General features: G+C 48.8%; 53 protein-coding genes (2 of these 53 running past the window's edge). 29 read left to right on the top strand and 24 right to left on the bottom strand.

Going from position 1 to position 57671, the window contains the following annotated elements; all coding sequences use genetic code 11:
• Window positions 1-912: the 5' portion of an outer membrane beta-barrel protein gene (locus BUC02_RS09210; RefSeq protein ID WP_073321700.1), read on the bottom strand. The gene continues 138 nt to the left of window position 1, outside the view; the window shows 912 of its 1050 coding nt (coding positions 1-912); it begins with the start codon at window positions 910-912; the stop codon falls past the left edge of the window.
• 61 nt (window positions 913-973) lie between these two features.
• Here BUC02_RS09210 and BUC02_RS09205 point away from each other — a divergent pair, with 61 nt between their 5' ends.
• Window positions 974-2803: an ATP-binding cassette domain-containing protein gene (locus BUC02_RS09205; protein WP_073321696.1), complete on the top strand. Its 1830-nt coding sequence runs from the start codon at window positions 974-976 to the stop codon at window positions 2801-2803.
• A 157-nt stretch (window positions 2804-2960) separates the two neighbouring features.
• Window positions 2961-5642, top strand: a complete 2682-nt coding sequence (locus BUC02_RS09200) for an Ig-like domain-containing protein (protein WP_139261087.1) — start codon at window positions 2961-2963, stop codon at window positions 5640-5642.
• Between the two features lie 142 nt (window positions 5643-5784).
• Here the strand turns inward: BUC02_RS09200 and BUC02_RS09195 are convergent, their stop codons facing one another.
• Window positions 5785-6957, bottom strand: a complete 1173-nt coding sequence (locus BUC02_RS09195; RefSeq protein WP_073321691.1) for an acetate/propionate family kinase — start codon at window positions 6955-6957, stop codon at window positions 5785-5787.
• A gap of 163 nt (window positions 6958-7120) precedes the next feature.
• Here BUC02_RS09195 and BUC02_RS09190 point away from each other — a divergent pair, with 163 nt between their 5' ends.
• The 11 genes from BUC02_RS09190 (at window position 7121) to BUC02_RS09140 (ending at window position 17528) form a co-directional block, all read left to right on the top strand.
• Complete coding sequence (locus BUC02_RS09190) at window positions 7121-8251, top strand: AAA family ATPase (protein ID WP_072800073.1); 1131 nt, start codon at window positions 7121-7123, stop codon at window positions 8249-8251.
• The gene (locus BUC02_RS09185; protein WP_073321688.1) at window positions 8252-8584 is read left to right on the top strand and encodes an FISUMP domain-containing protein; all 333 of its coding nucleotides are present in this window, start codon (window positions 8252-8254) and stop codon (window positions 8582-8584) included.
• A 72-nt stretch (window positions 8585-8656) separates the two neighbouring features.
• A complete protein-coding gene (locus BUC02_RS09180; RefSeq protein WP_073321684.1) occupies window positions 8657-9199 on the top strand; it encodes a phosphatase PAP2 family protein in 543 nt (180 codons plus the stop codon).
• A gap of 45 nt (window positions 9200-9244) precedes the next feature.
• Window positions 9245-9913, top strand: a complete 669-nt coding sequence (locus tag BUC02_RS09175; protein WP_073321681.1) for a histidine phosphatase family protein — start codon at window positions 9245-9247, stop codon at window positions 9911-9913.
• A gap of 280 nt (window positions 9914-10193) precedes the next feature.
• Complete coding sequence (locus BUC02_RS09170) at window positions 10194-11354, top strand: trans-sulfuration enzyme family protein (RefSeq protein WP_073321678.1); 1161 nt, start codon at window positions 10194-10196, stop codon at window positions 11352-11354.
• Between the two features lies 1 nt (window position 11355).
• Window positions 11356-12267 carry a PLP-dependent cysteine synthase family protein gene (locus BUC02_RS09165; protein WP_073321675.1) on the top strand — a complete coding sequence of 304 codons (912 nt, stop codon included), beginning with the start codon at window positions 11356-11358 and terminating at the stop codon, window positions 12265-12267.
• A gap of 251 nt (window positions 12268-12518) precedes the next feature.
• On the top strand, window positions 12519-13073 hold the full coding sequence (locus BUC02_RS09160; protein ID WP_073321672.1) for a carboxymuconolactone decarboxylase family protein: 555 nt from the start codon (window positions 12519-12521) through the stop codon (window positions 13071-13073).
• Window positions 13074-13157: 84 nt separating this feature from the next.
• Window positions 13158-14204 carry an ABC transporter substrate-binding protein gene (locus BUC02_RS09155; RefSeq protein WP_073056536.1) on the top strand — a complete coding sequence of 349 codons (1047 nt, stop codon included), beginning with the start codon at window positions 13158-13160 and terminating at the stop codon, window positions 14202-14204.
• Window positions 14205-14267: 63 nt separating this feature from the next.
• Entirely contained in the window at window positions 14268-15245 is a 978-nt protein-coding gene (locus BUC02_RS09150) for an ABC transporter permease (RefSeq protein WP_073321669.1), read from the top strand.
• Between the two features lie 9 nt (window positions 15246-15254).
• Window positions 15255-16055, top strand: coding sequence for an ABC transporter ATP-binding protein (locus tag BUC02_RS09145; RefSeq protein WP_073321666.1), 801 nt, complete (start codon window positions 15255-15257; stop codon window positions 16053-16055).
• 108 nt (window positions 16056-16163) lie between these two features.
• Entirely contained in the window at window positions 16164-17528 is a 1365-nt protein-coding gene (locus tag BUC02_RS09140) for an aminotransferase class III-fold pyridoxal phosphate-dependent enzyme (protein ID WP_073321663.1), read from the top strand.
• A 118-nt stretch (window positions 17529-17646) separates the two neighbouring features.
• Here the strand turns inward: BUC02_RS09140 and BUC02_RS09135 are convergent, their stop codons facing one another.
• A complete protein-coding gene (locus BUC02_RS09135) occupies window positions 17647-18951 on the bottom strand; it encodes an O-acetylhomoserine aminocarboxypropyltransferase/cysteine synthase family protein (RefSeq protein ID WP_073321660.1) in 1305 nt (434 codons plus the stop codon).
• Window positions 18952-19172: 221 nt separating this feature from the next.
• On the opposite strand from BUC02_RS09135, the gene BUC02_RS09130 reads away from it, so the two are divergent.
• From BUC02_RS09130 to BUC02_RS09110, 5 genes are all read left to right on the top strand, one after another.
• Entirely contained in the window at window positions 19173-19583 is a 411-nt protein-coding gene (locus BUC02_RS09130; protein WP_073321657.1) for a DUF4418 family protein, read from the top strand.
• Window positions 19570-20790, top strand: coding sequence for an ABC transporter permease (locus BUC02_RS09125; RefSeq protein WP_073321654.1), 1221 nt, complete (start codon window positions 19570-19572; stop codon window positions 20788-20790). Before BUC02_RS09130 ends, BUC02_RS09125 begins: the two co-directional genes overlap by 14 nt.
• Window positions 20787-21500 (top strand): ABC transporter ATP-binding protein, encoded by a 714-nt coding sequence (locus BUC02_RS09120; RefSeq protein ID WP_073321651.1) that lies wholly within the window; start codon window positions 20787-20789, stop codon window positions 21498-21500. The genes BUC02_RS09125 and BUC02_RS09120 overlap by 4 nt, the downstream gene beginning before the upstream one ends.
• A 152-nt stretch (window positions 21501-21652) precedes the next feature.
• Window positions 21653-22996, top strand: coding sequence for an O-acetylhomoserine aminocarboxypropyltransferase/cysteine synthase family protein (locus tag BUC02_RS09115; protein WP_073321648.1), 1344 nt, complete (start codon window positions 21653-21655; stop codon window positions 22994-22996).
• A gap of 67 nt (window positions 22997-23063) precedes the next feature.
• Window positions 23064-24092 (top strand): ABC transporter substrate-binding protein, encoded by a 1029-nt coding sequence (locus BUC02_RS09110; RefSeq protein WP_073321645.1) that lies wholly within the window; start codon window positions 23064-23066, stop codon window positions 24090-24092.
• 278 nt (window positions 24093-24370) lie between these two features.
• Here BUC02_RS09110 and metK read toward each other — a convergent pair whose 3' ends face one another.
• Window positions 24371-25561, bottom strand: a complete 1191-nt coding sequence (metK, locus tag BUC02_RS09105; protein ID WP_073321641.1) for a methionine adenosyltransferase — start codon at window positions 25559-25561, stop codon at window positions 24371-24373.
• 243 nt (window positions 25562-25804) lie between these two features.
• Between metK and BUC02_RS09100 the strand changes: the two genes are divergently transcribed.
• Genes BUC02_RS09100 through thiF form a run of 3 tightly spaced genes read left to right on the top strand, consistent with a single transcriptional unit; the run spans window position 25805 to window position 28212 of the window.
• Window positions 25805-26764, top strand: a complete 960-nt coding sequence (locus tag BUC02_RS09100) for a 50S ribosomal protein L11 methyltransferase (RefSeq protein WP_073321638.1) — start codon at window positions 25805-25807, stop codon at window positions 26762-26764.
• A 15-nt stretch (window positions 26765-26779) separates the two neighbouring features.
• Entirely contained in the window at window positions 26780-27382 is a 603-nt protein-coding gene (locus BUC02_RS09095) for a dimethylsulfonioproprionate lyase family protein (protein WP_073321635.1), read from the top strand.
• Between the two features lie 20 nt (window positions 27383-27402).
• Window positions 27403-28212 carry a thiazole biosynthesis adenylyltransferase ThiF gene (gene thiF / locus BUC02_RS09090; RefSeq protein WP_073321632.1) on the top strand — a complete coding sequence of 270 codons (810 nt, stop codon included), beginning with the start codon at window positions 27403-27405 and terminating at the stop codon, window positions 28210-28212.
• Between the two features lie 5 nt (window positions 28213-28217).
• On the opposite strand, the gene BUC02_RS09085 is transcribed toward thiF, so the two are convergent.
• The gene (locus BUC02_RS09085) at window positions 28218-29642 is read right to left on the bottom strand and encodes a MocR-like pyridoxine biosynthesis transcription factor PdxR (protein ID WP_073321628.1); all 1425 of its coding nucleotides are present in this window, start codon (window positions 29640-29642) and stop codon (window positions 28218-28220) included.
• A 140-nt stretch (window positions 29643-29782) separates the two neighbouring features.
• Between BUC02_RS09085 and pdxS the strand changes: the two genes are divergently transcribed.
• Together pdxS and pdxT are read left to right on the top strand one after the other, a co-directional pair.
• Window positions 29783-30661 (top strand): pyridoxal 5'-phosphate synthase lyase subunit PdxS, encoded by an 879-nt coding sequence (pdxS, locus tag BUC02_RS09080; protein WP_073321625.1) that lies wholly within the window; start codon window positions 29783-29785, stop codon window positions 30659-30661.
• The gene (pdxT, locus tag BUC02_RS09075; protein WP_073321622.1) at window positions 30661-31263 is read left to right on the top strand and encodes a pyridoxal 5'-phosphate synthase glutaminase subunit PdxT; all 603 of its coding nucleotides are present in this window, start codon (window positions 30661-30663) and stop codon (window positions 31261-31263) included. Before pdxS ends, pdxT begins: the two co-directional genes overlap by 1 nt.
• Here pdxT and bioB read toward each other — a convergent pair.
• The 18 genes from bioB to nifH all read right to left on the bottom strand — a co-directional run bounded on the left by bioB (window position 31252) and on the right by nifH (window position 51550).
• A complete protein-coding gene (gene bioB / locus BUC02_RS09070) occupies window positions 31252-32199 on the bottom strand; it encodes a biotin synthase BioB (RefSeq protein WP_073321619.1) in 948 nt (315 codons plus the stop codon). The two genes, pdxT and bioB, sit on opposite strands and share 12 nt — an antisense overlap.
• Window positions 32200-32208: 9 nt before the next feature.
• On the bottom strand, window positions 32209-33216 hold the full coding sequence (locus BUC02_RS09065; protein WP_073321616.1) for a DsrE/DsrF/DrsH-like family protein: 1008 nt from the start codon (window positions 33214-33216) through the stop codon (window positions 32209-32211).
• A 646-nt stretch (window positions 33217-33862) separates the two neighbouring features.
• Complete coding sequence (locus BUC02_RS09060; protein ID WP_073321611.1) at window positions 33863-34441, bottom strand: hypothetical protein; 579 nt, start codon at window positions 34439-34441, stop codon at window positions 33863-33865.
• A 104-nt stretch (window positions 34442-34545) separates the two neighbouring features.
• Window positions 34546-34809, bottom strand: a complete 264-nt coding sequence (locus BUC02_RS09055; RefSeq protein ID WP_073321608.1) for a DeoR family transcriptional regulator — start codon at window positions 34807-34809, stop codon at window positions 34546-34548.
• Complete coding sequence (locus BUC02_RS09050) at window positions 34802-35101, bottom strand: hypothetical protein (protein ID WP_073321605.1); 300 nt, start codon at window positions 35099-35101, stop codon at window positions 34802-34804. The genes BUC02_RS09055 and BUC02_RS09050 overlap by 8 nt, the downstream gene beginning before the upstream one ends.
• Window positions 35102-35426: 325 nt before the next feature.
• Window positions 35427-35705: a type II toxin-antitoxin system YafQ family toxin gene (locus BUC02_RS09040; RefSeq protein ID WP_173348449.1), complete on the bottom strand. Its 279-nt coding sequence runs from the start codon at window positions 35703-35705 to the stop codon at window positions 35427-35429.
• A complete protein-coding gene (locus BUC02_RS09035) occupies window positions 35705-35977 on the bottom strand; it encodes a type II toxin-antitoxin system RelB/DinJ family antitoxin (RefSeq protein ID WP_073321597.1) in 273 nt (90 codons plus the stop codon). The genes BUC02_RS09040 and BUC02_RS09035 overlap by 1 nt, the downstream gene beginning before the upstream one ends.
• Before the next feature lie 352 nt (window positions 35978-36329).
• Window positions 36330-41276, bottom strand: a complete 4947-nt coding sequence (locus BUC02_RS09030; protein WP_073321594.1) for a RecQ family ATP-dependent DNA helicase — start codon at window positions 41274-41276, stop codon at window positions 36330-36332.
• A gap of 135 nt (window positions 41277-41411) precedes the next feature.
• Window positions 41412-41558, bottom strand: a complete 147-nt coding sequence (locus BUC02_RS16195; RefSeq protein WP_175549827.1) for a hypothetical protein — start codon at window positions 41556-41558, stop codon at window positions 41412-41414.
• 213 nt (window positions 41559-41771) lie between these two features.
• A complete protein-coding gene (locus BUC02_RS09025) occupies window positions 41772-42755 on the bottom strand; it encodes a Fic family protein (protein ID WP_073321591.1) in 984 nt (327 codons plus the stop codon).
• 114 nt (window positions 42756-42869) lie between these two features.
• Window positions 42870-43442, bottom strand: coding sequence for an HD domain-containing protein (locus BUC02_RS09020; protein ID WP_073321588.1), 573 nt, complete (start codon window positions 43440-43442; stop codon window positions 42870-42872).
• Between the two features lie 47 nt (window positions 43443-43489).
• A complete protein-coding gene (locus tag BUC02_RS09015) occupies window positions 43490-44182 on the bottom strand; it encodes an ABC transporter permease (protein WP_254794171.1) in 693 nt (230 codons plus the stop codon).
• A gap of 68 nt (window positions 44183-44250) precedes the next feature.
• Window positions 44251-45066, bottom strand: coding sequence for an ABC transporter ATP-binding protein (locus BUC02_RS09010; RefSeq protein ID WP_073321583.1), 816 nt, complete (start codon window positions 45064-45066; stop codon window positions 44251-44253).
• Window positions 45067-45073: 7 nt separating this feature from the next.
• Window positions 45074-46114, bottom strand: a complete 1041-nt coding sequence (locus BUC02_RS09005) for an ABC transporter substrate-binding protein (RefSeq protein WP_073321581.1) — start codon at window positions 46112-46114, stop codon at window positions 45074-45076.
• Window positions 46115-46131: 17 nt separating this feature from the next.
• On the bottom strand, window positions 46132-47343 hold the full coding sequence (locus tag BUC02_RS09000) for a hypothetical protein (protein WP_073321578.1): 1212 nt from the start codon (window positions 47341-47343) through the stop codon (window positions 46132-46134).
• A gap of 381 nt (window positions 47344-47724) precedes the next feature.
• Entirely contained in the window at window positions 47725-49071 is a 1347-nt protein-coding gene (locus BUC02_RS08995; RefSeq protein WP_073321575.1) for a nitrogenase component 1, read from the bottom strand.
• Window positions 49072-49088: 17 nt separating this feature from the next.
• A complete protein-coding gene (locus BUC02_RS08990; RefSeq protein WP_073321572.1) occupies window positions 49089-50693 on the bottom strand; it encodes a nitrogenase component 1 in 1605 nt (534 codons plus the stop codon).
• A gap of 11 nt (window positions 50694-50704) precedes the next feature.
• Window positions 50705-51550, bottom strand: a complete 846-nt coding sequence (gene nifH, locus BUC02_RS08985) for a nitrogenase iron protein (protein ID WP_073321569.1) — start codon at window positions 51548-51550, stop codon at window positions 50705-50707.
• 449 nt (window positions 51551-51999) lie between these two features.
• Between nifH and BUC02_RS08980 the strand changes: the two genes are divergently transcribed.
• From BUC02_RS08980 to mnmA, 6 genes are all read left to right on the top strand, one after another.
• A complete protein-coding gene (locus BUC02_RS08980; RefSeq protein WP_073321566.1) occupies window positions 52000-52872 on the top strand; it encodes a radical SAM protein in 873 nt (290 codons plus the stop codon).
• Window positions 52865-53260, top strand: a complete 396-nt coding sequence (locus BUC02_RS08975) for a NifB/NifX family molybdenum-iron cluster-binding protein (RefSeq protein ID WP_073321563.1) — start codon at window positions 52865-52867, stop codon at window positions 53258-53260. The genes BUC02_RS08980 and BUC02_RS08975 overlap by 8 nt, the downstream gene beginning before the upstream one ends.
• Before the next feature lies 1 nt (window position 53261).
• Window positions 53262-54104, top strand: coding sequence for a class I SAM-dependent methyltransferase (locus BUC02_RS08970; RefSeq protein ID WP_073321560.1), 843 nt, complete (start codon window positions 53262-53264; stop codon window positions 54102-54104).
• A 73-nt stretch (window positions 54105-54177) separates the two neighbouring features.
• On the top strand, window positions 54178-54723 hold the full coding sequence (locus BUC02_RS08965) for an RBBP9/YdeN family alpha/beta hydrolase (protein ID WP_073321557.1): 546 nt from the start codon (window positions 54178-54180) through the stop codon (window positions 54721-54723).
• 111 nt (window positions 54724-54834) lie between these two features.
• Window positions 54835-56088, top strand: coding sequence for a hypothetical protein (locus tag BUC02_RS08960; RefSeq protein WP_073321554.1), 1254 nt, complete (start codon window positions 54835-54837; stop codon window positions 56086-56088).
• A 70-nt stretch (window positions 56089-56158) separates the two neighbouring features.
• Window positions 56159-57247: a tRNA 2-thiouridine(34) synthase MnmA gene (gene mnmA, locus BUC02_RS08955; RefSeq protein ID WP_073321551.1), complete on the top strand. Its 1089-nt coding sequence runs from the start codon at window positions 56159-56161 to the stop codon at window positions 57245-57247.
• A gap of 1 nt (window position 57248) precedes the next feature.
• On the opposite strand, the gene BUC02_RS08950 is transcribed toward mnmA, so the two are convergent.
• A protein-coding gene (locus BUC02_RS08950) for a LysR family transcriptional regulator (protein ID WP_073321548.1) crosses the window boundary here: on the bottom strand, window positions 57249-57671 show its end. Its footprint extends 483 nt past the window's final position; the window shows 423 of its 906 coding nt (coding positions 484-906); the start codon falls outside the window, past its right edge — the gene reads right to left on this strand; its stop codon occupies window positions 57249-57251.

Genomic DNA, 57671 nt, shown 5'->3' with positions numbered 1-57671 from the left:
GTTGATTGCGCAGCCTACGTCAAGAAGGGCGCCAACTTCCACGCCCACGGTCGGTATGGTGTTGGAACGGGTTTCCTTCATCCTGGTGCCGGCAAAGTTGATTGTCTGCTCGTTTTCGGAATCGCCGCTCATCTTTAGGCCGAGGTTGGCGCCTACGCCGATAAAGAATCCGTCTTCGTCGAAAACGAACTGGGCGATGACCGGGATTTCAAAAAGCATTTCATTGATAGTAGCGTCGTTCTTGCTGTAGGTCTTTTCGTCGCTGTCGGTGTCAATTTGCTTGTATTCGGATTTGCCTTCGTAGCCGTAATGGCGGAAGCTGAAGTTGAGTTCGGTAGATACGGCAAAGGAACGGGCGAGCGGAAGCTTGGCCATGATGCCTGCGCCGAGTTCGGGGCCGATGTTCCAGTCACTGGCCTTGCTGCCGAGGTTCTTGTTGATGCCGACCTGGGCGCGGACACCGAACTGCATGCCTTTGGAGAAGCCTTCTTTGCGGGCGCGGTAGTCGGCCGCGTTTTCTTCGATGTAGTGCGGAGTGACGTCGTCTTCTTCGTCGATGTTCGTGGTTGCAACTTCCGGAGCTTCGTCTTCTTCTTCGCTGTCGGTGTCGGTTGCGGTGGCGCTGGCTGTTGTGTTTGCGGTTGTGTCGGCTTGGGGTTCTTCTGTGGAGGTGGGCCAGGGCTCTTCTTCGGTAGTGGCGCCGTTGTCGCTGTAAGAATAGTTCGCGTTGTCTTCGTCTTCGTTCGGGGCGGCCTGATCGGCAGATACGTACCCGCATCCGTCGCCTACGCAGTTGGGGTCGGGAACCTCGCCGGAGCCTTCAAAATCACCTTGCGCAAAAGCGTTAGCGACTGCCAGGGATCCTGCGAGAATTGCAATAGCGAAGCGGTTAGACAGCGAAAATGTTTTCATGCTTTTAATTATACAAAAATTTTTTTTGAGAAAGCGTAAAACTTTTTATTTTTGGGAATGTATGCCGATTCTTTCTGCCCAAAACCTTCTTTTACGCATCGGGGCGAATGCGCCCTTGCTCGATAACGTGAGCTTTGACATCGAGGCCGGCGACCGGATTTGTCTGGTCGGCCGCAATGGTTGCGGCAAGAGTACTTTGTTGAAAGTGCTCTCGGGCGAGGCCGAGGTGCAGTCGGGCGATATCGTCAAGAAGTCCGGCCTCAAGATTTCGCGCATGATCCAGGAAATTCCCGCCCATATCGAGGGGACGGTCCGCGACGTGGTAATGCAGGGGGTGCTTGCCGATGGCACCCACGATACTCATGCCGAGGCGATTTTGGGCAAGACGGGGATAGACGCCGAGGCTTTGTACGATAGCCTGAGCGGAGGCCAAAAACGCCGGGTTCTTTTTGCCCAGGCGCTGGCCCAGGACCCGGACTTGTTGCTGCTAGACGAACCCACGAACCACTTGGACATTCCGGCTATCCAGTGGCTCGAAGGAATCGTGACCCGCCTGAATTGCGCCTTGCTTTTTGTAAGCCATGACCGCACTTTTGTGCGCCGTGTGGCTACCCGTATTTTCGACTTGGACCGCGGGCGTGTTCGCAGCTGGGACTTTCCGTATGACAAGTTTGTGCAGTTCCGCGACCAGGCTTTAGCCGAAGAAGACAAGGCGAATGCACTTTTCGACAAGCGCCTGGCCGAAGAAGAAGTCTGGATTCGCAAGGGAATCCAGGCGAGGCGGACCCGGAACGAGGGCCGCGTGCGCGCGCTCATCAAAATGCGCGAAGAACGTGCAGCGCGCCGCACCCGAACGGGCAACGTGAACATGCAGATTACCGAGGCGGACCGTTCGGGGCGCCTGGTGGCAAGACTCACCGACGTGAGTTATTCCTACGACGGAGCACCCCTCATTAGCAGTTTTTCGACGGAGGTTTCCCGCGGAGACCGCATTGGAATCGTGGGCCCGAATGGCTCGGGCAAGACGACGCTTTTACGCCTGATTTTGGGCGAACTCACTCCCGATACCGGCGAAGTACGCCTCGGCACGAACTTGCAAATAGCCTATTTCGACCAAATGCGTACCCGCCTCCGCGAAGACAAGTCGCTTGTAGAAAACATTGCCGATGGCCAGCAGTACGTGATGTTGAATGGCGCCAAACGCCATGTGTTAAGTTATCTGCAAGACTTCCTTTTCTCGGCAGATCGCGCCCGTGGCCCGATCAGTGCCCTGAGTGGCGGAGAACGTAACCGCCTGCTGCTCGCGTGCCTATTCAGTCACCCGAGTAATGTGCTCGTGCTTGACGAACCCACCAATGACTTGGATATGGAAACGCTCGACCTGCTTGCAGAACTCCTGGCCGACTACAAGGGAACCGTGCTTACCGTAAGCCACGACCGCGCCTTCCTGGATTCCGTTGCGACAAGCATCTTGGCGATCGAAGACGGCGGAAACGTTTTTGAATCGGTGGGCGGTTACAGCGACTACGAAGCCAAGAAAAAAGTCCGCGACAAGGAAGCCGCAAACGCAGCCCGTATCGCTGCCGAAAAAGAAGCTGAAAAGCAGGCGAGGGCCGCGCAGAATTCCGGTGCGGCGCTTCCTCAGAGTACCGGGGCTGCGGCCGCGAAAAAGAAAAAGCGCAGTTACAACGAAGAGCGCGAATACGCCGCTCTCCCCGAAAAAATCGAAAAATTGGAAAGCGAAATTGCCGAACGCCAGACGGAACTTTCCAAGCCCGAGGTGTTCACCAACGCGGCCCGTATTGTGGAACTCCAAAAGGAAATCGCGGACCGCGAAGCCGAGCTCGAAAAGGCTTACGAACGCTACGAAGAACTAGATTCGCTAGGTTGACGGGGGCCAGGGGCGGACTTGCGACCCTAGTCTGTTTCAAAAAGTTTACGTATGTGGACAAAAAAGCATTACAATCGCGCTATTCCAAGTTGCATTATATGCCTACAGAATATAGATTTGGAATGATGGTAATTTGGGAAATCATAAGAGGTCAAATATGATGAAAAAAATGATTTCGTGGATGGGCGTGATGGGCGCCTTGATAAGTTCTGCCTACGCAGCGTCGGCGACTGTTTGGTCCGCTGAAGATGGCAATGGTACGGTCCCTCCTGTAGGAGCCTGGTACAAATATCCGACTAAGACTACAAACGGGGCTACAGCCACGTTCGTGACGGATTCCGTACACGGTTACAAGACGTTAAAGGCTTCTGTCAGCGCAACGAACGAAAGCAGTGCTGCCGGCATGGGCTTTGCTTGGGCCAAGAACGAGGGCGAAATTTCGCTCGCTGCTTATAAAGGTGTTTGCCTGACCTATTCTGCAACGTCTCAGTTCAGGCTCGAATTCAAGCAGTCGACTATTTCTGACTATGACTATTACGGTGTTGTACTGAACAAGTCTACCGCCCAGAAGTCCGTCTTTATTGACTTTGCTGACTTGACACAGGAAGGTTGGGGCGATGCGGTTGATTTTGATTTGACTGCACAGCAGGCTCTCCAGTTCGCATACAAGCAGTCTCTCGCTGCAGAAACCGGTAACTCGACAACGAATACCATTGCTATTTCGGCAGTGTCCCTCGGTAACTCTTGCGGCGGTCACGCTCCTGAATTAATCGCCACGGAGACAGAAATGGACTTGAACGAAGGCGACACCTTGAAACTTGACCTCTCCAAGGTGTTTGCTGACGAAGATGAAGACATTGTTTCTTATTCCGTGTCGGTCGTTTCTGAAAAAACGGGCGCCGTTAAACTTGCCGATTCGCTTTACAATAAAACGGGTGTCGTGAACCTGGTTGCGGGAGCGAACCCCTCTGGTACAGCCTCTGTGACTGTTGTTGCTGTTGATGCAACTAAAAAGTCTGCCGGCTATGTACTGACCGTGACGCCGGTCGACCGCGAAAATCCGCCGGTTGCCGTGAACGACTCATACACGACTAAGGAAGAAACCAAACTTGTGAAGTCGACGCTTTCTACCGGAGTCATGCTTAATGACTATGACCCGGACGACGATGACTTTGTTCCGGTGCTTGTTTCTACTACATCGCATGGTGTGCTGGAATTCAACGAAAAAACGGGTGGGTTCACCTATGTCCCGGATAAGGACTTCTTTGGTGCAGATACCTTTACCTACCAGCTTGTCGAAATAAAGGAAACGGACCCCTTGACAAGTGCTGTTGGCGTGGCGGTTATTAATGTGACTAATGTGAATGACCCGCTCACCGTAGTCGTTGGTGATTCTACCATGACGCTCGGTGATGATACGTATAAACTTGGCGATACCCTTGTATTGACCGAAGATTTCGATCCGACAACGGTCGTTATCCCGGTTGCAAGTATTGCTTTTGTTGATCCCGACTTTGTGGGTGATGCCGAAGCGACAGTCAATGTGAAGACCAGTGGAGTAGTTAAGGCGACTTACCTCAGGAAGGGTTCGAACCATTTGATCGACTTGTTCCCGGTTGACAATGCGGAAGGCATTGCCAAGGTGACGATGTTTGCTGTCGACGGCAAGGATACGGCTTCGGTCTCGTTCTATGTGAAGGTGACTCCGGTGGCAGACCCGCCGATTGCTGTAGATGATGCCTATAATGTAAGTGCAGGTGCCGTGGCAAAGATTTCTGCTGCCGAAGGCGTTCTCAAGAACGACAAGAACCCCGATAACGCGAAGTCCAAGCTTACGGCTGTCCTGAAGGACAATGCGGGTGCTGGCAAGGTTACGCTTGCGGCAGACGGTTCGTTTACTTACGAATCGGTTGACGCTGCCGAAGAAGACATGTTTACGTATGTCACTGTCAATGCAGAAGGCGATACCTCTGAATTGGCTGCAGTGATTCTCACGATTGTACAGCCGCCTGTATTTATCGAAGATTCGCTGCCGTCGATTACCAAGCGTTTTGCAAACCTGAAGGAAGAATTCTCGACCAGACAGATTCGAATTCTCGATCTGCAGGACTGGTTCACGGATGAAAAGGATAAGGGCAAGCTGACCTTTGCGGTTCGTTCCGAAGATAGCCTGCTGAACCCGGTGATGAATACGACGACAAAGTACTTTGTGCTGGGTTCCGTGAAGAACGCCTGTGGTGAAACGAACTTTATCTTGACGGCCAAGAACTCTCGCGGCGGATCCGTTGACGTTGCTATTCCGGTTTCGATCGAATGCGTGAATGACAAGCCTTTGCTTGACAAACTGCTGGATACCTTGTACATTGGCGCTGGCGTCTGGAAAGATACAATCGACTTGAATGACTTCGTGACTGATCCGGATGGTGATACCTTGGTCTTCACGATTACGGAATCCAAGACTCTGGCGGAAAACCTGACCTGGGAACAGAAAGACAATCTCTTCATCGCCGAAAGCAAGGATAGCCTTGCCAAGGGTACGGTAATCAGGTTCGACGTGAAGGCTGCTGATTCTACCACTTATGTGAAGTACACGCTGGTGCTGATTGCCGACGATGCTCCGAAGGCCTCTATCAAGCCGGCGATTGCCGCTGCCCCGAAGATGAACTGGCAGAGCGCAATCCTTGCAAACCGCGGTGCCGTGGCGCTGTTCGATATGCAGGGCCGCGTAATGTGGTCGCACAAGCTCCCGGTGAGCGAAGCCGATGTGCGTAATGCAGCCGCTCAGGTGCAGGGCAGAAAGATACTGCAAGTGAACAAGCAGACTTGGACGATTAAATAGTTCAGATTTCAGAAGTCAGAATTCAGAATTAAAAATTCAGGATTAACAAAGAATGCTCCGCTAAAGCGGAGCATTTAATTGTATAAATATTGAAAATTCAGTTCGGAAATCAAATCTGAATTCCGAACTCTGAATTCCTAACTTATTTCACCAGCGCTTCGGTGTCGAGGGCGATGAGAAGTTCCTCGTTCGTCGCAACAACCATCGCGGTGGGGGTGCCGTCCTTGCTAATGATGTGGCCGGATTCCTTGCCGTTCTTTTCGTTGCGGGCTTCGTCGATCTGGTAGCCGAGAATCTTGAGGTTGTCCATGGCCATCTTGCGGACGAGCTTGCTGTTCTCGCCGATACCGCCGGTGAACACCAGCGCGTCGATGCGCGGGAGAGCCATGGCGATGCCGCCGATTTCGCGGGTGAGCCTGTAGGCGAAGGTTTCGAGGGCGATCTGTGCACCCACGTGGCCTTCGCTTGCGGCCTGCGTCAGGGTGCGCATGTCGTTAGAGAGTCCGGAGAGGCCGAGCAGGCCCGATTCCTTGTTCACGAGCTTGTCGAGACGGTCGATATCGTAACCGTACTTCTTGCTGATGAAGAAGAGGATGGCCGGGTCAAGGGAGCCGGAGCGGGTGCCCATGATGAGGCCCTCGAGCGGGGTGAAGCCCATGGTGGTGTCAACGCACTGGCCGTTCAAAATGGCGGAGCAGCTGGAACCGTTACCGAGGTGGGCGGTAATGAAGCAGCAGTCTTCCGGCTTTTTGCCGAGAATCTTGGCGGCTTCGCCGGTCACGAAGCGGTGGCTCGTGCCATGGGCGCCGTAGCGGCGGATTTTGTCTTCTTCGTAGAACTTGTAGGGGATGCCGTAGAGGTAGGCCTTGCGGGGCATAGTCTGGTGGAAGGCGGTGTCGAACACGGCGACTTGCGGGAGGCCCGGGAAGAACTTGGTGGCGCATTCCATACCGGTGGCGTGTGCGGGTTCGTGCAGCGGGGCGAATAGCGTGATGCTGCGGATGTAGTCGATGACTTCCTGCGTCACCTTCTCGCTCTTGACGTACTTGCCGCCGTGCACCACGCGGTGGCCGATGGCTTCGATGGTGTCGGTGAGCTTCTGTTCGGCGAGGAACTTCTGTACCTCGGCGACGGCTTCGGCGTGCGTGGGGCAGTCGAAATTGAAGTCGATGTTGCCGACCGGGCCCTTGGCCTTGACGTGGCCGTTCACGCCGATATTTTCGACGAGGCCGCTGGAGATGGATTCTTTGGTCTGGGTGTCGATAACGGCGAACTTGACCGAGGAGCTGCCGCAATTAAGAACGAGTACGCGCATATTAAAAACCTTGGTAATTGATTATGGGTGAAATTATAGCATTTTAGGGGGCCGCTGGCTTTGGGGGCGGGAAAAATGGCCGTTTTGGGCCGACTTTGAAAAATTGCCTAAAATAGGTTGCCTATTTTAGGCAATTTTTGTATATTAGTATAGAGAGGTCTTTATGCAAGAAAATCCGTTCATTGTCAAAGGGTATAAATCGCCGGCCTATTTCTGCGACAGAGATGACGAAACTGCCGCTATTATATTGAATATTCAGAACGGTGCCGATACGACACTGGTCTCTCCGCGTAAGTACGGAAAGACGGGATTGATTTTGCATACCTTTGCCGAAATGAAGCGTCGGCGCCTGAATTACGAAACTCTCTATGTTGACATATTCGCGACGTTGACCTTGGAAGATTTTACCAAGACCCTGGCAGAAGCCATCCTGATCAAGTTTCCTGAAAAGACATCTATTGGCAAAGGGTTCGTAACTTTTTTGAAGACGCTTCGCCCCACGCTTACTTATGATTCCATTTCGGGTTCGCCGCAGTTGCAGTTTAACTACGGAACCGTTTCGGAAAAGGAATGGACTCTCAAAAGTCTGCTTGAATTTTTGAATACCCGCGAAAAGCCGGTTGTGTTGGCGTTTGACGAATTCCAACAAATTACGGAGTATCCCGAAAAGACAGCCGAAGCCTTGCTTAGAACTTATACGCAGTCTATGCAAAACATTCGTTTTATATTCTGTGGCAGTAAGAAGAAGTTGATGGCCGAAATGTTTACAAGTGCGGGTCGTCCGTTCTTTTCTAGCACCAAACTGCTGACACTTGGAAAAATCGATTCCGATAAGTATGCTGAATTTATTCGGGGCCATTTTTCCGAGGTGGGAAGAACGATTGATGCCGGTGCTGTTGATTGGATTTTGGAGTGGACGCGTCGCCACACATTTTATACCCAGACCCTTTGCAACGAAGTGTTTGCTGTCGGTGGCAACGTGACTATTGATGTGGTGAAAAATGCCGCAAACAGGATTCTAGAAAGAGAATCCGATTACTTTTTGCAGTACCGAGAACTCCTTACTCGTCAGCAATGGTTGCTTTTGGTGGCCGTTGCAAAAGAAGGTAGCGTGAGTAAGCTGACATCAACCGTGTTTTTGAAGAAATACAATATTGGTAGCTCCACGAACGCTCGCCGTGCGGCAGAATCCTTGCAAGAAAAGGAATTGCTGTTGACGCTTGAATCCAAAGAAAAACAGGAATACCAAGTTTATGATGTATTCCTGTCTCGCTGGCTGGAACGGGAGTTTTAGATGAAAAAATTGACGTTTTTATTAAGTCTTTTCATCTGTTTGGTTGCTTGTGGTGATGAAAGTAGTAGCGGTCCAGAGTACGTTTGGGTAGACCCAAGTACTGTTGTTCACGGGACTATGATAGATTCCCGAGATGGAAAAACCTACAAGACGGTAACCATTGGCGAGCAAACATGGATGGCTGAAAATTTGAATTCCAGTGAACAGAATATTTATCACGCATTCGCATTGGAACTAGATTATCGTGTACTTGAACCCGCTGCAAGCGATGATGCATTGATAAGTGGTAACCATAAAACATGGGCTTATTCTGTGCGGTGCGTTAAAGATTAGGCGTGAGAATTTCGCTCTGGAATTTATCAAAGGCTTGGCCTGGCTCTGCCTCATTTACTAAATTCACTTCCGATGTTCAAGAAAATTGCTGAATTTGATAATCGCGTGTCGGTGTATTGGACGAACCGGCATTTTTCCGAGAAGACGACGAAGTTTCTCAAGTTTTATGTGCGTCTGGGAGACGGCTACATTTGGGGTGTTTTTGCACTGGTTCTTTTTTTGCATATTGGCTGGTCTGCGTTCTGGCCGATTTTGGCGCAGGCTTTGGTAGCGGTGGGAGTGGCGCTCGCCTTGTACGAGGGCGTTAAACTTTCTACCAAGCGGCCGAGGCCATTTGCGGTGAATCCGCAAATCAAGGCGGAAGTTCCGCCTCTCGACAAGTACAGCTTTCCGTCTGGCCATACGATGAACAACTTGGCGGTGGCCTCGGCGGTATTTTATGCGGTGCCGCAGTACGGCTGGATCATGATGCTCTTGCCGCTCACATGGGGGCTTTTACGCGTGTATTTTGGCGTGCATTGGCTCACGGATATTATTTGCGGTTTCTTGCTGGGTGTTTTAAGTTTTGCAATTGCGCATGCCATTTGGATTCCGGTTTCGGGGATGATTGCTTAGAATAGGAGATCCCGGCTCAAGGCCGGGAAGACAAATAAGGCTTATATGTTCATTCCCGCGTCAACCTTCTTCAATTCGCTTGCATCTGACGAACGCGTATTCCTTTTGATTCGTCACGGGGAACGCAGGCATATAACTCCTGAGGATCCTGACTTTGGTGCGCATGTGGGCCTTACGGAGCGTGGGCGCGAGCAGGCCCTGTCGCTTGGCAAGTGCATTCCTGCCGAAGGCGATATGAGTTTCTTTTCGAGTCCGGTAGGCCGTTGCGTTGAAACGGCTTTGAATATTGGCCTTGGACGCGGCATCCAAAATCCGTCGATACAAAAGATGGATTGCCTCGCAGAATACTTTGTTCAAGATTACGACGAATACACCAAGGTCTTACGCGCCGGTTTTTACGAAGGCATTTGCGAATGGCTGAAGAATGAGGCTGCAGGTAAGCCACGCGGCGATAAAGAAGCGTTTGCGCCGCTGCCTGCACGTTCCGAAGAAATGCTTTCGATGATGCTTGAAAAGGGTGGCGCCCGTTTCAACATTTTTGCGACGCACGATGCTTGGGTTGTTCCGTGTCTCACGCACTTTTGCAAGATGACCTTTACGCCGCAACGCTGGATGAATTATCTGACGGGAATGGCCGTGGTTACCGATGCGCAGAAGAATGTGAAGCGGATTGAGCCCGTGACAGGCCTAGATACCGGCTGGTTATCGTTTTAAACTATAACAAACCAAAGAAAAATAGTATAACTGGATAGCCCGTTTTCAGTTGACAGCGTTATTGTTTTTGTCTATATTATCCCTACGAAAATAGTAGGAAAGTGTAAATGACTCAAAAAATGATGAACAAGTGTTGTTTCTGTTGGGGTCGATGTCGAACGGGCGACTAGTTTTTAGGCTTTTATCTAAAACAGATTCCCGCTCGGTTTTGTCTCCGGAGCGGGATTTTTTATTCGAATTTAAACATTAAAAGGCGCAAGGCGCTAAAGGACTTCAAAAAATGTCAAATTCAAAATACATTGAAACGAAACTCATCCACGGCGGCATCGATGGTGACAAGGTCACGGGTGCCGTTAACGTGCCCATCTACCAGACTTCTACCTATAAGCAGGCGGGTCTCGGCGAAAATACCGGCTGGGAATATTCCCGCACGGGTAACCCCACGCGCGCAGCACTCGAAGCGCTGATTGCCGACCTTGAAGGCGGTGTCGCAGGCTTTGCTTTTGGCAGCGGCATGGCAGCAACCTCGACGGTACTTTCACTTTTCAAGCAGGGCGACCGCATCATTATCTCTAGCAATGTTTATGGTGGTACCTTCCGCGTTCTGGATAAAGTTTTCAAGAACCTCGGCATTACCTATTCTATTGAAGATACGACCGACTTGGCAGCGCTTGATACCAAGGTGACGCCCGATGTGAAGGCCTTCTTTATCGAAAGCCCGGCAAACCCGCTCCTGACCGTGACGGACTTGGCAGGGGTAGCCGCGATTGCGAAGAAGCATGGAATTCTGACCATTGTCGACAACACCTTCATGACTCCTTATTTGCAACGCCCGCTGGAACTTGGCGCCGACATCGTGGTACATTCTGCGACCAAGTACTTGGGCGGCCACAGCGATGTGGTGGCAGGCCTCGCTGTAACGAACAATAAGGAAATCGCGGAAAAGCTGGCATTCAATCAGAATGCCGTGGGTGCGGTGCTTGGCCCCTTCGATTCATTCCTTTTGATTCGCGGTATCAAGACGCTTGGCGTGCGCCTTGATCGCCATACCGAAAATGCGGAACGCATTGCTCGCTACCTGGAACAGCATGAAGCTGTAAAGCACGTGTACTATCCGGGACTTCCGACTGCTCAGGGTTACGAAATCAACAAGAAGCAGGCCAAGAACGGTGGCGCCATGATTTCGTTTGAACTTTACGAGAATTATGACATCAAGAAATTCTTCAAGGCTTTGCAGCTGATTTCGCTGGCCGAAAGTTTGGGCGGCGTCGAAAGCCTCGTATGCCATCCGGCTACCATGACCCATGCCTCCATTCCGAAGGAAATCCGCGAAAAGGTGGGCATTACCGACGGACTCATTCGTTTGTCTGTAGGTATCGAAAAAGTGGATGACATTATCTTGGATTTGAACGCCGGCATCAACGCCGCGAAGGAAGCGTAATATGCATTACTACGAATCAATGCAATCTTTAATCGGGAAGACTCCGCTCGTAAAGCTTACGCACGTGGGACTCCCCGAAGGCGTAAACCTGTTTGCGAAACTGGAACTCTGGAACCCCTCGGGCAGTGTGAAGGACCGCACCGGCCTTTATATGGTGAACGACGCTCTCGCAAAAGGAACGCTCAAGCCGGGCGGAACCATTGTCGAAGCCACCGCAGGCAATACAGGCCTTGGCATCGCTTTCGCGGCGCTCAACCGCGGCATCCACGTGATATTCGTGGTGCCCACCAAGTTCTCGCAAGAAAAGCAGACGCTTATGCGTGCCCTCGGCGCAGAACTCATCAACACCCCCCGCGAAGACGGAATGCTTGGCGCCGAAAAGAAGGCCGAAGAACTCCTGACGCAAATTCCGGGCTCTGTTTCGCTAAGGCAGTTCCGCAACATGGCAAACCCGCTGGCCCATTACGAAACCACCGGCCCCGAAATCTACGAAGATTTGGACGGACAAATCGACTACGTGGTCGCAGGCGCAGGCAGTGGCGGCACCTTCAGCGGAATCCTTAAGGCGCTCAAGGAAAAGAACCCAAACATCAAGGGCGTACTCGCGGACCCCATCGGCTCTACCATGGGCGGCGGCGAACATGGCGACTACAACATCGAAGGAATCGGCAACGACTTTATCGCCGACACCATGGACATGTCGCTCGTGGATCAAGTCATCAAAATCAACGATGACGACGCCTTTGGCGGCGCCCGCGAACTCGCCAAGAAAGAAGGAATCTTCGCAGGCTCCTCTTCGGGCGCCGCGTTCACCGCAGCCAAGAAACTCATCGCCTCGGGTGCCCGCGGAAACATCGTATTCGTAGCCCCCGACCGCGGCGACCGTTACTTCAGCAAGGGATTGTATGAGTAAAAGTCACTAGTTGATATTACCTCTGTCTTCAAAACTCCACCAGATTGGTGGAGTTTTTTTTGATGCGGATGTAATAGTTTTCTTTTATAACAAACCATAGTTAAATAGTATGTGTTTATGCCTTGAAAAGGGCGAATTCTTATTCTATCTTAAAGCCTACAAAAATGGTAGGGAATAAAACTGAACCAAAAAAGACTTCATCAAAATCAAAAACTAAAACGGTGCGAAGCACCACAAGGAGAGTATAAACAATGGCAAGAGTACATTTAAAACAACCGAACGAATTGACTGGCGAAGCAAAGGCGGCTTACGAAAAGTTGGATGCTGCTGGCAAGGTGACCAACATGAAGTTGGTGATGCTCCAGGATTACGGTATCTACAAGGCTTTCATGGGCTGGTACGATGCTTGGGAAAGTCTCGAAAAGACGGTGGGTCTGCGTGCTGCAACGATTTTTGCACACTCGGTTTCTACGACGAACGGCTGCCTTCTTTGCTCGCTGTTCTTCATTAGCGACTTGAAGGCTCTGGGTCTCGATCCGAACAACTTCGAAACTTCGGAAAACGAAAAGCTTTTGCAGCAGTTGGGCCAGCAAATCGTGAAGGATCCGACAAAGGTTCCCGACGAACTTTTCGAAGGTCTCCGCAAGTTCTATACCGACGAACAGATTATCATTATCGTGGGCTTTGGCGCTCAGATGCAGGCGACGAACAACTTCAATTCTGTCTTGGGCGTCGACGTTGACAAGCGTCTGTTGCCTTTGAAGGAGCTGTTCAAGCCCGCTACTTGGAGAGAAAATATCAAGTAATTTGTACTCTCCGTACAACCTGGCGCTCCTGGAAATATTCGAAGTCCATTTTCAGGGGCGCCTTTTTTGAAAGAGGAATTCACGATGGTAAACAATCTCAAAATTTATCTGACCGCTTTGCTCGCTTTTGGCTTTGCCCTGTTGGCCGGAGCATGCGGTAACGAAAAAGCGGAAAAACAGGAAGCCCCGCAGGCAGAAAAATCCCAGTTCAAGTTCGGTACTTTGGAACTCCCGATTCTGGACGGTTCCTTGTGCGGTGCGCCTTTCTACGTGGCTAAGGAAAAGGGATTCTTTGCCGAAGAAGGAATTGATGCCAAGTTGATCGCCGCTGATGGCGAAACGCGTAAGCTGGGCCTTAGCAAGGGCACTTATGCGCTCACGAATTCTGATTTCCAGTTTTTCCAGGCGATTGAAAATGGCGTCGATATCAAGATTGTCGATGGTATTCACATCGGTTGCATCAAGGTGCTTGTAAAGAAGGGTTCGCCCTACAAGACTGCTGCTGATTTGAAGGGCAAGAAGATTGCTGTCGATGAAATCGGTGGCACGCCGCATCAGGCTGCAAGCCTTTGGCTTTCGCTGGGTGGCGTTTCGACCAAACCCGAAGATAACCAGGTGCAGTTCTTGCCTTATGCCGATGGCAACTTGGCTCTTGAAGCTTTGGAACAGGGCCAGATTGATGCCGCTGCCATTTGGGATCCGCTCGCTTCTGCTTACGAAAAGTCGGGCAAGGCCGACGTGATTATGGATGTGGCGAAGGACCCGGTATTTGACGGTCGCTACTGCTGCTTCATTTATGTGTCTGCCAAGATTTTGAAGGAAGAACCGGCGAAGATTGCAGCACTCTTGCGTGCGATTCACAAGGCGGAAGCCTGGATTGCCGAACACCCTGAAGAAACGGTTGACATTATTGCCGAAGGCAAGTATTCCGAAATCGAAGACAAGCCGCTGGCTGTTGAACTGATTAAGAGTTATGTGTACACTTCGCTGGAACAGCGCAAGACTCTTGGCCGCGACGTGAAGGGCGACTTGCGTTACTTTAGCGAACAGCTCAAGAAGATTGGCTACCTCACGCAGGATCCCGACCAGTTTGTCGCGAACCTGTACGAAGAAGTCGATTTGAACAAGTAATCGAAATTCCTTGTTGCTTAGCGCCCGCAAGGGCGCATTTTTAAAAATTTTACGGAGAGTTGAATGAACATTGTTTTGACGATTTCAGGTTTCCTGATCGCCTTCTTGGTAAACTTGCTTTTTCCGCAGGTGGCCGAAAATGTGCGAATCAAGGAATATGTTTTTGGCGGGTTTACGGTTGACGACAATTTGGCATACCGCTTAGTTTTGCTTGCCATTATTGCCTATTACGCGGTCTATACGGTGGTGCTGTTTGTCCGCAAGGCGAGTGCAGATAAGGTGGCAAAATTTTTCGCGGGCGCGAAGTTCCGTTTCGCGGTTGGCTTGGCTCTTGCGGCATGGGATGTTCTCGGAACCAAGTTGCTGTTTTTGCCGCAGCCGTTCTTTCCGGGGCCTGCGATTATTATGGACGCCTTTATTGGCGATACCAAATTCATTTGGCAGAATACGCTTTACTCGTTGCGCCTTTTTGTAGCCGGATTTTCGGTGGGCGTGGTGACGGGTGTGTTGACGGGTGTGCTGATTGGTTGGTATCCGAAGGCTCGTTACTGGATTTTGCCGGTGCTCAACATTTGCGGCGTGATTCCGGCAGTGGCATGGATGCCTTTTGCGCTGACGCTTTTTCCGACTTCGTTTGCGGCGGCGACTTTCTTGATTGCGATATGCTCCTGGTTCCCGGTGGCGACTATGACGGCCGACGGGGTGCAGGGTACGCCGAAGTCGTTGTTTGAACTTTCGCGCACTTTTGGCGCGGGGCAGCTGTACCAGATTTTCCATATTGCGATTCCCCATGCGATGCCGCAGATTTTTACGGGTATTATGACGGCGGCTGCGTTTGGTTTTACGACGCTCGTGATGGCCGAAATGATGGGGCAGCCGGGTGGCCTTGGCTACTACATTAACACTTCGAAGGTCTGGAGCGCTTATTACAAGGTATTCGCTGCGATTGTCGTGATGGCAGTGCTGTTCTCGGCGATTTTGAAGGTGGTTGGCGCAGTACAGCGTTATGTGCTTCGCTGGCAAAAAGGTGTTGTGCGATAGGAGGCGACGATGACGGATATTTTAGATAAAGAAAAAATCTTGAAGATTCGCGAAGTAAACCGCTCCTTTATCGATGAACGCACGGGCGAACCGCGGCAGATTTTGAAAGATATCAATCTTTCTGTTTTTGAGGGCGAATTCATTTCGATTCTGGGCGCATCGGGTTGCGGCAAGACGACGCTTTTGCGCTTGATTGCGGGGCTCGATCCTGTTCAAGACGGCAAGATTATTCTTGATGGCGAACCGGTGCACGGGCCCGATTCCAAGCGCGGTTACGTATTCCAGCAGGGTTGCCTTTTCCCGTGGCTCACGGTAGAAGACAACATCGCGATGGGTCTCAAGATTCGTGGCGTTTATAAACAGAATAAGGATAAGGTTCACGATTTTATCGAAAAAATCGGTCTTGGCGGATTCGAAAAGAATTTCCCGCACCAGATTAGTGGTGGTATGGCGCAGCGCGTGGCAATTGCGCGTGCGTTGATTAATGATCCTGAAATCTTGCTGCTTGATGAACCCATGGGAGCGCTGGATTCGTTTACCCGTGCTGACATCCAGAACTTGCTTTTGGAACTTCGCAAGGAACGCAACACCACCATGATTCTGGTGACCCACGATATTGACGAAGCGCTTTATTTGTCTGATCGTATCGTGATTATGACGCCGCGTCCGGGGCGCATTAGCGAGGTGCTTGAAATTCGCGACAGCTTCCCGCGTGAAAGAGGCTCGGCGCAGTTCCTGGAAAAACGCCGCAATATTTTGGAACGCTTTAATCTTGCACGTTCCAATACGGCGCCGGAATACGTCATTTAGTCTAGATGGATTTGTTATCGGAAAAATTGATAACGAGCGCTAAAAACAAAGTATTGGACAGCGACTAAAATTGCACCTATATTTGTTTCAAAAAATAAGGAGAGTACTATGTCAAATAACGTTAGTTATGTGGCGGGAGAAAATGCCGCCTCTTATGAAAAGGCCCGAAAGTATAACCTGTTTTCTTTCGCGAATGCCCCCCATAAAGATTACAAGCCGTTCTTTGTAGACCATGCCGACGGTATCTACGTTTACGATGGTGCAGGCAAGGAATACATCGATATCGCGTCGGAACTGGTGAACGTGAATATCGGCTTTAATAACCGCCACATTATTGAAGCGGTGCAAAAGCAGGTGGAACGTTTGGCTTACATCGCTCCGCGTCATGCCTTTGCCGAAGCGGGCGAACTCAGCGAACTCTTGATCGAAAAGATTGCGCCGAAGAACATGAGAAAGGTGCTGTTTACGCTGGGAGGCTCTGAAGCGAATGAATTTGCCATCCGTTTTGTGAAGGCGTTTACGGGCCGCGACAAGATTTTCTCGAAGTATGAATCTTATCACGGAAGCACTTACGGTGCGTCGAGCTTGACGGGCGAAAGCGAACGCGCTTCGCTGTTCCCGACGATTCCCGGATTCATCAAGTATCCGGCTCCGCACCTTTACGGTTATGATATCAAGTTCAAGACCGAAGAAGAAGCGACCAAGCATTTCCTTTCTCGCCTGGAATATCAGATTCAGCAGGAATGCCCGGAATCGGTGGCGGCTGTGTTCATTGAATCGGTCACCGGTTCTAATGGCGTTTATCTTTACCCCAAGGGATACCTGAAGGGTGTCCGCGAAATCTGCGACAAGTACGGAATTTTAATGGTGTGCGACGAAGTCATGAGCGGTTTTTTGCGCACGGGTGAATGGTTCGCCTGCCAGGCCGACGGCGTGGAACCGGACCTGATTACTTTTGCAAAGGGTGTGAACAGCGCCTACGCTCCGCTCGGCGGCGTGCTCATTAGCGAAAAGATTGCGAATTATTATGAGGAAAATGCCTTTACTGCAGGGCTTACCTATAATGCGCATCCGCTCGGCGTTGCGGCAGCTATTGCCTGTATCGAAGAATATTTCCGCTTGGATGTCAAGGGCAATGTGAAAAAACAGGAACCCATTTTGAAGAAAAAGCTTGCGGAACTCAAGGCAAAGCACCCTTCTGTTGGTGACGTGCGTTCTGTGGGCCTTTTCGGAGCCATCGAATTCAGCTACAGCAAGGATCATAAGGACGTGATTCGCAAGAATGCAGCGGGTGAACCTTTCCTTGGAAACTTCATCACGAAACTCCGCAACGATTACGGCATTCTCACGATGGGCGGCGGCTCCACGATTATTGTGGCACCTCCGCTGATTATCAACGAGGCTCAGCTGGATGAAATCTTTGATCGTCTGGACAAAGCGATTAGCGAATACGCCGACGGTTTAATAAAATAATCATCTCCAATTCTATCATGGCGGACTCAATTGAGTCCGCCATTTAATTTTTTGCCAAGAATTAAAGGTGACTGCTAAATGCAGCCACCTTTTAGGTTTTACTATGGTTATAATCGTGCTATTGGATTGCGACGAAGGCTTGTTCCAGGTCGGTAATCAAATCGTTCACGTCTTCAAGACCAATCGAGAGGCGGATGGTTTCGGAATGGATATCGGCCAATTCCTGAGCGCGTTCCGGGAGCTCGATGTGGGTGGTGGTAGACGGGTTGATAATGAGCGAGCGGGCATCACCGATATTTGCCTGGAAGCTGAATACTTTTACGGCTTCCAAGAACTTGATAATGGTTGCGCGGTCGTTCTTTTTAAGGCCAAAGCTCAGGATTGCGCCGGCACCCTTGGGGAAGTACTTGGCGGCGAGTGCCTTGTACTTGCTGTTTTTGGCGTGCGGATGGTTTACCCAAGAAACTTCGGGGCGCGTTTCCAAGAATTCTACAATCTTTTCAGCAGACTTTACCGATTTCGAAAGACGTTCCGAAAGGGTTTCGATTCCAAGAAGCACCAGGTAAGAATTGAACGGGGCGATGGCGCCGCCCAAGTAATTCAGGTGAATGGCGCGGATACGGCCGGTGAAAGGCGTATCCGGGAACACGTCGTAAAAACTGCGGGGTACGCCCTGTTGCGACACCAAGAAATGCGGCTGGCCGTCGAACTGCGGGAACTTTCCGTTTTTCCAGTTGAACTTGCCGTTTTCTACAATGGCACCGGCAATCACGTTGCCGTGACCCGTAAGGCCCTTGGTGGCCGAATAAACGACTACATCGGCGCCGAAATCAAACGGATTCAACAAATAGGGGGTTGCCACCGTGTTGTCGACAATCAGCGGAATTCCGTGCTTGTGGGCGATATTTGCGATCGCTTCGATATCCAGAATGGTGGCGTTCGGGTTGGTGATCGATTCGATGTAGATTACCTTGGTGTCTTCTTTGACGAGTGCCTCGAAATTTGCCGGATCGTCAGGGTTTTCTACAATGTCATACTTGACGCCCGTCTCTCCGAAGATTTGTTCGAAACTATCGAAAGATCCGCCGTAAGAACGAGCTGTTGCAAGGATTCTGCCCTTGCCTGCTGTGACGTTCAAAAGCGAATACGTAACCGCTGCCATGCCCGAAGAAAGCGTGACAGCACCGGTTGCTCCCGGGTGGAGTGCCGTAAGGCGCGCGTCAAGTACATCCGTTGTCGGATTAGAAAGTCGTGTATAAAGTGCTTCGGCGCTGTCGAAATAAAACAGATCGTCGCTACGCTTTACGGTGTCGAGCGTAAATGCGGTTGTCTGGTAAATGGGCACCGAAACGGCGTGGTTGTGTTCAGCAGGATTATAGCCTGCGTGCAATTTAAGCGTATCAAAAGAAAATTGATTTGACATTAAACTCTCCTTAATTTTTTTGAAAGCAAATATAGATGTGGTTTTTGATAGCGTCCAATACTTAATTCTTATGCTGAATTATTGATTTTTTCTATATGTGCGACGCTGTTGAATTTGTCTGTGTTATAATAAAAACCTATAACAAATCATAGTGATATAGTATTGGACATTTTCGGTATACCTTTTTAATTTATGCACCGAAAATTTTTAAGGAGAGTGCCATGAAACAGTACAAAGTATTTGTTGTTGCTAATCTTATTTTCGGCGTATTGCTGATTGTACTTACCAAGTTGATTTTGCCTGTTTGCCATCCGATGGGTGGTGGAACCATGAGCTGTGAAATTTCGACGACGGTAGATGCTTTTTTAGGACTTGCATTGCTGGCAAATTCCGTCGTTGCTGCGGGGCTCCTTAAAAAGAAAGCACATGTCATTCTTTCTGCAGTAACGTTTGTGCTCGGTGTTTTTGTTTCGCTTGTGCCTACGGTAATTGTTGGAACATGCCCGCATGCTCACATGGCGTGCCATGCGGTAACGGCTCCGGTGCTTGCTGTTTTTGGAGCGTTGATTGCACTTTTTGCGGCGCTGAATTTGATTTACTTAAAACTGAGGAGGCGAAATGAACAAGACTGATTTGAATTTGATTATTGAAAATTACTTGCGAAACCCTTTCCGTAGTTTTGGACTTTCACTTTTGATTGCTTTGCTCGCCTCGGTGCTTTTGGTGGGCGGACTTTTGTCGTTTTCGCTTTCGAAGGGCCTGAATCGCCTTTCGTCTCGCTTGGGGGCCGATGTCATTGTGATTCCCCAAGGGAGCGAAATCAACGACCAGACTGTACTTTTGCAGGGCGATTCCAAGTACACCTATTTGCCGCAGGGCTCGCTGGAATTTATTCGTGGCCTTGACGGCGTAGAAATTGCGACGCCGCAGTATTTTTTGACCACCTTGAATTCTAGCTGCTGCGAACAGAAAGTCATGATTATCGGTTTCGAGCCGGCTTCTGATTTTGTGATTCAGCCTTGGATTCACGAGGTCCTTACGGATAAACTCCCTAAGGGTGCTATCGTGGTGGGCAGTGAAATTAGCGTGGGCGAGAAAAGGACTGTCAGGTTCTTTGACCATGAATACCCTGTGGCGGCCACCCTTGAACCGGTCGGCAACAAGTTGGACCAGGCCGTTTTTGTAGATGTGGCGACACTTGCCGATATCCGCGAGGCGGCTAAGGCCAAGGGCGTGGTTTTCTTGCATCAGGATGTCAAGTCCGAAGGCTCGGATTCGCCGATTTACTCCAGCGTTTTAATTAAACTTCGCGCAGGGGCTGATATCGAGCGCCTCTCTCGAGAAATTCATACCCGCTTTGACGGCGTGCAGATTCGCACCCGCAAAGATTTGTTCTCGGGTCTTGAAAAGTCGGCGAACTTCTTGCAGATTGTGGTGTGGTCAATCGTGGCCCTTTTCCTGGTGATTGCGGTTGCCGCGATTGTGATTTCGTTTTCACTGTCGACTCGCGAACGTAGGCGTGAATATGCGCTTTTGCGAATTGTGGGTTATGCCCGCAAGCGCTTGAGGACTCTTGTGCTGGGTGAATCGCTACTGGTGTCGGCGGTAGGAACATACATTGGCTTGCTGGTTTCGAGCGTGGCATTTTTCACTTTTAAAATTTGGATTGGCGAACATGTGAACGTGCCCTTCATTGCTCCTGGAAATGCCGAAATCGCGGCTGTTTACGCTGTGGTAGTTTTGCTTTTGCATTCGGTGGGGCCGGTGGCTGTTTATGGCGTGGCAAATAAGGTGAGTAAGATTGATGCCTACGCCGCTTTGAGGGAGGTAGAACATTGATTTTAAACGTTTCTAATTTGTATAAAACTTATACCCGCCGCGGCGAAGAATTCAATGCCGTCGAAGATGTTGAATTTTTTGCCTGGTCCGGTGATTTTTCGGTAATCTATGGCGAATCGGGAAGCGGAAAAAGTACGCTTTTGTCGCTCCTTTCGGGAATCAATCGCCCCTCGCAGGGATCTATCATTTTTAATGGTGTTGATTTTGCAAGTTTGACAGATGCCGAACTTTCCGCGATTCGTAACGATAAAATCGGCTACATTCCACAAGAATCCGTTTTCTTGCCGCAATTTACCGTGCTTGAAAATATCTTCTTGCCGCGGGCGATTCGCGAGGGCAATAAGATTGAGGTGCGGGATATTTCGGAATTGGTCGATATTGATATTCATTCAAAACTCGAAACTCTCGGCATTGCCCATTTGGTGAATGAAATGCCGGCGGAACTTTCGGGTGGCGAACTCAAGCGAGCCTCGATTGTGCGCGCTCTTGTTAACAATCCCGATATCGTGATTGCTGACGAACCGACCAGCAATCTTGACGAAACCAATGCCAAGATTGTCTTTGACCTTTTGGCGGAACTTGCGCAGTCGGGAACGTCGGTACTTGTGGCTACCCATGATCCTCGCGGCTTCAAGTATGGCGACCGCATTTACACCATGCACAAGGGGAGACTCTTGCCGAACGGTGAATCTGATTACGGCGGATTATAAATAAATCAATATTAAGTGATGTTGCCCTCGACTCGGTCGGGGGCATTTTCGTTATAAAAATTTTTGATAATTCCGCATAAAAACAAAGTATTAGAAAAACTGTAAGTCCCTTTCTATTTTTCGCATTGAAATTTATAAGGAGAGTGATTCACATGTCAATTAAAACATCGAAAAAGTCAAGTAAAATCTCAGCGGATGTTACGAATCCGGTAAATTGGAATTTCGGCACCAAGTGCCTGCAGGCGGGCTGGAAGCCGAAAGTGGGCGAACCTCGCGTATTGCCGATTTTCCAGTCAACCACTTACAAGTACGAAGATGTTGACGAAGTAGAACGTCTTTTCGCCCTCAAGCAGTCGGGCAACAAGTACACGCGTACGGGCAACCCGACGGTAGCCGCTTTTGAAGCAAAAATTACCGAGTTGGAAGGCGGTGTGGGCGCTGTCGCAACAGCTTCGGGACAGTCGGCCGTATTGCTCGCTATTTCGAATTTGGTGAAGGCGGGCGATCACATTGTGGCTTCTAAGGCAGTGTATGGCGGAACCTACACGCTGCTTGATGTTCGACTTTCAAAGCTCGGCGTTGAAACGACTTTTATTGACCCGGAAGCCCCTATTGCAGAACTTCGCAAGGCGTTCCGGCCCAACACCAAGTTGGTTTTCGGAGAAACGATTGGAAACCCGGCGCTTGGCGTTCTGGATTTTGAAAAGTTCTCGAAGCTTGCCAAGGAATTCGACGTGCCGTTCCTTGTGGATAACACGCTTGCAACGCCGTTCTTGGTGAAGCCCTTAAAGCATGGCGCAAACGTTGTCATTCATTCGGCCACCAAGTACATTGACGGTCATGCCATCGCCTTGGGCGGTGTCGTGATTGATGGTGGCAATTACAACTGGAATAACGGAAAGTTCCCGGATCTTGTCAATCCCGATGCACAGTACGCAAATACTTCTTATACTGAAAAGTTCGGCCGCGCCGCCTACATTGTCAAGGCCCGCGCCCAGTTTTTGCGCGATTTCGGTGCCGCCCAGAGTCCGTTCAACGCATTCCTTTTGAACTTGGGTCTTGAAACTCTGCATTTGCGCATGCCGCAACACAGTTCTAACGCTTTGGCCTTGGCGGAATACCTTTCCAAGCACCCGGCGGTAAACTGGGTCAACTATCCGGCGCTCAAATCTAGCCCGAATAACAAGCGCATTCGCAAGTATTTCGATTACCAGGGCGGAAGCGGCGTGCTGACCTTTGGCCTCAAGGGAGGCAAGGCTGCCATTCGCTCGTTCGTGAAAGCGCTGAAGGTCGCGGCATTGGTGGTGCACGTGGGCGACGCCCGTACGAGTGTGCTACACCCGGCAACGAGTACACATTCCCAGCTTTCGCCGAAGGATAGGCTTGCTGCAGGAATTCCTGACGACATGATTCGCGTGTCCGTCGGAATCGAAGACCCGCGCGACATTATCGCCGATTTCGAACAGGCAATTAAGGCAAGTACATCAAAACATTAAACATCCTCATCGTGTCATCCTGAACGCAGTGAAGGATCTAAAAAAAATTAATCATAGGAGATTTTAAATGAAATTCATCCAAACATTACTGTCTTTCGCAGCCATTTTCACTTTGGTTTTTGTATTCTCCGCTTGCGAAGAAGAAAAAAACGAAAAGGCTGCCGCTACCAATGAATCCGCTTTTAAATACGGTTCTGTCGAAATCCCCGTTTCCGATGGAACCCTTTGCATTGCGCCGTTCTTTGTCGCTAAAGAAAAAGGCTTTTTCGCTAAAGAAGGTGTCGATGTGAAATTCGTGTCGGCAAATGCTGAAACCCGCAAAATCGGGCTCAACAACGGAACCTATCCGATTACGAACTCCGACTTCGCCTTTTTCCAGTCCGTCGAAAACGGAGTGAACATCAAGGTGGTCGAAGGTTTCCATGTCGGTTGCATTCACCTACTCGTCAAAAAGGGGTCGCCGATTCGCTCTGCGCAGGATTTGAAGGGCAAAAAGATTGCCGTGAACGCCATTGGCGCTACTCCGCACCAAGCCGCAACACTTTGGCTTGAAGCAAACGGCGTTTCTGCTATAAACGATGTTCAATTCTTGCCCTATGCCGATGGCAACTTGGCGCTCGAAGCCTTGGAACGCGGGCAGGTCGAAGCGGTTTCACTTTGGGACCCGCTGGGAAGCCTTGCCGCTGTTGACGGCCGCGCCGATGTGCTGATGGATTTGGCAACGGACCCCGTTTTTGCAGGCCGCTATTGCTGTTTCTATTATGTTTCGGGCATCCTTCTGGAAAAGGAACCGGAAAAGATCAAGGCTATCCTTCGCGCTCTCGAACAGGCGCACACCTGGATCAGCGAACACCCGGAAGAAACCGTGGAACTCATGCAGGCAGGCAAGCACTCCGCCATCGAAGACAAGGAATTCGCAACCGCACTCATCAAGTCTTACGAATACCAGTCTCCTGAACAGAAAATCAAGAGTGGTCGCAACCTGAAAGCCGACTTGCATTACTTCGCAGACCTGCTGCATAAGGTCGGATACCTGCAGCTGAATGCCGATGAATTCACCGAAAAAATCTATCGCGAAGTTGACTGGCATAAGTAATAATTTGTACTCCTAAATTCCTGTGCACTACTCTCCGCGCAGGTACCCCTCGGCAGCATTAGTTGCCGAGGGTGTTTTTTATAGAGCGGACATCATTCGAAGCGAAAGTGTCATTCTGAGCGAAGGCGTGAAACGCCGAAGTCGATATACGACACTAGACACTTTAGTGGCAAAGTGGAGTTATCCACTATGTGGAAGAATCTAGGGCATTTTTATTCTGTGTACAAAAAAGGCTCGTCGTTTGACGAGCCTTAATCTTTTTGCTAGAGAGAATTCGCTTATGCTTTGGCGAGTTTCTTCAAAGTTGCAGCCTTGTCGGTCTTTTCCCAAGTGAAGCGAGCGCCGGTGCGGCCGAAGTGGCCGAGCGCAGCAGTTGCCTGGTAGCCGGGCTTCTTCAAGTCAAGCATCTTCACGATGCCTGCTGGAGAAAGGTCGAAGACCTTCTTCACGATTTCTTCAATCTTGCGGTCATCAATCTTGCCGGTCTTGAACGTATTCACCAGCACAGACACCGGCTTGGAATAACCGATGGCGTAGGCAAGCTGCACTTCGCAACGGTCTGCAAGACCAGCTGCCACAATATTCTTTGCCACATAGCGAGCAGCGTAAGCGGCGCTGCGGTCGACCTTACTCGGGTCCTTGCCGCTGAAAGCGCCACCACCGTGACGGCCCATGCCACCGTAGGTGTCTACGATAATTTTACGACCCGTCAGGCCGCAGTCACCGTGCGGGCCACCAATCACGAATTTCCCCGTCGGATTGATGAGGAAGCGAGTCTTCTTGTCCAAAAGCTTTGCGGGAATCACCTTCTTGATAAGCTTTTCGATGATTTCCTTTTCGATGGTAGAATGCTTGAGTTCCTTGCCGTTCACGAATTCATCGTGCTGGGTGCTGACTACCACGGTATCGACGCGCACGGGCTTATCGTTTTCGTCGTATTCGACAGTCACCTGAGATTTTGCGTCGGGGCGGAGCCACTTGATTTTGCCGGATTCGCGGAGGTTCTGGATTTCTTCCATGAGCTTGTGAGCAAGGCTAATCGGAAGCGGCATCAGTTCCTTGGTTTCGTTCACGGCGTAACCGAACATCATGCCTTGATCGCCTGCGCCCTGCTTGTCATCTTCCTTGCCTTCGGCGGCCTTGGCGTCAACACCCTGAGCGATATCGGGAGACTGCTTATCGACTGCAACGAGCACGGAGCAGCCCTTATAATCAAAAGCAAGTTCCGGGTTCACATAACCGATGCTCTTAATAGTCTTGCGTGCAATCTGCTGGTAGTCAATTACGGCCTTGGTGGTAATTTCGCCAGAGATAACGACCAGACCGGTGTTGGCAAGTGTTTCGCAAGCCACGCGGCTGTTCGGGTCTTGGGCGAGGCAGGCGTCGAGAATTGCATCCGAGATCTGGTCGCAAACTTTGTCGGGGTGTCCCTTGGACACCGATTCAGAAGTAAAGAGATAATGTGCCATTGTATAAGGCTCCTTTTGTTAACAGCACCGAAAAGAACGTCGCATTTTTGAGCATTCCCAAGCGCTGAAAAAACGTGGTTTGAATTTCTATGCATAAATTTACATAAATGCATAAACTTTGTCAAGGAAAAACGGGCTTTTTACTTATACAAAAAATTGATAGCAAGCGCTAGAAATTTTGTATTGGACGCGGCTATAGTCCACATCTATATTTGCACTCAAAAAAAGTGAGGCAACCTATAAATGAGTATTTTAGTTGATGTTAAAAAGTATCTGGCTTTAGAAGAAGCACCGAAACATGTTCAAGATTACCTTTCCGTGGCTGTAACGGATCACGCCTATTTGCCAAAGACCGAAGATATTACTAGCGATTGGGTGGCCTACATCGCGGCACCTGCATTCAAGCTGATCCGCGAGAACCTGCGGCACGATGTGGAAGCGTTCGCTTCAATCGGAACGGGCTCCGGTATCGATGTCTTGACGGGCATTGAACTCTTAGGTGCCAAGCGCGTTGGCTTTACCGACTTGCAGAAAAGCGTGGTGGACGCGGCAGCCGAAAACATCAGGAAAAATTTGAAGAATGCAGATTCAATTGAATTGGAATTCGGTGCAGGCGACCTTCTACAACCTCTTGAAAATGGCAAGCACCGTTACGACGTGATTTACGAGAACCTGCCCAATGTTCCGCTGACAGACAATACCAAGATTGAAGACAAACGAAACAGCGGCCATTACCTGGAAAAGCGCGTCGAAGTGATTCCTGAATTTGTGCATGAGCAAATGCTGGATTTGCATTATCTGGCGCTCAAGCAGGCACGCGATTATCTGGCCGACAAGGGTGCCGTCTATTCTACACTCGGTGGCCGCGTACCTCTCAGTGCGTTTATCAAGCTCGGCGAATTGGCTGGGCTTTCTTCAGAAATTTTCACTTACTCCTGGAAGGTGCAGGCGGAACCCGAAGACGTGATTTCAGGCTACGCTGCACAAGAAAAGGCGGGGCTCGGGCCGTTCCGATTCTACCGCGCGAGCGACTTGCAAAAAGCATTCGCCGATATTTCGGTGAAGGAATCCGGCAAGAACGCTTTCGAAATCGAAAAGTCGCTGGAATCTTCGAAGCTTACTGCTAAAGAAGCTTACGAAGCATTCCTAAAGGGCGAAGTGATCGGCCATACGGTTGCCGTACTGAAATCAAGCGTGAAGTAAAACGAGCAAATTCCGATGCAAGATTTTATCGCCCGTTTAATTGAAGAATCGAAGCATTTTCTGAATGAACGCGCCCAAATTGACGATGATATCGGTCAAGAGGCGGCCAAGTTTGTTGCGCGTGAAATCCCTGCCCCGAGTGGGACTTTCGAAAAAAGCGATTCTCCGCTGATTCGCTGGATTGAGGAGGCGATTCAATTTGGCAGCCCCGAAACGGCAAATTTGTTGAATGCGTTAAAGCCATCACTCCCTTTTTTGCCGTGGAAGTATAACTACGAGCCTCGCGCCGATATGCCTGATTTAGGAAACCGTATGGGCTGGGGAGAAATCCTCGGGCCCGAAGCGCCGTATCACGACGAACATTTTTGTTTCGGGTTTACGCTTCTCGGAAAGAATACCTTGTACCCGGCGCATTACCACCCTGCCACGGAACTTTACGTGGTGCTTTCGGGCCTTGCCGTTTGGACATTAGACGGCGTTTCAAAAGTCCGCGGCCCTGGAGAATTTATTCTGCACCCCTCGAACCACGTCCATTCCATGCAAACAAAAGACGAGCCTTTGCTCGCGCTTTACACGTGGAGCGGCGAAGATGTCGTGACTCTCTCGAAGTACGTGTAATTGAAGGGATAATCCCCAAAATGGCATTTACCAACGAACAACTGGAACGCTATTCGCGCCACATCATTCTTAAAGATGTCGGCGTAAAGGGCCAAAAGAAGCTCTTGAACGCGAAGGTACTCGTCATCGGTGCGGGCGGTCTTGGCGCACCTGTGGCCATGTACCTTGCCGCCGCCGGCGTGGGCACGATTGGCATTGCCGATGCCGATGTGGTTGACCTTTCAAATTTACAACGTCAGATAATACACGCCTCGCAAGATGTGGGTAAGCCCAAGGTGCAATCCGCGAAAGAAACCATGGAAGCGATGAATCCTGACGTGAATGTAATCGCTTACCATACTTTCGTAACGAGCGAAAACATTCTCGACCTCATTAAGGATTACGATTTTATCGTTGACGGCACCGACAATTTTCCGACGAAGTTCTTGATTAATGATGCCTGCGTCATGGCGAAGAAGCCTTTCTCGCATGCGGGTATTGTCGGATTTCAGGGGCAGCTGATGACATACGTGCCCGAACAAGGTCCTTGCTACCGCTGCATTTTCGAGGAACCGCCCCCGAAAGGTTCTGTGCCGACTTGCAAAGAGGCGGGCGTGATTGGGGCAATCGCAGGCGTCATCGGAAGTTTGCAGGCGATGGAAGCAATCAAGTATATTCTTGGCATAGGCAACCTGCTGACGGGTTACTTGCTGACCTACAATGCACTCACGATGGAATTCCGCAAGGTGAAACTCCCGAGTCATAACGATGACTGCGCCATTTGCGGAACTCACCCAACTATCACCAAGCTAATTGACTATGAACAGGCTGAGTGCGATTTAAAACGTTAACCCTTTTAGTTGCACAGGCTCGCGAGTATCTGCACTGCTTTTTGCATGCTCGTTTTATCGACCGACGAGTAGTTCACGACAAACTTGTGCTGCGACGGCTTCGCCTCAAAATAATACTCCGAAAGGGCGCGGATGTTTACCCCACGGAATCGGGCGCGGTTGCAGAATTCTATATCGGAACATTTCGTGTTCACTTCCAAGATAAAGTGGAGTCCGGCATCTTCTTCGTAAATTCGGGCGACATTTGAAAGTTTGCTTTTGCGGATAGCCGACAGAAGCATATCGCGCTTGGCCCGGTACAGGTTGCGCATGCGATTGATGTGCGTCTCGTAGTAACCGAGATCGATGAATTTTGCCATTACATACTGATCCAGGTTCGAAACCGTACACGAATAGAACGAAAGTTTGTTATGGAATTTTTCGGCAAGATGTGGCGGGAGCACCATATAACTGAGGCGAATCGCAGAAGTCATCGTTTTGGAAAAGGTGTTCAGGTAAATCACCTTCTCGGTAACATCGATGTTCTGTAATGCGGGGATGGGCTTTCCGGTCATGCGGAATTCGCTGTCATAGTCATCTTCGACGATGTGGCGATTTGGGGATTCGGCCGCCCAACTGAGCAGACGATAGCGTTCGCCGACGGGCATCACCATCCCTGTCGGAAAATGGTGCGCTGGGGAAATATGCACGACATCAACATCAGATTTTTTGACGGAGTCTACGAAACTTTCTGCCGCAATGGGAATATGACACACCTTGACGCCGTATTGGCTGTACAGTTTTGAAATTTTGCCCCAGCCAGGGTCTTCTACGCCATAGCACTTGTCAAATCCGAGCAATTGTACTAGCAAGCCATAAAGGTAATCAGTCCCGGCACCAATGACAATCTGTTCTGGCGACACCTGGATATTTCTGAATTCGCGGAGCATGCGGGCAATGGCTCGGCGAAGTTCTAGCGTGCCCATTCCCGGAGAAACTTGCAACAAATCATTTTGCCTTTCGCAAAGGACCTCCCGAGTGATTTTTGCCCATGTGGTAAAGGGGAATGCCTCGATGTCGGCACCATTGCTTGCGAAATCAGCGATATATTTCGGGTTGACGTGTTCTGACTCGTCGGTGAGTTCTGCGTGGATTCTGCGCGTGCGGGGTTTCTTGCGGTTCCGATGGACTTGCGCATTAGCCGCGGCATTTATGTCTACAACAAAGAAGCCTTTTTTAGGGAGCGAGTAAATGTAGCCTTCGGCGAGGAGCTGGGCGTAAGCATTTTCAATCGTCACGACGCTAATGCCGAGATTCTGCGCGAGGTTTCGTTTGGAAGGGAGTTGTTCTTCGGCAAGGACGTTTCCGCTTACGATATCTTTTTTGATGCATTGGTAAAGGTAATGGTAGAGGCTGTTTGCTCCCGCCTTGGACATATCGTAAGTGAACATGAAACTGACCTTATTGAATTTGTAAATCTGATATTTAACTGACCTTATAAAAATAGTAAAAAACTGAATATTGTGCAGATCAAGCGAATGTTTTAAATTACAGCCTGAAATTAAACCATTCCACAACCAAGGAGATTTACATGTCTGACCAGAATCGTTACGAACTCAACAAGAACCTTGCCCAGATGCTCAAGGGTGGCGTGATTATGGATGTGACAACCCCTGAACAGGCCAAAATCGCCGAAGCCGCAGGCGCTGCCGCCGTGATGGCATTGGAACGCATCCCTGCCGATATCCGTGCCGCGGGTGGCGTATCGCGCATGAGCGACCCCAAGATGATCAAGGGCATTCAAGATGCGGTCTCTATTCCGGTGATGGCAAAATGCCGTATTGGTCATTTTGCCGAAGCGCAGATTTTGCAGGCAATCGAGATCGACTACATTGACGAAAGCGAAGTGCTTTCTCCTGCCGACGACATTTTCCACATCAACAAGCGCGAATTTGACGTTCCGTTCGTGTGCGGCGCGAAGGATTTGGGCGAAGCGCTGCGCCGTATCGAAGAAGGCGCGTCGATGATCCGTACCAAGGGCGAGCCGGGTACGGGCGACATCGTCCAGGCCGTACGACACATGCGCCTGATGAACCAGGAAATCGCCCGCATTTCGAGCATGCGCGAAGACGAGCTCTTTAACCGTGCCAAAGAACTTCAGGTGTCGTACGACCTGGTGCGCTTCGTTCACGACAACAAGAAACTCCCCGTGGTGAACTTCGCTGCCGGTGGTGTCGCCACCCCCGCCGATGCCGCCCTCATGATGCAACTCGGTGCCGAAGGCGTTTTCGTAGGCTCCGGAATCTTCAAGTCGGGCAACCCCGCCAAGCGTGCCGCCGCCATTGTGCAGGCCGTCACAAACTACACCGACGCAAAACTGATCGCCAAACTTTCTGAAGACTTGGGCGAAGCCATGGTCGGTATCAACGAACAGGAAATCGCGCTACTGATGGCCGAAAGGGGAAAGTAATGGGAATTAACAAACCGCAAATTGGCGTACTCGCGGTGCAGGGGGCGTTCATCGAACATGAACGTATCCTCAAATCGCTCGGCGCCGAAGTATTTGAAATCAGACAGTTGCGCGACTTGAACCGACATTTGGACGGTCTTGTGCTCCCCGGTGGAGAAAGTACCGTGCAAGGGAAGCTGCTCCACGATTTGGGACTTTTCGAGCCTCTTCGTAAAAAGATTGTCGAAGGCCTGCCCGTACTCGCAACATGTGCCGGTGCAATCCTCCTTGCTGAAAAAATTGCAGGCGAAAACAAGGCGCATTTCGCGACACTCCCCGCGATTATCCGCCGCAATGCCTACGGTCGGCAACTCGGCAGTTTCTTCACCGAAAACGAAGTCGCGCACGTCGGAAAAGTGCCGCAGACTTTTATTCGCGCGCCCTTCTTTGAATCAGTCGGCAAAGGCGTCGAAGTCCTTTCGCGTACGGCAAGTTCAAACACGGCTGATGCGCCTAAGCAAATCGTCGCTGTTCGCTACAAGAACCAAATTGCGCTTTCGTTCCATCCGGAACTCAATAGCGACACAAGCATTCACCGGTATTTTTTGAAGCTAGTGGGATGATTCGCTTTCCACTTGCCAGGTGAAGCCAGCCGCCTCGATGGTACGGAATGTTTCTTCGAGACTCTGGCCGCCTTCGGTGAGGTAGCCCGACGCGAATATGGAATCGGCTACCTTGAAAAGCGTCTTCTCGTGCCCCTTGAAATACACTTCGCGGCCGGCGGCGCAGCGGATGTCCGATTTCGGGAGCATCAGGCGTGCAAGGCAAAGCACCTTGATGCAGTATTCGGGCGTCAGCGTCGAAATATCTCGCTTCGCAAGGCGCGTGCCTTCTACTGGCAGCAAGAAGTTGATGGGCACCGAATCCGGATTGATTTCAAGCAATTCGAATAGCATATCGACGACATCTTCGGGCGTTTCGCCCATGCCGATGATGCCGCCGGAGCAGATTTCGAAGCCGAGGCCCTTCAGCATTTTCAGGTTGTCAATTCGTTCCTGGTAAGTGTGCGTGGTGCAGATGCTCGGATAAAAACGACGGCTGCTGTTCAGGTTGTGATTGATGCGATTGAGGCCCGCATCCTTAAGAATCAACGCCTGCTTTTCGGTCAGGAACCCGATGGAGCAACAAATTTGCGTGTCGTTCTTTTTCATCTTGCGGATGCGCTCGGCAAGTTTTTCGATATCGTCGTCTGCAAAACGGATGCCGCTGAGCCCGATACAGTGCCTTGCCAAATGCATTTCGTCAACGAGATCGTTGTCACCATACAGCTTTTTGTCTTCTACATAACGATACTTTTCAATCGGTGCTTCGGAATCGCGGGACTGGGCGCAATAGGCACAGTTCTGCGTACAGTTTCCGCTGCGGACATTGGTGAGCAACTGGATGCTTACGCGGTTGCCTTTGTACTTGGTACGCAGCTGATATGCTTGTTCAATAAGATTCGGTAACGAATCTGTGTTCGCATTCAAAATATCAAGAGCGGTTTGTCTGGTTATCATAACGGGACCTTAAATAAAATATGTCAAGTCGGATTTTTCAGTGGAACCGAGCATCGTCGCGACGCCGCCGAGTTCAACGCCGTCAATCAGCTCTTCGGCAGTAATACCCATGAGTTCCATCGACATCTGGCAGGCGACAAACTTCACGCCTTTTTGTTGCGCACTTTGAATTAATTCTTCAAGCGAAGAAATTCCGTTCTGCTTCATGACCGTGCGAATCATCTTGGCGCCGATTCCGCCAAAGTTCATGCGCGATAGCCCGAGTTTCTTGGATCCGCGGGGCATCATGAACCCGAAAATTTTTCCAATGAAAGATTTCTTGACGCGGACCTTTTCGGGCTTGCGTATAACACTTACTCCCCAGAAGGTGAAGAACATGGTAACCGGGCGGCCCATGGCGGCAGCACCGTTAGCCATGATGAACGAAGCGATGGCCTTGTCCAAATCGCTGCTGAATACGACAAAAGTCTTGCCGTGCTCAAATTCACGATTTTCAAGAGATTTGGGTGCGTCGCGCTTTACGATGGTCGCATAGATTACGCCGTCTTTTTCGGAAAGCGATTTCAATTCATTGCCGGTACGCTGGCACCAGACATTCACATCCGAAAAGAATGCTTTCTCGGTCGCTTCCACCTGAACTTCTTCGCCAACGGACACACTTTTGACCGCTTCGTCCACCTTCACGATGGGGCCCGGGCACTTGAGACCCTTGGCATCCACGAAATGCACTTTCGGGACAGCTTCAAGCCCACCTTCCACATTGTATACGTCATAATCGCGGTCGGCGAGAATTTCGGCAACTTGTTCGGAACGGTCTCCCGTGGAGCAGAACACGTAAACGGGCTTGTCTTTCGGGATGCTATCTATCTTCTTGGACAATTCAAAAAATGGAATTAGAATAGCCCCACTTACGGGACGTACAATGGACTCGCTCGGTTCACGGACATCGAGTAGCGTTGAATTTTGGGAATCAATCTTGTAGAAATCTTTTGCAAGGAATTTTTTGATTTCGGACATTTTGTCGTGTAGAAAAGCGTTTAGTGGTGGTGACTCACAGAGTTAAAAGTGTGACAAGCAAAAATACAAATTGCACCTAAGCGGCGCAATATTTCGGGATATACAATTTTTTTATAGCTTTTTATAGCGTAAGACTATTCCCTGCGCGGTGAAGTCGCAATTTGCGACTTCATGAATTCAACAGGATACTAAATTTTTCGGGAAAGCGCTCAATTTTTACTGTGACATTTCGTCTGCACTTTTTTGGCCGTCTCAGTTTTCTTTGACAAGACCTACTTTTTGCCGATAATTTTGTGGACGAAATTTTCGTCCACAAAATTTCAACCTCATTCTTTGACAATTGGAACATGACGCGACCATCGCCGACAAGCTGAGTCAGTTCGATGCTCTGGACGAATACAAGAAATCCCGCATCTTCGAATAGGTCACCGGCAAAAAAAGAAGTCACCGCCTGTAGAACTGGTCTTTTTCTCGGTTTTTTATATAGAAAAAGACCAAAATTAGCCGATAGAATCTGCTTCTGGCGTTCGCTGATTTTTACTGTGACATTTTCAAAGAAATATTCGACAATCTTTTTCTTGAACTTTATCGCTGTTTTCGGTGAAGGCGAAGGGCGCCTTTCGCAGACCCGTCTCCTCACTATATTCTACAACACGGCATCCTGTTCGTCTTCAATTTTATTTGCATTTTTGAAGAAGTAATAAAGAATCAGGAATCCTTGGTGAGAAAAGCGGTCGCTTGCGGAACATTCGAGGACAACTGTATCAAGGTTGTCAGCGAGTTTTTCGCCTTGACCCCAAAAGGCTGCCAAAGTACGCGCCCCATCTTTTAAAGTGTACATCCAATACTTGCCGTCGTGAAAAACAGATTCCGGGTCAATTTCATCACGAATCGTAGGTTCCCCGTATCTTTTTGCGACACGGTCTTTTGTGGCATTGAAAGCACTTTGCAATTCTGTCCCGTAGTCGTTTGTATTGATGACCGAAGAAACGGCTTTAATCTGGTACAAGCCCTTATTTTTGTCGACAAAAACAAAATAATACTCAAATGACGGATGACTTTTCTTAGGCTTGATTATGTAGGCATCATTTTTTACGAACTCGGGCTTGCTTTCGCACTCCTTGGCAATCTCCTTAAGCGTCATGCCCATTTTCAGCCCAAAAGGCGACGCCATAGCAAGGGCAGGGAATATCGCCATAACCAGAAGAAAAAGTATCTTTTTCATATCGTACCTCCTGAAAAGAGTGTTTCGCGAATAAAGATACATTTTTCGAGTGTCAAAAGATGACAATCGTGGAAATTTTCGCAAAAAAAGGCTGAAAAAAATCCCTAATTCACCTTCCAATAGCCGTTTTTGTTGGCGCCAACGCGGGTAATGATATTTTGCTGTTTCAGCAGCTGCAAATCTCTTCGGATTGTTTTTTCCGTAACGCCAAATTTTTCGGCGAGCTTTTGTGCCGATGCATAAGCGTCCTTGGAGATGGCGGCAATAATTTTTTTCTGTCTATCTTTTATAGGGACATTTATCAGGACATTTATAGGGACATTTTCACTGCGTTTTTTTGCCACATTTGGTTTCGATTTTTCAATCACAGCTTTGTCTTTGACTTTCTTGCCGCTTCACTCGTTTGACGGAATGCTTGATTTTGCCAATAATAAAGTTTAGTTCCAAGGAAGATTCCGTTTCCGTTGTTTCTAAATCGGGCATGACGATGTCCGATAGAATTTCTCCGAATTGTTGCATTTTTGAGTGCTTGTCCTTGCCATTATCACCTTTGTGCAGTTCTACAAGTTCTCTTTTAAGTTCGCGAACGGCAGCAAAGGTTTCTATGATGGCGAAAGTCGTATTGACAGCCGATTTGCTTTTCAAGATTGTCGCTAGCATATAGAGGCCTTTTTCGGTAAACGCATACGGCAAAGACCTGCTTTTAGGCGAATAGTTTGTGGACGAAATTTTCGTCCGCAAACACGTTTGAAATCGACGCGACCATCGTCAACAAGAAAAAACAACTCAAAACCCTGGACGAATACAAGAAATCCCTCATCTTCGAATACGTCACCGGCAAAAAAAAAGAAGTCGCCGCCTGTAGAACTGGTCTTTTTCTCGGTTTTTTATATAGAAAAAGACCAAAATTAGCCGATAGAATCTGTTTCCGGTGCTCGCTGATTTTTACTGTGACATTTTGCTGTGACATTTTACTGTGACATTTCTACTTTCCGAACAGGTCTGCGTGCGTTCCTGTATCCACAAGAGTAAGTGTCAAAACGCCTTTATTCTTCCTATAGCACAGAAGCCAATCGGGGTGAATATGGAGTTCGCGCGTGCCGGCGAAAACTCCAGACAACTCGTGGTCCTGATATTTCTCTTCGAGAATTTGATCTGTTCTGAGTTTTTCGACGACGGACTTTAACTCATCTAAAGGCAAACCGCGCTTTTTACAGCGTTTATAGCCTTTCTTGAAACGGCTAGTCCAAATAACTTCGTAAATCATTTGTCCAAGTCCGCCCACATCTCGTCCATATCCGTATAACGCTTGGTCTTCGGGTCGGCTTCGAGCCGTTTCGCCTCTTCGATGGCATCGAGCAGTTCGCCAGAATGTTCCGGGTACTTCACCTCGAAAGGAAGGCCGCGATGCAGAACAACCTGCTTCAGGAACATGGAAATCGCCTGCGACATGGAAAGCCCCAGCCCCTCAAGAAGCTTACTGGCCTGGTTGTTCAATTCGGAATCGATGCGGAAATTTTTTGCTACGGTACTCATAGTACCAAATATATGTCTTTTAGATTGTATATGCAAGCATTTGCTTGCAAAACCTTGCATATTTAGTGCGTTTACCATTGTTGTTTTCATATCGACCTCATTTGCTTACATGCTGAAAAAACAAAATACCACTACACACTTGTGCACTACAATGTAACTTCGGAAATCCCGGTTGTCAATAGGTCCGGGTGATTTGCTTGAAAAATTCTGAAAGGAGGGAAAAGCTTTCCCCTTCTGCGGGGCTCAGACGCCAGCCCGCAACGCACCGCTTTTAAGTTGTCAAGGAATGCTTGACAACTCAAATCCGATACATTTTCAATGATTTGTCGCATCTCTTGCGACGACCGAGAGATTATTTTTTTGCGAATTCCACTCTAAACAGCGGCACCCAGGTTTCTTGCGCGTCTTCAGATGTCCAGCGAACAACTTGCGAAAGAATTGCCTTTTGTGGAACAAGGATATTCTTTGCCAGGCTTTTCACAAGGCCGCCAGTAAAATCCTTTGCGAACCATGCCCAATAAAGTGAACCTTGTTTTATACAGTAGTTTCCTGTTTTGGGATGAAGTTCTACGGAAAGGGATGTTCCTATCGATTCTTTTTCTAACACCTGTTGTAACTTTTCAACAAAAACATCGCTAGAATCACCTTTTTTCAGATACTGTCCCAAAGCCATGTCACCGAGTCCCGTTTCGATATGCAGAACCTTCGGGATGGCCACACCGTTAATTTTATCTTGCTTGACAAAATGACTTAACCATTCTCGCGGCAGCATTTTTTCAGCGCCAATAATAGTTAGCGACTTCTTTGCACGTGTTGCCGCGACATAAAGCAGACGATAATTTTCTTGTGCTATTTTCTCGTCGGCATCTTTCAATGCCCACGGACCTAGCGCAAGGATTACATTATCCCATTCAAGTCCTTTTGCACTATGCATTGTCCCTATAGAAACCGCACCCATGTTTTTCGTTGCAAAGTCACTATACGACACTTCACTCAAATATTGGTTGAAATCACCTAATGTAATTTCGTCTTCGCCGCAAGCCGTTTCGGTCTCTATAAAATCATTTACTAATGCATCTAGCAATTCAAAAGAACTTTCTGTTTTATGGTTTGTTTTGTAATCGTCTGCAAGTCGCCTGAATTCTTTTGCACTCCACGGGAATTTACCTACGCGCGGGTCCTCCTGGAGTATTTTGCTGAATCCTAAAATTTCTCGTGTTTTTTCAACGGGACATTTGTCCTTGTCTCGCCCTTTAAGAAGGCGATATGGGATATTTTTCTCCTCTAATTTCGCTGCGGCTAAGAAGGCTTCTGCATTCTCTCTCGTCAGAATACAATAGGACTCTGTTGAATTTGATGAAAATCTTTTTGCGAGAATTTCCGCAGCTGCAAAAGCCGCTGTAGTTTTATCACCTTCTTCATAAAATACTAGAGTCGCTTTGTCCTGTTTTAGTGCAAACTGTTGTGAGCCTTCTTTTACTCGTTCTGTCATCAAGTCAAGCAATTTTGCATTTGCTCGCACAAGTCCGGCGACAGAGCGGTAATTTGTCGTTAAATAGAATTTTTCGGTATTCGGAAATTCATCGGCAAATTTTTGGAAATACTGAGAAGAACTTCCACGGAAAGCAAAAATACTTTGATCATCGTCTCCAACGACAATAACGCGGGGATCTTTTTCTCCTAAATCATAAAGAGCTCGCAATAGGCGGTATTCTCCTGCAGACAAATCCTGGAATTCATCAACAAGAATAACACCGGGGGCTCCCACGCCAACATCTTCTCCGGATTCAAGAAGTTCTGCTGCTTTCGAAACAACGTCGTCGGCATTTTCAAGAGCTTTTTTATTACCCTGGACTCCGAGTATAGAGAAAGCTAGTGAATGGAATGTGGTAATGACTACTTTTGCCGCCAAAGGTCCAGCCAAATCAAATAGGCGTTTTCTAAGTTCTCGACATGCCGCGCGTGTGTATGTCAGGCACAAGATAGAATCGGGTTTTGCCTCTTCTATCCACAAGAGCGAAGCGACTTTATGGACAAGCAAATGTGTTTTTCCCGAACCGGGACCAGCTCCTACCAGAATATGTTTCTTGCGACTTTTTATAACTTTGCGTTGTTCGTCATTGACTTTTTCAATTTTTCGCTTTAAGTCATCGGACACAGAATCCATCTGGGCAACACCCTGCATGTACTTCAAACGGAAATCTGCAATATCCATTACAAAATAATCATCTAGCAACTGCTGAGCCATTTGCTCATTGGTAAGCATCATCTTAGCGTATTCACCAACAATGTGAATAGCTTCAGCCTTATGCTTATAATGAGCATTAAGCATTTCAAAGTCTTTTGGAGTAAAACTACGTTGTTTTGCTTCTGGATTTAATTCCAAGACAAGTCCGGTATAAAAAACAACAAGGCCATGGTCCAGTGTAATGGATCCAACTAAGTGCAAGAAGAGAAGAGCATACTCCAGTTGCTTTTGCATCTCAATACGGCCAACAGCTTTCTCACCGTACATTTTTCTCATTAAACTATTTAAGGAGAACCAGACGATATTTCCATTTTTATGAGCTTGTTCCTTTTGCATCTCCGTCAATGCATCAATGGCCTTGTCAAATATCTGCCATTGCTTCTTGAGGTTTTCCTTGACACATTCAGGAGGAACAAGAAATTCTATCTGATAAACCTGATGTCCCGCTTCTACTAAATGGATTTCAGCGACACTTTCATGTGCCCAATAGCGCAGAATGCCGCGGAAAATAAAAAGATTCCGTCTAGATGTAGAAGCTCCAATAGAATCGTCTCTTTGGTTTAATTGGGAATTGAGCTTGGTCATGTCTAAGACAAAGCGGTCATTAACGCCCTTACCTTCGCATGCTTTCAGCAATTCTTCCTGCAATTCGGATGCGGCTTTTAGGAGCGAACGTGGAGTATCGTTGCCCTTTCTCTGTAATCTAGCGCTCCAATCGTCTTCCTCATTCAAAAGATTGAGCGCTCTCAATAGCCGCAGTCCATCATTTGCCTGTTCGCGTGTCAGGCCTAAATTTACAGTAAGTTCGTCAAGAGCGCATTCCGGAGAACGGGTCCATCGTTTGCTGATGATATGATGTATTATGCGATATGCAATATTTTCAACAGAATTAGTGATTTCTATCTTGTCTGAACCGATTCTTTCTCGGGCTTCTTCTGCAGAATCAACCGAAATAGATGAACCATACATCTGAGTTCTATTTCGTTTGCGCTTCAGGAATCCTTGCTCTTCCAAAACAAGTATGGCGAGTTTGACTTTTGTCGTATTGACACTGGCGTCAGTTTCTTTTTCTGTCCATCCGCATAAATCGGCAATTTCAAGAGCCGACATGATAATGCGATTCTGGTTGCCAGCCGTTTTTCTCAAAACCTTCCAGACGGCTGAAATTTCTTGTGCAGAAAGCTTGGATTGCTGGAGAATTTGAAAGTTCGTGTCAAGATCTTTAGGATTGAAAAGTGCTACGCAGCTAGCTTGCAATTTTGGGTCACGACCCGCACGTCCTGCTTCCTGCACGTAATTTTCTAGCGTACTTGAAATTTCGTAATGCGCGACTAGTTCTACGTTATCTTTGTCGACTCCCATTCCGAAAGCCGTAGTCGCCACCATGGTATCCACTTCGCCATTCTGGAATTGGTCCTGAATGGTCATTTTCTTTTCGGATTCCATTTTACCGTTATAGCAGGCGCTAGCGAAACCGCGATTGTACAATTCCTCGGCTAAAGATTCCGTCGTCTTCACCTTGGATGCATATATGATTTTTGGACCGCTATATTCGCGAAGAACATTTACTAACTGTTTGCGCCGTTCGTTGGGAGACTCCGAAGATTCGATAACCTTATACGTCAGGTTTGTACGCTTTGCTGGGCTAATGAATTTTACCAGTTCAAGATTTAGGCGTTCCTTAAAATAACCACAGATATCGTCAACAACGGATTGTTTTGCGGTTGCCGTAAAACAGCTTACAGAAATTGGAGATTCAAGATTTTTTTCCCTTTGAAGGTCTCTCAAAAAGTCTGCCAAATAAAGATAATCGACTCTAAAATCGTGCCCCCAGCCGCTAAAACAATGAGCCTCATCTACAACGATACGTTCTACTCGACGATGCTTCAGCAAATTGAATGTCGTATTTGAACGCAGCGATTCTGGGGAAATGTAGAGGATGTTCTTTTCGCCGTTGCTGACTTTCTCAATAACATCTTTTCTTTCTGCGGGAGAAAGCATGGAATTTATATAGGCTGCATCTCCGATTTGCCTTCGTTTTTCCAAAACATCAACTTGGTCCTTCATCAAGGCGACAATCGGCGAAATCACGACTGTCAATGCGCCTACTTGGGTGCCCGCAATCAAGGCTGGCAATTGAAAAGTCATCGATTTCCCGCCACCCGTCGGAAAAACCGCCAATAAGGATTCCCCACGCATCGCTGACTCAACAACCTGTTGTTGAAGAGGAATCTTTTCCCCGTTAAAAGAGCGAAAACTATCGAAGCCAAACCATTTTTTTAATTGCTTAGTCGAACTTAATTGTTCGGAACAGTATGGACATTGGTGGTCTCCACAAGGAACAAGACGTCTGCGATGCAGAATATTTTCAAGATGCGGATATTGATAGCGTACCCAATAAGGCACATAATCGCTAGGGCCTTCTTCATGGAACAATGTTAGTAGAAAACACCATTCTGCACGGTATGCCTTCCATTCATTTTGAAAATCTTGACGCAAGCAAATTGCTTTTTCGTAATTAGAAGTGAACCAGCGCTGTATTTCCGCTATTTTAAGGCGCAGCTTTAGTGTGTTAGGGACATCGACCAGTTCAAAAAATGGGGCAAAGCCCGGTTCGTTTTTTAAAAACTGGAAGAGAAGATGTTGAAGTTGCCACGGATAACTTCCCCATTTTTCAATGCAGTCTTCTAGCAATTTTTTGCAGAGTCTTGCATCTTCCAGCGGATCAGACGGGTCGTCTTCATTATGAAGGTATTCTTTGCGCAATTTATGATACGGTTTGCGTGGGAATAACAATGACGACAGCATCAAGGTGTCAAGCGCCTTGACGTTCGGAAAATCGATAGAGAAATATTGCCGGAGTATCGGGGCGTCATGACGCAGTACATTGTGCCCAACAATAAACTTTGCTTTTGAAGCTGCCGATTCTAATTTGGCGGGATTCCTATCGCGAACATATTCTTCACCCAATATAAAGCCATATTCCCGGACTTTCTGTGTTTCGGGATTATATTCCAAATCAAAAAATAAGAACTTGCTAAAATCGGGCATCCACCTGAAATATAAATGAATTTAGGTGTTAAAATCATAAAAAAATGTGCAAATTTGCCGAAAAAGATGTTTTGGGGGGATTTTTGAATTTTGATATTTTGTCCCGTTTTGATTTTAAGCAAAAAAATCCTTTTTTCACTCCACCTTCACCAAGAAATCTTCCCGCTTTAGTCCATATTCTGCGTAGGGCTTCTCGTCGGGGTAGCCCACGGGATTGCACAGCAGCAGGTGCTTTTTGCCTAGTTTATCGGTATACTCGCGCTTGATGGCGGTATTCGACATGCAAGTCGCTGATAAAGTAGTAGGTCATGCGATAAATCTATACTCACTGTTTTTGCGTGTCAAGGGGCTAAACCGCGATTCTTTTTTCAGTGATACGAGACTTTTGCGTTAGGGATAGTTACCCCTTGGGGCGGAGACTACAGGCTCCGTGAGCGAAGCGAGTATAGCCCGACCCGGCGAGGGTAAACGAGTCGGGAACGCCCAAATCAATCCCTATTTCACAATCCAATAACCGTCTCTTTTTGAGCCGGCGCGTTCAAGGATTCCGTTGTCTTGCAATTTTGCTAAGTCACGTTCAATGGTTCTTGTCGTGACAGCGAATTTTTCTGCCATCTCTTTTTCTGTTGCAAAATTGTTCTTTTTCAACAAGGTGACAATCTTTTTTTGACGATCCGTTAATACAAGGGGCTTTCGTGCGTCGGCAACGGCGTCTACCTTTTGCAAGGCCTTCAATGAATCCAGGATTCTATTGAGCATGAATTCTACGAAAATGCTACAGTCGCCAGCAGCACTTGATGCGTTTATCGCGTTGTAATAGGCGTGTTGGTTTGCGTAGACCAAATTTTCGACGGGCAAATGAGCGAACAGAGGTTTCCACTTGCCCAAAATAAGGGATTGCCACAAACGGCCTATTCTGCCATTCCCGTCTCGGAAGGGATGGATGAATTCAAATTCATAATGGAAAACGCACGACCGAACCAGCCAATGGTCTTTGCTGTTTTTTAACCACGAAAAAAGTTTTTTCATCAAGATCGGGACCATGTTGGGTGGCGGCGCAAAATGGACGCATTTGTTCCCCTTGAATACACCTTCGTTGCAATTTCGGTATCTCCCGGCATCGGGAATTATACCTTGCATCATTACGGCATGAGCCTTGAGCAAGTCCTTTTCCGAAAACGCCTTTAATGAAGGATAGAGTTCATAAGTCCGTAAGGCGTTCTTCACTTCAAGGATTTCTCGTTCGGGAGCGATAATGCGCTTGCCGTCAATAATGTCGGACACCTGGCCTTCTGAAAGCGAATTGCCTTCTATCGCCAACGAACTATGGATACTCTGAATTTGGTTTATTCGACGCAGGCGTAAACTATCCGATTGTTCCAACCGGATTGCGACCCGTTCAACCAAGGCCGAAATCTCAGCCGCAAGGTTTACTATCGCCGTGTTAATCGTAAATGGAGGCTCGTATTTATCCGACATTTTTACCGACATTCATTCCGACATTTAATCCGACATCTTTTCCGACATTCCAAATATATATTAAGCAGGAAAAATTGTCAAGTAATGCCGTTTTTGAGGAAAAAACGTTTTTTTCTATGCCCCGGCGTTCCCTGCTAGGCCGATTTCGGCGGCGTGTTCGCGCATGCCCTCGATGCAGATGGCGGCGACGTCTTTCACGTCCATGCCGAGCAGGGCACAGCCTTTCAGGATGTAGTCGCGGTTGCACTTGGCGGCAAATTTCTTGTCCTTGAACTTCTTCATGAAACTTTTCACTTCGAGGTCCAAAATTCCGTTGGGGCGCATCCTCGCGCAGGCCTGGATGATTCCGGTGAGTTCGTCGACGGTGAACAGGCTCTTTTCCATGTTGGTCTTGGGTTCCACCTGGTTCACGATTTCAAAACCGTGTGCCAAAATGGCGCGCACGTCTTCTTCGGAGACGCCCTGCGCAAGCAGTTCCTTTTCGGTGTGCTGCAGGTGTTCTTCGGGGAATTCCTGGTAGTCGTAATCGTGCAGGTAGCCCACGGCCTGCCAGTGTTCCACTTCTTCGCCAAAATGCTTGGCCATGGCGCCCATGGCGTAGCATACGTTGAGGGAATGGATGACCAGCGACTCTTCGGTCACGTGGTCCTTATTGATTTCTTTTGCGCGTTCAAGGGTCAGGCTCATTTTAAATCTCCAATTTCCACCGCTAATATAAATATTTTGAAGAATAACTAATTCGCTTTTGTCCAGAACAGGAGCTTGCGTTTAACAAGTTCAAACAGTTCCATAATCGCAAGCACCACAATGCCTGTCCAAAGGATTCCGGCAACCATGTTAGGATAATCGGAATAGTCCGCGTAAAATTGCACGAAGTGACCAAGTCCCGTATTTTCGCCGAAAAGTTCAGCCACGGTGAGCATGATGAACGAAAGCCCCATGCCTACAGAAAGCCCCGAAAATATTGACGGCAGGCTTGCCACAAGGGCGATTCTCCACAGGTATTCAAACTTTCCGATTCCGATAATGGCGGCGTTACGCTTGTATTTTTCGGGGATTTCGGCGGCACCGGCAGCCGTATTCAAGTAGATGGGCCAAAAGGCGGCAATAAAAATGATAAATGTCGAAGACAAATAGAACGTCGGAAGAATCGCTATCGCGTAAGGAATGTAGACGTTTGGCGGAATGGGGGCGGCAAACCTAGAAATGGGTTTCAGCATGTTCGATACCCACGGAACGGAACCAGAAACGATTCCGATAGAGATTCCGATAATCGATGCGACCAAATAGGCGGGCACCAGTTTTAAAAGAGACGCTCCCGCACTGCGCAAAAGTTCTTCGCGAGAATCAAAGAGCGCTTTCAGGATTGCCTTAGGAGATGGGAACAAATATTGACTGTCCCATTCGGGGCCGCAGCTGATCAGCACCCAAATTCCTAACAAGAAGAGAAGAAAAAGGATTCCCGAAAACTTGGATAAGTATTTTGTAAAAGTTCTCATATGCTGGCACCTCCTTGTACAATGTGGCCTAGTTTTTCAAGGATGTCCTTGTGGTAGGCGTCTTCAATGGTTGCAATGGTTTGTTGGACTTTTTCGTTGCGGAACCATTCACCACGATTTTTCTTTACCGGAAAATCAAGCGGGATGTCTGCAATGATGCGCCCCGGTGTCGAACCCAAAACGATAATGCGGCTCCCGAGATAAACAGCTTCACGAATGTCGTGCGTGACAAACAATGTGGTAATAGGACGGTCTTTGACGCCGCGGCAAAGCTCCAGCACCAAATCCTGGAGGCTTGCACGGTTTACGGGATCGAGAGCGCCAAAGGGTTCGTCTAAAAGAAGGGCGTCAGCGCTGACACTTAAGGCGCGCGCTATGGCTCCGCGCTGGCGCATTCCGCCCGAAAGTTCAAAGGGGTATTTATGCAGGCTTCCTGAAAGTCCTACTAGGTTCAGGTATTCTTCGGCTAAATTTTTGGCGTAGCTCGTCTTCAGTTTTTTTGTCTTTTTAATAGCGAGCGTTACATTTTGGAGAAGTGTAAGCCAAGGGAAAAGGGTGTAGTCCTGAAAGACTACACTCCTTTCTGCAGAAGGCTTTTCGATTTCTTTTCCTTTCCAGTAGACATGCCCCTCGCTCGGCTTGGTAAGCCCGGCGAGAAGGTTTAGCAAAGTGGTCTTGCCACTACCGCTTTCGCCCAGCAGGCATACGAATTCACCTTGGTTGATTTTCAAGTTGATGTCTTTCAGGATGGCCCTGCCATCGTACGAAAAACCGAGATTCGTTGCTTCAAAACCATTTTGCTTTGTTGTCATACTTTCCTTAATTCCTGGATTTGAAAATATTTTCGGCCTTGGCGTAGAATTCGGACTTGGGGTTTTCTTTGCGCAGTTCCGCAATGGCGGCCTTGTAGAAATCGGTGCGCACGTATTCGGAGACTTTCTTGTCAGATTTGATAAATTCAGCATCTTTCAAGAAATCCCAGAAGAATTCGACACCCTTCACGTTCGGGTCCGTATCCTGCGTGACGTGTCCGCTGTAGAACGCCTTGTTGACAAGGGCGGTATCGAGCTTGATCCACTTGGCAATAATTTCCACACTCTTCTTGTGGTCATTTTGCACCAGTTCTTCGGCTTCGATCAGCGACTTGACCAGGCGCTTGTAAACATCGTCGCGGCCTTCGATTTTGCGGAGCGAAGCAATCAGGCGGCAGCAAATATGGCCGGGATTGATGTCCTTACTGCGGAGCACCACAGAAAGGCCTGCTTCTTCGGCGCGGAGGTCGTGCGGGCCCCAAGTGACGCCGGCGAATACGCTACCGTTCTTGACGGCTTCGATCACTGCAGGCGGGTTCTTGAGTTCCACGATGGTAACGTCTTTGCGCCAGTCAACGCCTTCTTTCTTGAGGCCGCCGCGAACGATGGCGTCGGCAGTGCCCAAGCGAATGGTGGCGATTTTCTTGCCCTTGAGGTCACTCAGCTTTTTGACGGAGCCTGCATTTTCTTTGCGGGTAATCACAGCCTGGTCGCCGCCCATGATGCCTCCAATCACGCGGATGTCGGCACCCTGCGAAATGTGAATAAGCGGAGCGAGCGAACCGAATGCGCCTGCATCGAGTTTACCTGCGCGGACAGCGGCAATGCCGTCGCCGGAATTCGAAAATTCTACGAGCGTTACGTCAAGACCGTTTTTCTCGAAAATGCCAGCGTCTTTAGCGATAAAGAATTTTCCTTGACCTGTAGAAGACAGGTAACCGATGGAAATCTTGTCTGCGGCGATTGCAGAAGTGGCGCAGGCGAGGCTAAAGAGGATTGAGAAAGCAATTCGGTTGCGGATTTTATTGAAAATTTGTTTCTGATTCATTATTCAAGTCCCCTTCGTTAGAAGCCATAAGTTGCAGAAAGTTGATAGCGGTTCAAGTCGGCTTCTTTCACGGTGCCGGCGGTCAGGTAATCGGTTTGAACATGCAAGTATTCAAATCCGAGCGAGAATGCATCGGTCAGGCTGTAGGTGGCGTTTGCGAAAACGGAAATGTTCTGCTCGCGGCCGCCCACGGTTTCGATGTCATCGCGGTCCAGTTTGTCAATACCTGCGCCACCATTAATTGCCAGTTTTTGAATCAGTTTAGCCTGCAGAGCGAACCAACCACCGTAAGCCTTGATGCTCTTGACGCTTTCGGGGTCTTCGGTGTTGGCGACAAATCCACGACCGATGCCGGCAGCGTATGTATCCAGGTTTTCACCGACGAATCCTTCGCCAAGGAAGGTGATGGAACTTGTAACGGGCAGAGTCAAGTCAACGTTAGCAGACCAGGTGGGAATATCCTTGGTTTTGCCGGTTGCGTCCAAGTCGATTTCTTCTTGTCCGTAATGGCCAGAAACGCCCAAGCCTGCCTTCTTGTTATCTACCCACAGCGGAAGCGCAATGCCGATGCGGCCCTGGAAAGTAGGAATGTCAGCGTCAGTACCGGTTTCCGAAGCAGAGGAGGAGTTATACGGCTGGTTTTCACCGATGGTGCGGACAACAGCGGCGGCAATATCCACGGAGCCTTCACCAACAGGAATTTTCTCGGTGAGTCTCAGCTGAGCTCTACGAAGGCCTGCGTCGCCGGAGTTATTGAGAACGCCTGCGTTAAGCGTCGGGGTTACCAACGGAGAAATCACGTCCCAAGTTTGACCGCCCAAAATAGAGAAGCCAGTCTTGCCGAAAGAAATTTCACCGTAGCCGTGACGAAGACGCGGGTTAGGATTGTTGGCGGACCCACCACCATAGAAGTCAATTTCAACTTTACCGTTGGCCTTAAAATACGTTGAATCATCGCCACTCGAAAGGTTGAACCCGATGCGAGTCAGATTCGGGGTGAGATGCCAGCCACCATCGTTTTCGTTGGTGAGGTCCGAGGCTGCAACGAAGTTGGCGAAGTTGCCGTTATTGCTCTTGGAATCTTCGTAGGCGGCGTTGAGAGATGCAAAACCATAGAGTGTTGCGGTTACGCCGGTTTTTGTGGTGACCGAAATCGGTTCGGCAGCGAAAGAGGTGATTGCAGATAAAAGGATAATCTTGGCAGCAATATTTTTCGAATTGATATTCATTTATAAATCTCCTGATTGAAAATTTTTATGAGTTGAGCAACCATGCAAAAAACTTTTTTGCACGACTTGATTAAATTTTGTTTGGTGGGGTTGAGTGCTTACTGGCGAATGCCTTGAGCAAAATTATAAAGTCTACACATATAGGTATCCTCGTTTTGATTTGTTTGCTCTTCGGAACATGACGTTCTCGAAATTTTGTGCGTTAAAAGTAGAAATAAAAATGAGCTTGTAAAATACTTTTTCTTTATAGCTTAATATAGGGTTAGACTTGAACAGAGACGGTGACAAAAAGTGACTTTGTGCTTTTTAAGAAAATGCCGCCTGAAAAATCAAGCGACATTTGTTAGGAGAGTAAAAAGAATTGTTTAATTTGTCTTGAAATTATTTGCCGCCGACAGAAGTGCTATAAATCTTTTCGAGCAAATTAAGCGCACCCTTGTAACCAACGAAGCTGCGATTGATAATCAATGTTTCGCTGGAAGGCGGAGTAATTTCGAAAAGCAGCGCATTCTTTTCGTTGGCGATATTGATTTCCCACGAAGAGGCGAGAATCAAAGGCTTGCCCGAAGAGAAATTCACTTCCTTAATGGACTTTTCAATCAGGTAGCCATCTTCTTCAAATTCTACGTCGACATCGACACCTTCGCTAATATTGTGGAACGCATCTTCGATACTTTTGCGGAATTTTTCTGGCGGATCGTCACTGATAATTGCCTTGCGCGGAATAAGGCCGATTTGGTCCACGAGGAACTTGGTGTAGGCAAGCGTGTAGGCAGAATCAGCTGTGATGGCAAATTCGCTGGGCATACCGAACCAGTATTCAGCGAAAAATTCGGAGAAGTGTTCCAGATAGTAGTAATAGATTCTGTTTTCTTCCTTGATGAACTTTTCGCTCTGTTCCTTGTCGATTCCGGCAAATTCGACAACTTTACGGATAAATTCGCTAGTCGCTTCGGCACCGAGAGGAATTTCAGGAATGTGCAGGAACGGCTGACCGTATTTTTCCTGGAGGTGTTCTGCGTTTCGAACGCCCACCCACGGAGAAATCACCAAGTTGAATTGGGCCTCGGGAATGCGCAACCAGTCCGCGACACCGTTATTTTCGGGTCCGAACAGCACATTGACTTCGAAGCCTGCGCCGCGCAAAATGCGGGCGATTTCCTGGTAGTCACCACGCCAGTTCTGGTTGTAGTAGGGCGTTTCGAACCAAAGATTCACCAGGCCCTTTTTGCGTTCGCCGCTGTAATCGCCCACGAATTGGTCGACGATGGCGTTTACGACTTCTTCGTGACCGAAAAGGTTGTTGCCCTTGAAGCCGGCAGTATCGACAGACACAATCGGGTAACCCAAATCGCGGTAGCCACGAACCAGGCTCGAAACATCGTCACCAATCAAGCCGCCCACGCAACCAGTAAGAACCACATAGAGGTCGCCATTGAAAACCTTGAGGGTCGATTTAATCAGCTGATCAAGGGTCTTGATGCCGCCAAAAACGATGTCGTTTTCAGTCGAGTTTGCACTCGGCATGTTGCCCGCACCGGCGTAAATGCTGCCCTGGAAGCCATTTTCGAACGTGAGAAACGCTGTTTGCTTCAGCTGGCAGCCCGGAGAGCAGTTGGCAATAGGAACTGCCCCCTTAATAGCGACAACAGTATGAGAAGCACCAACTGCGCAAGCGTATCGGGGGTCCGAAATAGAATTACTTTTTTTCTTTTGAATTGTAGCCATTTTTAAAAATCCCCTTGTTATGCGCTGGTCGAATTGGATTCTGCACCAATTTTCAGTTTGAGATTTCTCGGTTCCGGCAAATCTTCAAGTGCTTCCGGATGGTGCGTCAGGTAGAACGGATCGTCCTGAGAAAGCCACCAGTCAGAATACGGAAGTTTCACGTTGCGTTTAAGCACCTGGTTAAACTTGGTACGTGCAATCACGCCCTTGAGCATTTCGCCGATACGGAGAATGCCTTGATAGCCCACCGGGATATGTTCGTCGCCCATGGTAAGGGTCGGGAATCCGAGATGGCCCGCGACAGAGGCGAGACCCGGATGGCGAATGAGCAAGAAATCCGTCTTGGCGCGTTTCAGAAGCTGCGGAAGCTGGAAGGCGCGGGTCTTACTAACGGTATAGTGCGGAATATCGCCGTAGGTTTCGACCAGTTCCTTCAAGGTATCCTGATGTTCGCCACCGCCGTCATAAACGGGGTCGTGGTGGAATACGAGAGCTGCATCGTGACCGATTCCCAGTTCCGAAAGAACGCTGATAAGGCCGTGTGCGTATGCAGATCCCGTCATCACGATACCATTCTTGCCCTTGAAAAATTCGCGGAGTTCGGCAAGTTTCGGGGCAATGCGCTTGTGTTCGCTTTCGATGTATTCTTTGGCTTCTTTTTCTTTGCCGACAACTTTTGCGATAGCGCGGAGCCAAGCATCAGTACCCTTGATGCCGTAAGGTTGCGGAGCATCAATCTGCGGAACACCGAAAGATTCTTCAAGTGCTGTTGCCATGTAGCCGCCCAACGTATCGCAGAAGGTTGCGGTAGCGACTGCTTCGGAGGCTTGGCGAATTTCTTCGAAAGAAGCGGTATCCAGAAGGTAGTTTACGCGCAATCCGAGCGGAGCAAGCATTTCGGAGAAATAGTCCGAACCCCAAAGGGCAACGATGTTGATTAAGTCGTTCTGCTTTTTGGTCGGGTGACGTTCTACAATCTGGCGAAGCACACCATGGAATGCGACATCGAAACCCGTAGACCAATGCTTGGAACGGAAACCTTCGCAATGCAGCGGAATGATAGGCACGCCAACTTCAGGTTCCATTTCCTCGGCAATGGAGTCGATGTCTTCACCGATAATAGCGGTCGCACAAGCCATACCGATGAAAATCGCCTTGGGGTTAAAGCGTTCCTTTGCGTCAAGGATTGTCTGGCGGAGTTTTTCGGAAGCGCCAAAGACCATGTCCTTTTCTTTCAGGTTCGTGCTGATGTTCAGCGTATTCTGCAGGGGCTTTCCACGGCGGCGAAGGCCGTTATGCATCGAGAGGTTAAACTTGGAGTTTTCGCCGCTGCAACCGATAGGAGAATGATCAATCAGGGCGCAGTCCGTAAGGTTTCCCACCTGGCACTGCACAATTGCATTAGAGCACATAGTCTCTTGGTTCAGCGGAGAACTCAATTCGCAAAGCTTGCAGCCCGAGCCCTTGCCTGCGCAGCCACCATGCTTTTTCGCACTGCGTTCGTCGTAGGCCGATTCCTTAATAAGGTCGCTTGCCTTGCCGTCCCAGCCGATAATCGTACCCAGTCGATACTCGCGGTTTTCGACTGAGGTCATGTTCAAATTAATATTAGTCTTGGCCATGAACCCTCACATTAAATCTGGTAGTCTTTTTCCATCATGCCGTAATCGATGAGAATCTGTTCCAAACGGTCCTGCGTCATCGGGGTCGGAATGGTGAAGAGTTCGTTTTCGTCGATATTCTTGGCGAGTTCACGATAAACGTTTGCCTGGCTAGACTTGGGTTCGAATTCAATCACGGTCTTCTTGCGGATTTCGGCCTGCTGCACAATGTTGTTGCGCGGCACAAACTGAATGAGCTGCGTGTTGAGTTCCTTGGTGAATGCACGGAGCAAGTCAAGTTCGTTATCCACATTACGGCTGTTACAAATGATACCGCCCAGGCGCACTTCACCGTGCTGGGCATACTTGGCGATACCCTTACAAATGTTGTTAGCGGCATAAAGGGCCATCATTTCGCCGGAGGCCACGATATAAATTTCTTTTGCCTTGCCTTCACGAATCGGCATAGCGAAACCGCCGCACACCACGTCACCCAACACATCGTAGAAAACGTAATCAAGGTCTTCGGTGTAGGCGCCGAGCTGTTCGAGCATGCTAATGGAGGTGATGATGCCACGGCCTGCGCAACCCACGCCCGGTTCCGGGCCACCGGATTCTACGCAACGCACGCCCTTGAAGCCGACCTTTTCAAGGTCAGAAAGCTGAAGTTCGGTTTTGTTATCGCGAATGGTGTCAAGCACCGTCTTTTGATGAAGGCCACCGAGCAAAAGGCGAGTAGAGTCTGCTTTAGGGTCGCAACCGACCACAAGAACGTGCTTTCCTTGTTCTACAAGGCCTGCGGTCAAGTTTTGAGTCGTGGTAGACTTACCAATACCACCTTTTCCGTAAATAGCGATTTGACGTAATTTCTTAGACATATTATCGTGTCTCCTTGTTGTTTTCCTACAAAATCACTAGGCAAAAGCAAGTTAGAATTAAAGTCAACTCTTTCCAATACTTTTTGAACCCGTTTAGTCAAAAAAAATCACTTTTTTTAAGTTGTTATAAATTTCGTTTATAACCCTTATTAGTGCGAATCTATCGCATGCATGAAAAAACGATTTGCAATAATAAACGCCTATAACATGCGTTAGCATAAAGCTATCGCTCTCTCAAAAAAATGAACTTTTTTTATTTTCGCTCTTGCCTTCGTATTGAAATCCATTTCTGTGATTTTTAACTTTACACCCATACTTCTTTGGCTAAGAAGTTAAAGCATTAATCACGCTACAGAACGCTAGGCAAAACGTTCACCATTTTTAATACAAACTAAATCGGTTCGCTACCGATCATTTTTGTGCAAGGTTTACATACCTTGCGAGGTTTTATGGCAACCAGTCAAGAAACAGTTTTTAGAGAACACCCGTGTTTTGGTGCTTGCAAAAACCGGAAAGGGCGCATTCATTTGCCCGTCGCCCCAGGTTGCAACATCGAGTGCCGTTTTTGCGATAGGCGCATTAACGAAGATGCTCAGGTACCGGGAAACACGAGTAAGGTAATTAAGCCCGAAGAGGCATGTGGTTACATCCGCAAGGCATTGGAATTCGTGCCGGAACTTACCACAGTAGGAATTGCAGGTCCTGGCGATACTCTTGCAACGCCTTTTGCGCTAGATACATTCCGTTTGGTGAAAAAGGAATTCCCGCAGCTGATTCGCTGCATGAGCACCAATGGGCTTTTGCTGAACGACAAGGCGGACGAAGTCATCGATGTAGGCATCGATTCGCTTACGGTTACGGTGAATGCCGTGGACCCTGAAATCGAGGCGATGATCAATGCGAGAATTTTCTACCACGGCAAAACCTATAAGGGTGTAGAAGCAGCCGAAATTCTGATTCACAACCAGCTCGAAGGCATTCGTAAGGTGGCAAAGAGCGGAACGCTTATCAAAGTGAATACGGTTCTTTGCCCGGGTATTAATGACAAGCACATCGAAGATGTGGCGGCCACCGTGCGCGAAGCGGGGGCCATCATGTACAATATCATTCCGTTGATTCCGCAAAACGGCTTTAAGGATATTCCTGCTCCGACTCCAAAGACTCTTGCGATTGCGCAGGAGCAGGCGGGAGTGTTCATCAACGTGTTCAAGCATTGCGCCCATTGCCGTGCCGACGCCGTTGGCGTCCCAGGCGTTTACGATGTCGGCGCGCAAATCTACATGGACCGTATCCGTGTAAAGGAGACTTTTTCTCATGGCTAAATATAGAGTTGCAGTCGCCACAAACGATGGCGAAAATGTCAATGTTCACTTTGGGCATGCCACGGCGTTCGACGTCTACGAAGTCGATGAAGAAAGCGGAAAATTTGAAAAAGTCGAAGTCCGCATAAAGCCGGAGCATTGCGACGGCACATGCGGCGATGGTGCTTGCGGTCAGCGAGATGTAGAACGTTCATCTATGTTCTCGGCAGCAAAGAATCTAGCCGATCTGGATTATGTTCTTTGCTCGCAGCTTGGCCCGCAGGCGGTGCAGGCGTTAACGCGCTTTAACGTGCGCGCTTTCGATATCGCGCTCCCCATTGCTGAAGCGATTGCCAAAATCAACGTATACCGTAAAAAGATTGCGGAACGTACCCAGAGACTCAAATAAAATGGAAAGTTTAACAGCAAAATTATGCGCATTTGCACGAGCCTGGCATTCTCTACAATCGGACCATACCGTTTTCAATGACTTTTTGGCGTTCGACCTGATGGGCCGCGAAGAGTACGAAAATGTTTCGCGCTTGATTCTAAAGCGGTTTCCGCAGGAATCAGAAAAATCGGTCGAATATTTCAACCGGAAATATTTTCTCCCGATTGTACTTTCGAGGAGTCGCTTCGCCGAAGATCGCGTTAAGCTCCTTGCCCGTTCGGGAAAGATTCAATATGTAATTTGCGGTGCAGGCGTAGACACGTTCTCGTTCCGCAACAAAGACCCGAATGTCGAAGTTTTTGAATTGGATTTGCTTCCGACGCAAAGCTACAAGAAAAATCGCATTCGCGAACTCAAGTGGAGCGTTTCGGAGAATGTCCATTTTGTGGCGATCGACTTCAGCAAGGACAGCATTGTCGAAAGACTTGTCGCAAACGGCTTTGACTGCAAAAAGCCGACAGTTATTAGCATTCTGGGTGTCTCATATTACCTTCCGCTTCCTGTTTTTGCAGAAACCGTGCGGCAGTTTTCAGAGATTGCATCAACCGGCATTTCGATTGTATTTGATTACCTGCAAAAAGATGCGTATTCGAATTCGGTTCAGGAATTGCGAAAAATTGTTGCTGATTGCGGCGAAACCATGGCCGAAGGCTACTTGGACCGCGAGGTTTTCGAGGTACTTGAGCGATATGGATTCAAGGTCGACGAATTTCTCGGCGAAAATGCGCTACAGCAGCGGTATTTTCTGATGGGAAACCTGAAGGCTTTTGATTCTGTACGCCTGATTGCAGCGGTTAAGTAGGCAAAATGGATTTGGTTTGCAATGAATCCTTTATTTATATACTATTTTTATAGGAAAGAAAAGGACTTCTCGAATGCACTACTTGATTGTTCCCGGTTTAAATAATTCTGGCCCGAGTCATTGGCAAACTTTTTGGACCAAGAGTCTGCCAAGCGCAAGTCGCGTTTTTCAGCATTGCTGGGATAAGCCGCAAAAAGAGGATTGGATTGCGACACTCGATGAAGCTGTCCGCCAGCTGAAGGACGACGCGATTCTGGTTTCACATAGTCTGGGCGTCGTAACGACGGCTCTCTGGCTTTTGCGTGCGAAACAGCAAGGGAATCTTCCGGCGAATATCAAGGGGGCCTTCCTTGTGGCCCCTGCCGATGCCGACACGGTCGATGTCATCAAGAACTTTGCTCCGATGCCTATCGAAAAAATGCCGGTGCCTGTTTGCATTGTGGGCAGCGAAAACGATCCGTACATGACTCCCGAGCGTACGAAATTTTTTGCCGAGGCGTGGGGCGCAAAGTTGTTTAATGCAGGCGCGCTAGGGCACATCAATTCCGACTCGAATCTAGGTGAATGGGAACAGGGCCGTGCATTCTTGGCAGAATTTGAGAAAGGCTTGCCACTTTAGCGTTTGTAATCTTTAGTTAAGCATTAAGGAATAATGTTGTACGAAAAATAATCCCTAAAGCGCATTAAAAAAAGTTATCTTGTGCGCGTTTTTTAAAAAAGTGGGTTAGGGATGAATCGTCAACAGCGCGAAGAGCTTCTTGATAGCATCAATCTTTTAGAAAATAGCCGAGATGAATATCTCCATACCTATGCTGGTGTGAGCGTTCACGATCGTACGGTCAGGTCGGTGCAGCTGCGAAAGGCGCTCGAAAACGTGAAGCGGCCTTTCGCCCAATTGTGCGAAAAGATGAAAACGTGCGATTGGCTGTATTTGCCTTTCGATTTGCCGGAACCCGCCTGCGTAAGGGATTCCGAGTTGACTTATTTCGGTATGCCGCCCAAGACGCTTTCGCAACTGATTGTGCTGATTGCGGCATCGATCAAGAAGCAGAATGTCACGGTTCTTTCTATTTGTACGAGAAATCTTGCCGTATACGAGATGATGTTCGGCTTTTGGAATACCCCGCAGAAAGACAATCTGGATGAACGTGTGGCGGCCATTACCGAGGCAGAGGAAAAGACGGGCGAGCTGTTTGACAAAGCGTCGGAAGAATTCGAAAGAATTCTGAAGATGACGGATTTGGTGAAGACCCAGATGATGTCTGTGACAGAAGCGGAACAGAATGCGAAGGCGAAGTCTGCAGAGGCGGCAGAAAAGGTCGCCGAAATTCAAGCGTTGACAGAGCAGCTGGATGCCCGAAAGCAGGGCTTGGAAGAACTTAAAGAATCTTTGACGCTCAAGATGAATGACGCCGAAGACAGGGACAGGCAATTTGCCGAGAAGATGGAGTCTGCCCAGAGCCTGATTGACCAGGCTTGTGCAAGGATTTCTGAAATCGACAACATGACAGAAAATAGCTTGAAGGATGTTCAAGCTTGCTTGACGACGTCTAGCGAAAAAGTCGAGAAAATCAAGAAGATGACAGACTTTGTGGGCGGTGGCTCTTTGGGCAGCAGTTTTAGCAAGAGAAAGCGGAGCTTGGGCCGCAAGGCGCGCCTTTGGCTGTTCCTAAGTTTGGTGCTGTTCGGCGGTGCGTCCTGGTGGATCTATAATGTGTTTACTCGATTCGGCGTGCATACGGATTCTGTATGGGCCGATGTGGTAATCAATGTCGCCATGTCTTCGATGGCGGTGTTTGCGCTGATCTTTGCCTTGTGGGAATACGGCAAGGAACGCAAATTGCAAGAAGAGTACGCCTTTAGGGAAACGATTGTCTTGACCTTGACGGCATGCTTGGATCAGCTTGATGCATGTCACCGCGATGACGTGAAAAAGCTGCTTTCGGACACGGTCGAAAAGCTTTGCTCGAAATTGCCGGTATAATTTTTAACGATACCTAGGTATCAAAAAACATTATTGGACATTTGTCTTTGCGACTTCTACATTTGGCTCAATGACAAAAAAAGTGGCAGTCGGTTTATCGGGCGGTGTAGATTCCGCCCTTTCGGCGTACCTGTTGCAAAAGCAGGGGTACGATGTGGTGGGCCTCACCATGGCAACGTGGGACGGCTCGGTGAATATGCCCGCAGTAGAAGGTCGTGAAGGCTGCTACGGCCCGAGCGAAGACAAGAATATCGAAGAAGCGAAACTAGTGGCAGACCGCTTGGGAATCCCGCATTATGTGGTTCCTGTCGCCGGCGAATATAAAACCAAGGTGCTGGATTATTTCCGCGCCGAATACCGCGCTGGCCGTACTCCGAACCCGTGCGTGCGCTGCAATCAGTCTATCAAGTTTGGCGCATTGCATTTGGCCGCCCGCAAAATGGGAATTGAATTCGATTATTTTGCTACGGGGCATTACGCACGACTCGATTTCAAAAACGAGAATGAACCCTTTTTGTACCGCGCCTTAGATGCGGGCAAAGACCAGACTTATTTTCTGTCGCGACTTTCGGCAGAGCAACTTTCGACGGTGCTTTTCCCGCTGGGTGGCATGCGTAAGCAAGACGTCAAGGCGCTCGCCGCTGAAATCGGCTGGGAAGATTTTGCCACCAAGCGCGAAAGCCAAGATTTTATTGAATGTGGCGATTACTCGGTGCTGTTCGAAGAATCGGACCAGGTACCGGGCGATTTCGTGGATGTGAGCGGCAAGGTGCTTGGCCGCCACAAGGGAATCGTGAATTATACCGTGGGCCAGCGCAAGGGCTTGAACATTGGTGGGCAAAAGGAACCGCTTTTTGTGGTGGCTATTGATGCAGCCAAGAATCAGGTGGTTCTCGGCCCCCGCAGCGCGCTTTCTTGTATACAAGTTTCTGCCATCGACTTGAACTTGATGGTCAACGGAAACTCGCCACTGCTTAGGGGACCGCTGGACGCCCACATTCGATTGGGCCACAAGGGATCTCCCGCAAAGATTCTGGACTTGGAGCCGGGCCGCATTCGTGTAGAGTTCGAAACGCCGCAGTTCGCTGCCGCTCCCGGCCAAGTGCTGGTGCTTTATTCCGGCGATGGTGTCGTCGCTTCGGCAATTATTGATAAATAACTTATTTGCAGTGCCGCAAAAGTGCGGCAATGTATGCTTTGGCGTAGCGCGAAGGCGTTACGCCTTTTCGCATCACGTAACCGATGGTCATTTTGTCGCGAACGTCGAGGTGCCTCGCGATAATGTTTCGACCGTTGAGCTTGTGGCTGATGACGCCGGAGCAAATGGTGTAGCCATTCAAACCGATGAGCAGGTTGAAAAGCGTCGCGCGGTCGCGAACCTTGATATTGCGTGGACAGTCGAAATCAATGGCGGTCAGGGGTTCTTCGGCGAAGTAGAACGAATTGAAATCGCCTTGTTCGTAGGTCAGGTACGGGTACGGTTTCAAGTCCTCCAGCGTGATTTTCTCTTTCTTTGCAAGCGGATTTTTAGACGACATAAACACATGCAGAGGGGTTGCAAAGAGCGGTTCAAAGATCAAATT

It is taken from the genome of Fibrobacter sp. UWOV1 (assembly GCF_900142495.1).
GTDB lineage: Bacteria > Fibrobacterota > Fibrobacteria > Fibrobacterales > Fibrobacteraceae > Fibrobacter.
Note: the sequence above shows the minus strand (reverse complement) of the source record. Positions and strands in the feature narration are given on the sequence as shown.

Excerpts from the sequence above, each read along its gene's own strand:
- BUC02_RS09110 (WP_073321645.1), top strand. The coding sequence starts at position 23,064 with ATGAAATTCATCCAAACATTACTGTCTTTCGCAGCCATTTTCACTTTG.
- BUC02_RS09190 (WP_072800073.1), top strand. The coding sequence starts at position 7,121 with ATGCAAGAAAATCCGTTCATTGTCAAAGGGTATAAATCGCCGGCCTAT.
- BUC02_RS09180 (WP_073321684.1), top strand. The coding sequence starts at position 8,657 with ATGTTCAAGAAAATTGCTGAATTTGATAATCGCGTGTCGGTGTATTGG.
- BUC02_RS09200 (WP_139261087.1), top strand. The coding sequence starts at position 2,961 with ATGATGAAAAAAATGATTTCGTGGATGGGCGTGATGGGCGCCTTGATA.
- mnmA (WP_073321551.1), top strand. The coding sequence starts at position 56,159 with ATGACAAAAAAAGTGGCAGTCGGTTTATCGGGCGGTGTAGATTCCGCC.
- pdxT (WP_073321622.1), top strand. The coding sequence starts at position 30,661 with ATGGGAATTAACAAACCGCAAATTGGCGTACTCGCGGTGCAGGGGGCG.
- BUC02_RS09140 (WP_073321663.1), top strand. The coding sequence starts at position 16,164 with ATGTCAAATAACGTTAGTTATGTGGCGGGAGAAAATGCCGCCTCTTAT.
- BUC02_RS09115 (WP_073321648.1), top strand. The coding sequence starts at position 21,653 with ATGTCAATTAAAACATCGAAAAAGTCAAGTAAAATCTCAGCGGATGTT.
- BUC02_RS09155 (WP_073056536.1), top strand. The coding sequence starts at position 13,158 with ATGGTAAACAATCTCAAAATTTATCTGACCGCTTTGCTCGCTTTTGGC.
- BUC02_RS08980 (WP_073321566.1), top strand. The coding sequence starts at position 52,000 with ATGGCAACCAGTCAAGAAACAGTTTTTAGAGAACACCCGTGTTTTGGT.
- BUC02_RS09020 (WP_073321588.1), bottom strand. The coding sequence starts at position 43,442 with ATGAGCCTGACCCTTGAACGCGCAAAAGAAATCAATAAGGACCACGTG.
- BUC02_RS09130 (WP_073321657.1), top strand. The coding sequence starts at position 19,173 with ATGAAACAGTACAAAGTATTTGTTGTTGCTAATCTTATTTTCGGCGTA.
- BUC02_RS08960 (WP_073321554.1), top strand. The coding sequence starts at position 54,835 with ATGAATCGTCAACAGCGCGAAGAGCTTCTTGATAGCATCAATCTTTTA.
- BUC02_RS09010 (WP_073321583.1), bottom strand. The coding sequence starts at position 45,066 with ATGACAACAAAGCAAAATGGTTTTGAAGCAACGAATCTCGGTTTTTCG.
- BUC02_RS09125 (WP_073321654.1), top strand. The coding sequence starts at position 19,570 with ATGAACAAGACTGATTTGAATTTGATTATTGAAAATTACTTGCGAAAC.
- BUC02_RS09100 (WP_073321638.1), top strand. The coding sequence starts at position 25,805 with ATGAGTATTTTAGTTGATGTTAAAAAGTATCTGGCTTTAGAAGAAGCA.
- pdxS (WP_073321625.1), top strand. The coding sequence starts at position 29,783 with ATGTCTGACCAGAATCGTTACGAACTCAACAAGAACCTTGCCCAGATG.
- BUC02_RS08990 (WP_073321572.1), bottom strand. The coding sequence starts at position 50,693 with ATGGCCAAGACTAATATTAATTTGAACATGACCTCAGTCGAAAACCGC.
- BUC02_RS09185 (WP_073321688.1), top strand. The coding sequence starts at position 8,252 with ATGAAAAAATTGACGTTTTTATTAAGTCTTTTCATCTGTTTGGTTGCT.
- BUC02_RS16195 (WP_175549827.1), bottom strand. The coding sequence starts at position 41,558 with ATGTCGAATACCGCCATCAAGCGCGAGTATACCGATAAACTAGGCAAA.
- BUC02_RS09135 (WP_073321660.1), bottom strand. The coding sequence starts at position 18,951 with ATGTCAAATCAATTTTCTTTTGATACGCTTAAATTGCACGCAGGCTAT.
- BUC02_RS08970 (WP_073321560.1), top strand. The coding sequence starts at position 53,262 with ATGGAAAGTTTAACAGCAAAATTATGCGCATTTGCACGAGCCTGGCAT.
- BUC02_RS09065 (WP_073321616.1), bottom strand. The coding sequence starts at position 33,216 with ATGTCCGAAATCAAAAAATTCCTTGCAAAAGATTTCTACAAGATTGAT.
- metK (WP_073321641.1), bottom strand. The coding sequence starts at position 25,561 with ATGGCACATTATCTCTTTACTTCTGAATCGGTGTCCAAGGGACACCCC.
- thiF (WP_073321632.1), top strand. The coding sequence starts at position 27,403 with ATGGCATTTACCAACGAACAACTGGAACGCTATTCGCGCCACATCATT.
- BUC02_RS09035 (WP_073321597.1), bottom strand. The coding sequence starts at position 35,977 with ATGAGTACCGTAGCAAAAAATTTCCGCATCGATTCCGAATTGAACAAC.
- BUC02_RS09175 (WP_073321681.1), top strand. The coding sequence starts at position 9,245 with ATGTTCATTCCCGCGTCAACCTTCTTCAATTCGCTTGCATCTGACGAA.
- BUC02_RS09025 (WP_073321591.1), bottom strand. The coding sequence starts at position 42,755 with ATGTCGGATAAATACGAGCCTCCATTTACGATTAACACGGCGATAGTA.
- BUC02_RS09085 (WP_073321628.1), bottom strand. The coding sequence starts at position 29,642 with ATGTTCACTTACGATATGTCCAAGGCGGGAGCAAACAGCCTCTACCAT.
- bioB (WP_073321619.1), bottom strand. The coding sequence starts at position 32,199 with ATGATAACCAGACAAACCGCTCTTGATATTTTGAATGCGAACACAGAT.
- BUC02_RS09030 (WP_073321594.1), bottom strand. The coding sequence starts at position 41,276 with ATGCCCGATTTTAGCAAGTTCTTATTTTTTGATTTGGAATATAATCCC.
- BUC02_RS09195 (WP_073321691.1), bottom strand. The coding sequence starts at position 6,957 with ATGCGCGTACTCGTTCTTAATTGCGGCAGCTCCTCGGTCAAGTTCGCC.
- BUC02_RS08995 (WP_073321575.1), bottom strand. The coding sequence starts at position 49,071 with ATGGCTACAATTCAAAAGAAAAAAAGTAATTCTATTTCGGACCCCCGA.
- nifH (WP_073321569.1), bottom strand. The coding sequence starts at position 51,550 with ATGTCTAAGAAATTACGTCAAATCGCTATTTACGGAAAAGGTGGTATT.
- BUC02_RS09160 (WP_073321672.1), top strand. The coding sequence starts at position 12,519 with ATGGCAAGAGTACATTTAAAACAACCGAACGAATTGACTGGCGAAGCA.
- BUC02_RS09205 (WP_073321696.1), top strand. The coding sequence starts at position 974 with ATGCCGATTCTTTCTGCCCAAAACCTTCTTTTACGCATCGGGGCGAAT.
- BUC02_RS09145 (WP_073321666.1), top strand. The coding sequence starts at position 15,255 with ATGACGGATATTTTAGATAAAGAAAAAATCTTGAAGATTCGCGAAGTA.
- BUC02_RS09150 (WP_073321669.1), top strand. The coding sequence starts at position 14,268 with ATGAACATTGTTTTGACGATTTCAGGTTTCCTGATCGCCTTCTTGGTA.
- BUC02_RS08975 (WP_073321563.1), top strand. The coding sequence starts at position 52,865 with ATGGCTAAATATAGAGTTGCAGTCGCCACAAACGATGGCGAAAATGTC.
- BUC02_RS09005 (WP_073321581.1), bottom strand. The coding sequence starts at position 46,114 with ATGAATCAGAAACAAATTTTCAATAAAATCCGCAACCGAATTGCTTTC.
- BUC02_RS09000 (WP_073321578.1), bottom strand. The coding sequence starts at position 47,343 with ATGAATATCAATTCGAAAAATATTGCTGCCAAGATTATCCTTTTATCT.
- BUC02_RS09170 (WP_073321678.1), top strand. The coding sequence starts at position 10,194 with ATGTCAAATTCAAAATACATTGAAACGAAACTCATCCACGGCGGCATC.
- BUC02_RS09165 (WP_073321675.1), top strand. The coding sequence starts at position 11,356 with ATGCATTACTACGAATCAATGCAATCTTTAATCGGGAAGACTCCGCTC.
- BUC02_RS09060 (WP_073321611.1), bottom strand. The coding sequence starts at position 34,441 with ATGAAAAAGATACTTTTTCTTCTGGTTATGGCGATATTCCCTGCCCTT.
- BUC02_RS09050 (WP_073321605.1), bottom strand. The coding sequence starts at position 35,101 with ATGCTAGCGACAATCTTGAAAAGCAAATCGGCTGTCAATACGACTTTC.
- BUC02_RS09095 (WP_073321635.1), top strand. The coding sequence starts at position 26,780 with ATGCAAGATTTTATCGCCCGTTTAATTGAAGAATCGAAGCATTTTCTG.
- BUC02_RS08965 (WP_073321557.1), top strand. The coding sequence starts at position 54,178 with ATGCACTACTTGATTGTTCCCGGTTTAAATAATTCTGGCCCGAGTCAT.